Origin of the sequence: Amycolatopsis dongchuanensis (assembly GCF_039542405.1) — a bacterium.
Classification (GTDB): Bacteria; Actinomycetota; Actinomycetes; order Mycobacteriales; family Pseudonocardiaceae; genus Amycolatopsis_E; species Amycolatopsis_E sacchari.
The window spans coordinates 57,350-115,020 of record NZ_BAABIB010000169.1 but is presented as its reverse complement, the minus strand read 5'-3'; the positions used below and the strand labels follow the sequence as shown (position 1 = coordinate 115,020).

45 protein-coding genes and 4 pseudogenes (1 of these 49 cut by a window edge) are annotated in these 57,671 nt (G+C 71.9%); 20 read left to right on the top strand and 29 right to left on the bottom strand.

The window, feature by feature from the left end:
- Positions 1-19: 19 nt before the first annotated feature.
- Positions 20-526 carry a universal stress protein gene (locus tag ABFX51_RS38260; protein ID WP_091508626.1) on the bottom strand — a complete coding sequence of 169 codons (507 nt, stop codon included), beginning with the start codon at positions 524-526 and terminating at the stop codon, positions 20-22.
- A gap of 203 nt (positions 527-729) precedes the next feature.
- Between ABFX51_RS38260 and ABFX51_RS38255 the strand changes: the two genes are divergently transcribed.
- Entirely contained in the window at positions 730-1,347 is a 618-nt protein-coding gene (locus ABFX51_RS38255; protein ID WP_346056742.1) for a DUF1275 family protein, read from the top strand.
- A gap of 3 nt (positions 1,348-1,350) precedes the next feature.
- On the opposite strand, the gene ABFX51_RS38250 is transcribed toward ABFX51_RS38255, so the two are convergent.
- Complete coding sequence (locus ABFX51_RS38250; RefSeq protein ID WP_346056741.1) at positions 1,351-2,214, bottom strand: SAM-dependent methyltransferase; 864 nt, start codon at positions 2,212-2,214, stop codon at positions 1,351-1,353.
- Positions 2,215-2,490: 276 nt separating this feature from the next.
- Between ABFX51_RS38250 and ABFX51_RS38245 the strand changes: the two genes are divergently transcribed.
- The gene (locus tag ABFX51_RS38245) at positions 2,491-4,998 is read left to right on the top strand and encodes a helix-turn-helix transcriptional regulator (RefSeq protein WP_346056740.1); all 2,508 of its coding nucleotides are present in this window, start codon (positions 2,491-2,493) and stop codon (positions 4,996-4,998) included.
- Positions 4,999-5,191: 193 nt separating this feature from the next.
- Here the strand turns inward: ABFX51_RS38245 and ABFX51_RS38240 are convergent, their stop codons facing one another.
- The 11 genes from ABFX51_RS38240 to ABFX51_RS38190 form a co-directional block, all read right to left on the bottom strand.
- Positions 5,192-7,753, bottom strand: a complete 2,562-nt coding sequence (locus ABFX51_RS38240; RefSeq protein WP_346056739.1) for a hypothetical protein — start codon at positions 7,751-7,753, stop codon at positions 5,192-5,194.
- Positions 7,754-8,633: 880 nt separating this feature from the next.
- Positions 8,634-9,149: a YbaB/EbfC family nucleoid-associated protein gene (locus tag ABFX51_RS38235; RefSeq protein WP_346056738.1), complete on the bottom strand. Its 516-nt coding sequence runs from the start codon at positions 9,147-9,149 to the stop codon at positions 8,634-8,636.
- A complete protein-coding gene (locus tag ABFX51_RS38230; protein WP_346056737.1) occupies positions 9,146-9,472 on the bottom strand; it encodes a type VII secretion target in 327 nt (108 codons plus the stop codon). The genes ABFX51_RS38235 and ABFX51_RS38230 overlap by 4 nt, the downstream gene beginning before the upstream one ends.
- Before the next feature lie 11 nt (positions 9,473-9,483).
- The gene (locus tag ABFX51_RS38225; RefSeq protein ID WP_346056736.1) at positions 9,484-11,376 is read right to left on the bottom strand and encodes a hypothetical protein; all 1,893 of its coding nucleotides are present in this window, start codon (positions 11,374-11,376) and stop codon (positions 9,484-9,486) included.
- A 30-nt stretch (positions 11,377-11,406) separates the two neighbouring features.
- Entirely contained in the window at positions 11,407-11,832 is a 426-nt protein-coding gene (locus tag ABFX51_RS38220; RefSeq protein WP_428832539.1) for a hypothetical protein, read from the bottom strand.
- A gap of 19 nt (positions 11,833-11,851) precedes the next feature.
- Positions 11,852-12,694, bottom strand: a complete 843-nt coding sequence (locus tag ABFX51_RS38215) for an ESX secretion-associated protein EspG (protein ID WP_346056735.1) — start codon at positions 12,692-12,694, stop codon at positions 11,852-11,854.
- Between the two features lie 289 nt (positions 12,695-12,983).
- Entirely contained in the window at positions 12,984-13,754 is a 771-nt protein-coding gene (locus tag ABFX51_RS38210; RefSeq protein WP_091508892.1) for an MHYT domain-containing protein, read from the bottom strand.
- 22 nt (positions 13,755-13,776) lie between these two features.
- Entirely contained in the window at positions 13,777-14,358 is a 582-nt protein-coding gene (locus ABFX51_RS38205; protein WP_091508607.1) for a GTP-binding protein, read from the bottom strand.
- Positions 14,339-14,701, bottom strand: a complete 363-nt coding sequence (locus ABFX51_RS38200; protein ID WP_091508605.1) for a DUF742 domain-containing protein — start codon at positions 14,699-14,701, stop codon at positions 14,339-14,341. The genes ABFX51_RS38205 and ABFX51_RS38200 overlap by 20 nt, the downstream gene beginning before the upstream one ends.
- Entirely contained in the window at positions 14,698-15,102 is a 405-nt protein-coding gene (locus ABFX51_RS38195; protein WP_091508602.1) for a roadblock/LC7 domain-containing protein, read from the bottom strand. The genes ABFX51_RS38200 and ABFX51_RS38195 overlap by 4 nt, the downstream gene beginning before the upstream one ends.
- Positions 15,099-17,393 carry a sensor histidine kinase gene (locus ABFX51_RS38190; RefSeq protein WP_346056734.1) on the bottom strand — a complete coding sequence of 765 codons (2,295 nt, stop codon included), beginning with the start codon at positions 17,391-17,393 and terminating at the stop codon, positions 15,099-15,101. The genes ABFX51_RS38195 and ABFX51_RS38190 overlap by 4 nt, the downstream gene beginning before the upstream one ends.
- Positions 17,394-17,750: 357 nt before the next feature.
- Here ABFX51_RS38190 and ABFX51_RS38185 point away from each other — a divergent pair, with 357 nt between their 5' ends.
- Both ABFX51_RS38185 and ABFX51_RS38180 read left to right on the top strand, forming a co-directional pair.
- The gene (locus ABFX51_RS38185) at positions 17,751-18,335 is read left to right on the top strand and encodes a cysteine hydrolase family protein (RefSeq protein WP_346056733.1); all 585 of its coding nucleotides are present in this window, start codon (positions 17,751-17,753) and stop codon (positions 18,333-18,335) included.
- A gap of 807 nt (positions 18,336-19,142) precedes the next feature.
- Entirely contained in the window at positions 19,143-19,934 is a 792-nt protein-coding gene (locus ABFX51_RS38180) for an SDR family NAD(P)-dependent oxidoreductase (protein WP_346056732.1), read from the top strand.
- 224 nt (positions 19,935-20,158) lie between these two features.
- On the opposite strand, the pseudogene ABFX51_RS38175 reads toward ABFX51_RS38180, so the two are convergent.
- Both ABFX51_RS38175 and ABFX51_RS38170 read right to left on the bottom strand, forming a co-directional pair.
- Positions 20,159-20,239, bottom strand: a pseudogene (locus tag ABFX51_RS38175) (LysR family transcriptional regulator); the annotation flags it as partial.
- A 9-nt stretch (positions 20,240-20,248) separates the two neighbouring features.
- Positions 20,249-21,154 (bottom strand): SDR family NAD(P)-dependent oxidoreductase, encoded by a 906-nt coding sequence (locus ABFX51_RS38170; RefSeq protein WP_346056731.1) that lies wholly within the window; start codon positions 21,152-21,154, stop codon positions 20,249-20,251.
- 102 nt (positions 21,155-21,256) lie between these two features.
- Here ABFX51_RS38170 and ABFX51_RS38165 point away from each other — a divergent pair, with 102 nt between their 5' ends.
- The gene (locus tag ABFX51_RS38165) at positions 21,257-22,099 is read left to right on the top strand and encodes a helix-turn-helix transcriptional regulator (protein WP_346056730.1); all 843 of its coding nucleotides are present in this window, start codon (positions 21,257-21,259) and stop codon (positions 22,097-22,099) included.
- Positions 22,100-22,105: 6 nt separating this feature from the next.
- On the opposite strand, the gene ABFX51_RS38160 is transcribed toward ABFX51_RS38165, so the two are convergent.
- Positions 22,106-23,503 (bottom strand): MFS transporter, encoded by a 1,398-nt coding sequence (locus tag ABFX51_RS38160; protein ID WP_245783102.1) that lies wholly within the window; start codon positions 23,501-23,503, stop codon positions 22,106-22,108.
- A gap of 65 nt (positions 23,504-23,568) precedes the next feature.
- On the opposite strand from ABFX51_RS38160, the gene ABFX51_RS38155 reads away from it, so the two are divergent.
- Entirely contained in the window at positions 23,569-24,552 is a 984-nt protein-coding gene (locus ABFX51_RS38155; RefSeq protein ID WP_218153479.1) for a CobW family GTP-binding protein, read from the top strand.
- A 9-nt stretch (positions 24,553-24,561) separates the two neighbouring features.
- Here ABFX51_RS38155 and ABFX51_RS38150 read toward each other — a convergent pair whose 3' ends face one another.
- Positions 24,562-25,368, bottom strand: a complete 807-nt coding sequence (locus ABFX51_RS38150; protein WP_091508584.1) for a class I SAM-dependent methyltransferase — start codon at positions 25,366-25,368, stop codon at positions 24,562-24,564.
- A gap of 58 nt (positions 25,369-25,426) precedes the next feature.
- Positions 25,427-26,302, bottom strand: coding sequence for an RluA family pseudouridine synthase (locus tag ABFX51_RS38145; protein WP_425425825.1), 876 nt, complete (start codon positions 26,300-26,302; stop codon positions 25,427-25,429).
- 177 nt (positions 26,303-26,479) lie between these two features.
- Here ABFX51_RS38145 and ABFX51_RS39805 point away from each other — a divergent pair, with 177 nt between their 5' ends.
- The 7 genes and pseudogenes from ABFX51_RS39805 to ABFX51_RS38110 all read left to right on the top strand — a co-directional run bounded on the left by ABFX51_RS39805 (position 26,480) and on the right by ABFX51_RS38110 (position 36,857).
- A complete protein-coding gene (locus tag ABFX51_RS39805) occupies positions 26,480-29,995 on the top strand; it encodes an ATP-binding protein (RefSeq protein ID WP_091508579.1) in 3,516 nt (1,171 codons plus the stop codon).
- 22 nt (positions 29,996-30,017) lie between these two features.
- A pseudogene (locus ABFX51_RS39790) lies at positions 30,018-30,644 on the top strand (DNA gyrase subunit A); the annotation flags it as partial.
- A 27-nt stretch (positions 30,645-30,671) separates the two neighbouring features.
- A pseudogene (locus ABFX51_RS39785) lies at positions 30,672-31,319 on the top strand (LAGLIDADG family homing endonuclease); the annotation flags it as partial.
- Positions 31,320-31,709: 390 nt separating this feature from the next.
- Positions 31,710-33,791: pseudogene (locus tag ABFX51_RS39780) on the top strand (DNA gyrase subunit A); the annotation flags it as partial.
- A 198-nt stretch (positions 33,792-33,989) separates the two neighbouring features.
- Positions 33,990-35,549 (top strand): ATP-binding SpoIIE family protein phosphatase, encoded by a 1,560-nt coding sequence (locus ABFX51_RS38120; RefSeq protein ID WP_245783101.1) that lies wholly within the window; start codon positions 33,990-33,992, stop codon positions 35,547-35,549.
- Positions 35,546-35,878: an STAS domain-containing protein gene (locus ABFX51_RS38115; RefSeq protein ID WP_091508571.1), complete on the top strand. Its 333-nt coding sequence runs from the start codon at positions 35,546-35,548 to the stop codon at positions 35,876-35,878. The genes ABFX51_RS38120 and ABFX51_RS38115 overlap by 4 nt, the downstream gene beginning before the upstream one ends.
- 28 nt (positions 35,879-35,906) lie before the next feature.
- Positions 35,907-36,857, top strand: a complete 951-nt coding sequence (locus ABFX51_RS38110; protein WP_091508568.1) for a TIGR03557 family F420-dependent LLM class oxidoreductase — start codon at positions 35,907-35,909, stop codon at positions 36,855-36,857.
- Positions 36,858-36,859: 2 nt separating this feature from the next.
- On the opposite strand, the gene ABFX51_RS38105 is transcribed toward ABFX51_RS38110, so the two are convergent.
- A complete protein-coding gene (locus ABFX51_RS38105) occupies positions 36,860-38,584 on the bottom strand; it encodes an IlvD/Edd family dehydratase (RefSeq protein ID WP_091508566.1) in 1,725 nt (574 codons plus the stop codon).
- A 121-nt stretch (positions 38,585-38,705) separates the two neighbouring features.
- On the opposite strand from ABFX51_RS38105, the gene ABFX51_RS38100 reads away from it, so the two are divergent.
- Both ABFX51_RS38100 and ABFX51_RS38095 read left to right on the top strand, forming a co-directional pair.
- Positions 38,706-40,127, top strand: a complete 1,422-nt coding sequence (locus ABFX51_RS38100; protein WP_091508564.1) for an MFS transporter — start codon at positions 38,706-38,708, stop codon at positions 40,125-40,127.
- Positions 40,124-40,528 carry a MarR family winged helix-turn-helix transcriptional regulator gene (locus ABFX51_RS38095; RefSeq protein WP_091508562.1) on the top strand — a complete coding sequence of 135 codons (405 nt, stop codon included), beginning with the start codon at positions 40,124-40,126 and terminating at the stop codon, positions 40,526-40,528. The genes ABFX51_RS38100 and ABFX51_RS38095 overlap by 4 nt, the downstream gene beginning before the upstream one ends.
- Here ABFX51_RS38095 and ABFX51_RS38090 read toward each other — a convergent pair.
- The 3 genes from ABFX51_RS38090 to ABFX51_RS38080 are packed head-to-tail and all read right to left on the bottom strand — an operon-like array spanning position 40,521 to position 43,757.
- Positions 40,521-41,225 (bottom strand): class I SAM-dependent methyltransferase, encoded by a 705-nt coding sequence (locus tag ABFX51_RS38090; protein WP_346056729.1) that lies wholly within the window; start codon positions 41,223-41,225, stop codon positions 40,521-40,523. The genes ABFX51_RS38095 and ABFX51_RS38090 overlap by 8 nt on opposite strands.
- A 1-nt stretch (position 41,226) precedes the next feature.
- Positions 41,227-42,705 (bottom strand): PucR family transcriptional regulator, encoded by a 1,479-nt coding sequence (locus tag ABFX51_RS38085; protein WP_346056728.1) that lies wholly within the window; start codon positions 42,703-42,705, stop codon positions 41,227-41,229.
- Positions 42,702-43,757 carry an S-methyl thiohydantoin desulfurase family protein gene (locus tag ABFX51_RS38080; RefSeq protein WP_346056727.1) on the bottom strand — a complete coding sequence of 352 codons (1,056 nt, stop codon included), beginning with the start codon at positions 43,755-43,757 and terminating at the stop codon, positions 42,702-42,704. The genes ABFX51_RS38085 and ABFX51_RS38080 overlap by 4 nt, the downstream gene beginning before the upstream one ends.
- A gap of 31 nt (positions 43,758-43,788) precedes the next feature.
- Between ABFX51_RS38080 and ABFX51_RS38075 the strand changes: the two genes are divergently transcribed.
- Positions 43,789-45,237 carry an alpha/beta hydrolase family protein gene (locus ABFX51_RS38075; RefSeq protein WP_346056726.1) on the top strand — a complete coding sequence of 483 codons (1,449 nt, stop codon included), beginning with the start codon at positions 43,789-43,791 and terminating at the stop codon, positions 45,235-45,237.
- On the opposite strand, the gene ABFX51_RS38070 is transcribed toward ABFX51_RS38075, so the two are convergent.
- The 7 genes from ABFX51_RS38070 to ABFX51_RS38040 form a co-directional block, all read right to left on the bottom strand.
- Positions 45,222-45,929 (bottom strand): SDR family oxidoreductase, encoded by a 708-nt coding sequence (locus ABFX51_RS38070; protein WP_346056725.1) that lies wholly within the window; start codon positions 45,927-45,929, stop codon positions 45,222-45,224. The genes ABFX51_RS38075 and ABFX51_RS38070 overlap by 16 nt on opposite strands.
- The gene (locus tag ABFX51_RS38065; protein ID WP_346056724.1) at positions 45,926-47,008 is read right to left on the bottom strand and encodes an S-methyl thiohydantoin desulfurase family protein; all 1,083 of its coding nucleotides are present in this window, start codon (positions 47,006-47,008) and stop codon (positions 45,926-45,928) included. The genes ABFX51_RS38070 and ABFX51_RS38065 overlap by 4 nt, the downstream gene beginning before the upstream one ends.
- A complete protein-coding gene (locus ABFX51_RS38060) occupies positions 47,005-48,060 on the bottom strand; it encodes an S-methyl thiohydantoin desulfurase family protein (protein WP_346056723.1) in 1,056 nt (351 codons plus the stop codon). Before ABFX51_RS38060 ends, ABFX51_RS38065 begins: the two co-directional genes overlap by 4 nt.
- Complete coding sequence (locus ABFX51_RS38055) at positions 48,057-49,601, bottom strand: hydantoinase/oxoprolinase N-terminal domain-containing protein (RefSeq protein ID WP_346056722.1); 1,545 nt, start codon at positions 49,599-49,601, stop codon at positions 48,057-48,059. Before ABFX51_RS38055 ends, ABFX51_RS38060 begins: the two co-directional genes overlap by 4 nt.
- Before the next feature lie 14 nt (positions 49,602-49,615).
- Entirely contained in the window at positions 49,616-50,941 is a 1,326-nt protein-coding gene (locus tag ABFX51_RS38050) for a purine-cytosine permease family protein (RefSeq protein WP_346056721.1), read from the bottom strand.
- A 92-nt stretch (positions 50,942-51,033) separates the two neighbouring features.
- On the bottom strand, positions 51,034-52,224 hold the full coding sequence (locus ABFX51_RS38045; protein ID WP_346056720.1) for a cysteine desulfurase-like protein: 1,191 nt from the start codon (positions 52,222-52,224) through the stop codon (positions 51,034-51,036).
- Between the two features lie 15 nt (positions 52,225-52,239).
- On the bottom strand, positions 52,240-53,193 hold the full coding sequence (locus ABFX51_RS38040; RefSeq protein ID WP_091508540.1) for a GlxA family transcriptional regulator: 954 nt from the start codon (positions 53,191-53,193) through the stop codon (positions 52,240-52,242).
- 71 nt (positions 53,194-53,264) lie between these two features.
- Here ABFX51_RS38040 and ABFX51_RS38035 point away from each other — a divergent pair, with 71 nt between their 5' ends.
- The 4 genes from ABFX51_RS38035 to ABFX51_RS38020 form a co-directional block, all read left to right on the top strand.
- Positions 53,265-53,498: a hypothetical protein gene (locus ABFX51_RS38035; protein WP_346056719.1), complete on the top strand. Its 234-nt coding sequence runs from the start codon at positions 53,265-53,267 to the stop codon at positions 53,496-53,498.
- A gap of 33 nt (positions 53,499-53,531) precedes the next feature.
- Positions 53,532-54,365 (top strand): AraC family transcriptional regulator, encoded by an 834-nt coding sequence (locus ABFX51_RS38030; RefSeq protein WP_091508536.1) that lies wholly within the window; start codon positions 53,532-53,534, stop codon positions 54,363-54,365.
- A gap of 67 nt (positions 54,366-54,432) precedes the next feature.
- Entirely contained in the window at positions 54,433-57,393 is a 2,961-nt protein-coding gene (locus ABFX51_RS38025; RefSeq protein ID WP_346056718.1) for a GH92 family glycosyl hydrolase, read from the top strand.
- Positions 57,394-57,486: 93 nt separating this feature from the next.
- Positions 57,487-57,671, top strand: the 5' portion of a protein-coding gene (locus tag ABFX51_RS38020) for a maleylacetate reductase and hydroxyquinol 1,2-dioxygenase domain-containing protein (RefSeq protein ID WP_346056717.1). The gene runs 1,744 nt beyond the window's last position; only the first 185 of its 1,929 coding nucleotides appear in the window; its start codon is at positions 57,487-57,489; its stop codon lies beyond the right edge, outside the window.

The following is a 57,671-nucleotide window of genomic DNA, read 5'->3' as shown; positions in this document are numbered from 1 at the left end:
ACCCCGAACCCCCAGGGAATCAGGGCACTACGGTCACCGGCCACAGGCCCGCCTTCACCAGGCGCGTCGCGACCGAGCCGACCAGGCGGTGGCCCGCGCTCTCCGATGCGCCGACCACCACGAGGTCCGCCTGCCGGTCCGTCGCGACCCGGCGGATTTCCGTGTAGGCGTCCCCGCGGCGGACCTCCAGCGTGACCGGGATCCGCGCCTCCGCCGCGAGCCGCTCCAGCGGGGCGCGTAGTTCGGTGATCAGCTCGTCGTGCGCCTGCTGCTGCGCGGCCGCGAGGAGACTCGGCGACATGCCGGTCCACACCGACGGCGCCACCACGTACACCACGACCAGCCGCGACCGCTGCCGCCGCGCGAGACCGGCCGCGTACGCACCCGCCCGCATCGCCGTCGCCGAACCGTCGACGCCCACCAGGATCAGCTGCGGACCATCCGTCCCCCGCTCGAACGGCCCCCGCGCCCACGCGGGCCCGTACTCCTCGACGAGCGGGAGGGATCCGGTGTCGTCGGTGCTCACCCCGCCATTATCACCGGCGCACCCTCGCCCCTCCGCCCCGGCGTGCTCGAACCCCGCAGCGGACGGAGGCGCGCCGGCACCGAACCGGAGACCCCCCCGCCCGGCCGACGCTGGTGCCGGAAAACCCGTTCCCCGCAAGTAGTCCTCGATGATCACCTGTTCACCGGCCAGGCGCGGCGCAAGAACGCGGTTAGGGTGGGCCGGTGGTCAAAGCAGAGGTGGTGGTGGCGACCGCGCTCGCGGCGTGTGCCGGGGCGGTGGACCTGTTCGCGCTCTCGGAACTCGGTGGCGCCTTCGCGAGCGTCGTGACGGGCAACCTCGTCAACACCGGCTTCGGCCTCGGCACGGCCGACGTCGCCCGCATCGTCCCGTCCGTGACGGCCGTTGCCGCGTTCGGCGTGGGTGTGGTCGCCTGGACGCTGGTGTGGCGGCGCGGACTGCTCGGGCCGCTGTGCGCGGAACTGGTGCTGCTGCTGGGAGTTCTGGCCTGGTGGGTCGCGACGGGCGCGGCCCCTGGCCACGCGGGCGCACTGGTCCTGCTCGCGCTCGCGGCCGTCGCGATGGGCGGGCAGAGCATCGCCGCACTGCGGCTCGGCGCCGCGACCACCTACCTCACCGGCGCGCTCACCAACGCGCTGCACGACCTCGTGAGCGGCCGGGCCGGAAGCCGGCGCGCGGCGGTCCGGCAGCTGCTGGCGCTGGTACTGGGCGCGCTGGCGGCCGCGGGCCTGCGGACGCTGTCCAGAACGGCGCTGCCCGCACTCCCGGTGGCACTCCTGCTGGTCGCGATCATCACGGCCAGGCGCCGGCGGGTCAGCTGAGCGTCAGGGCTTGCGGCCGACGCCGACCCAGATCACGGACTCCTCGGGCGTGCTGAACTCCAGCTCGGGCGAGTTCGGGCTGCTCTCCTCCGGGTGCCACAGCGGCGTCCACGTCATGCCGGGCTCCACGAGCTCGAAATCGCCCAGCAGGTCCCGGATCTCGGACTGCTTGCGCCACACCACGGGGTTCGACGACGCGTCGTACATCGCCTTGAGCTCGACCAGCTTGTCCGCCAGCTCGTCCGGCACACCCTCGTCGGTCACCTGCGAAATCACCAGGTACGAACCGGACGGCATCAGCTCCCGGTACCGCGCGACGCACTGCGGCCCGATGTCGGTGCCGTCGTGCCCCGGCTGCTGGACGTGCAGCACCGCCACGAGCAACACGGCCACCGGCTGCTCGAAGTCGATCACCCCGGTCTCGGCGACGCGCTCCCACAGCCCGTCCGGGTCCCGCATGTCGGCCTGCACCACGGCGTGCCGCTTCGGATCGCCGTGCTTTTCCAGCAGGTACCGCGAGTGCGCGACGGCGACCGGTTCGTTGTCGATGTAGACCACCCGCGCGTCCGGGGACACCTCGTCCGCGACCTGGTGCGTGTTCCCCATCGTCGGGATGCCCGAGCCGATGTCGATGAACTGCCGCACGCCGAGGCGCATCAGGTGCCGCACCGCGCGGTGCAGGTACAGCCGGTTCGAGATCGCCACCGACTGCAGCACCGGGAAGCCGGCCAGGACCTTGTCACCGAAGGCGCGGTCGATCGCCCAGTTGGCGTCACCACCGAGCAGGTAGTCGTACACCCGGGCCACGCTCGGGTGCTCCAGGTCCACACCTTCGGGCGGGAAGGCGTCGGGTCCCCGTTGGCTCACCGCGGTGTTCCTTTCTCGCTTTGGGCCATCGTAGCGCCGCCCCACCATCACGGTCGGTGACACCCGGTACCCGTCGGCGCTGTCCACAGTGGAGGGAAACGGGCGTTGCCTACTATGAGTAGATCGAGCGCGACCGGAGCTGAACGGAAGGGCACTGTTCGGTGTGCGTTCGGGCAGTGTTTCGCCCGATTTTCGGGCTGACCAGCGAAATGGCTTGCGAAAACCAGTTGACATACCGTTCCGTCAGCACGGTCGGGAAGGGGACGGCACCGGGACATGGCTCGCGATCGGCTACGGGGACGGCGCACCGAGCTCGCCGCGTTGCGGGCTGCCGTGCGCGGTGACCGCGGCCGGCTCGTCGTCGTGCGCGGCGCCGCCGGCACCGGCAAGACCGCGCTCCTGCGTGCCGCTGCCGCCGCCTGGCAGGCCGACGGCGCGCGCGTCATCCGGCTGCCGCCCGCCGACGGTGCCGATCCCGTGCGGCTGCTGGTGGACGCCGTGCGTGCCGAGTTCGAGCAGGTCGGGGACGCGGTCGTGGCCGAACGGATCGCCACGCTCACCCGCCGGTGCGAAACCGGTCCCTGCCCCACTGCCTTCCCCGCGCTCACCGCGATCTTCGACCGCATCGGCCGCACCGGGCCGACGGTCCTGGTCGCCGACGACGCCGACGCGCCCGCGGCCGTCCTGGGGGCCGCGCGCCGGCCCGGCTGCCTCGTCGTGGCCGCGTGCCGGGACGCGCCCGAGCTGCTCGCCGCCGCCGACGAGGTCCTCGAGCTGGGGCCGTTGCCGGAAGCGGATCTGGCGCCCCTGCTGGCCCGCGCCGCCGGCGGACTGCTCGACGAAGCGGTGCCGCAGGCGCTCGCCGCCGCACTGGGCCCCCTCGCGGGCAACCCGGGAGCGGCGATCGCCACCGTCGCGGAACTGCGCCGCCGCGGCAGGCTCGTCCGCGTCGGCGACCGGCTGTGCCTGGCCGATCCGGTCCGCCCGATCGCGCTGCCCCCTGGCCACGACCTGCCCGCCCGCGCCGGCGAGGCGGGCCTGCGGCTGCTCGCCGTGGTCTCCGCGCTCGGCTCGCTGCGGATCGACGACCTGCCCGTGCTGGCGGAGGTGCTGGGCGAACGGCTCGACCCGTGCGGCCGGCTGGTGGACCGCCTCGTCGAGGCGGGCATGCTGACCGCGGCTCCGGACGGTTCCCTCACCTGCGAGCCGCCCGCGCTCGCCGCGGCGGCGGTCGAGCAGGTGCCCGTGCACGCCGAGTGCGCCGAGTTCACCCGCCGTCTGCTGGCGGGAAACCGCACGCGCGTGCTCGCCGAGTACGCCAGCCGCGCCCGCCCGCCGCTCGATCCCGGCGAGGTTTCCTGGCTCGTCGCGGAAGCCGACGCGATCGCGGCACGCGAACCCGAGCGAGCGGTGCGCTGGTACGCGGCGGCCTTGGAACAGCCGGGCGCGGCGGCCGCGCAACCCGCCGCACTGGCGGAGTTCCTGCGCCTCGTCGTGGCCACCGGGCGCTACGAGCTGCTGCCCGACCTGGACGCGGCCGCGCTGCCCGCCGAACTGCGGCACGACCTGCTGGTGGCCCAGCTGCTGGCCGTCGCGCACCTGGGCAGCCTGCCCCCCAACGCGAAGCGGTGGTGGTTCGCCGCCGTCGCGCGCATCGGGGAGCGGCTGCCGCCGGTCCGGCAGCTGCGGGCACAGCCCGTGCTCTCGCCCGGCGAGCTGACCCTGCTCGGGCACGCGCTGCTCGGCGACCGGGACGGCTGCGCCAGGACAGCCGCGCGGCTGCGCCGCCGGATCGCGCCCGAGACGCTCGACGCGCTCGCCGAAGCGGGCAACTTCGCCGACCTCGCCACGGTGCTGGAACTGTTGCTGGGCCCGCGGTACCGGGTGCCGTCCCACGGCCCGGTCGCCGTGTACCAGCGGCTGCTCGCGCAGTACCGCGCCGGGGACTGGACGTCCGCGTTGTCGGCGGCCCGGGAACTGGCCGCGGGCAACGAAACCGACAGCGCCGGCCACCAGATCGCCCACCTCATCGCCGCCGAGATCTGCACGGCTCGCGGGCAGCTCACCGCCGCACGCCGCTGGCTGGACCCGGTGCCGGAAGGCGGTGCGCTGGAGGCGATGCGGGTGTGGGGCGAGGTGGGACTGCTGCTGCACCTCGGCGAGTACCGGGAGGCGGTGGGGATCGTCCAGCGGCTGCTGGACCGGCTCGCCGGGCGCAGCCGGTACGGTCTGGACCAGTTGCTGCGCCGTGCGCTCGTGCTCGCCCACCGGGCGGGGGACACCGCTGCGGCGCAACGGTTCCTGGCCGAGCTGGAACGCCAGCCGCGCAGTCTCGCCGTCCTGCAGGGACGCGCGTTCGCGCACCGCGACCCGGTGCTCGCCGCCGAGGCCGCCGACCTCGCCCGCGCCCGCGGCGACGTGCCGGACCAGCTCGTCGCGCTCCTGGTGGCGGCCGAGATCGCCGAGGACCCGGAACCGGTGCTGCGGGAGGCGCACGAACTGGTCGACCGGTGCGGCGCGGTCGGGCTCCGGCGGATCTTCCAGCGGCCCGGGCTGTCCGCACCACAGCCACGGGCGGCGCGGACCGAGCTGTCCGAGACGGAGCTGCGGATCATCGAACTGCTGCGTGAGGGCTACACGAACCGGCGTGTCGCGTCGCTGCTCGGCGTCACGGTCAAGACCGTGGAGAACCACCTGACCAGGCTGTTCGCCCGCACCGGCTGCCGCTCGCGGGTCGAGCTGGTCGCCGCCAGCCTGCAGGGCCGGTTCGGTCCGGCTGCCTGATCAACCCGGTGAGGGAAAACCCGCCGGAAGCGGAAAGAAGTTTCCCGCTCCCGTTCGCCACGCCCTCCGCCCGGCAGGCTCGACCCGTCGGAACAGCACGGAAGGGGGTCCGGCACATGGTGCCGAGGCATGGCGAACTGGTCATCGGACCGGGCCTGCACATCTTCATCGACTGAGGTGGCCGCACCCGGGTTCAGCCCGGGTGCGCCCCGGTGAGCAGGGCGGCGGCGAGTTCGACCCGCGACCGGTAGCCGGTGCGGGCGAACAGCCGCGTCAGCCTCCCCTCCACGCTCTTCTCCGTGGTCTGCAGCACCGTCGCGAGCTCGCGGTTCGTGAGTCCCTCCGCGACCAGCACGGCCAGCAGCCGCTCGTTCTCCGCGACGGTGGCGGCGCGGCCCGGCACCGGCACGTCCCGCTCCCGCATCAGGTTCCGGACGTGGGCGCGGGGCACGAGCGCGTCGAGCGAGGCCAGCAGCTCGTAGGCCTCCGACAGCAGTTTCGGGTCGCCGAGACCTTGGCGCACGACGGCGATGCACGTGGTCGCGAGCTCGTGCGGTTCGTTCCGTTCCCGCGCCAGTTCGAGCGCCGCGTCCGCCGCGGCCTGGTCGTGCTCGACGACCATCAGGCCCCTCAGGTGGAGCAACCGGGCCCGGCCGGTCCCGGTCCGGTCGGCGATGCGGCGGATCTCCTCGACACACCGGCGCGCCTCGGCCAGGTCGCCGCGGGAGAACTCGATCTTCGCGCGCCGCAGCCACAGCTCGTCGCACCCGAGCACCACGCCCTGCTGCCGCGCGCGGTCGAGCGCACCGGTCATCAGCTCGTGCGCCAGCTCCCCGTTGCCGAGCCCGTACTCCAGCTCCGCGCGCGCCAGGTCGAGCAGGTGGGTCAGCAGCGGCTGCGCGGTGCGGGCGCGGTCGAGGACGGTCCTGGCCCGCCCGAACTGCCCCCTCGCGGCGAGGATGCGGGCGATTTCCCGTGCCAGCACGGTGTTTCCCGGCGGGTACCCGTCGGCGGCGCCGTCCGCGGTGGTGAACCGCGCGAACCGCAGCGCGTCGTCCCACCGGCCGGACACCGCGGCGTAGAGCGCGCGGTCGGCCGGGGCGACCAGGTCCGTGGGCAGCTCCAGCATCAGCGCCCTCGCCCTGTCGAGCTCGCCGAACACCAGCAGCATCCTGACGCGGGCCAGGATCTGCTCGATCCGGTGCCGTTCGTCGGTCCGCAGCAGGGACTGCAGCACGGGGTCCGCCAGCGACCGCTCGAAGTCGTCGAGCCTGCCGCGCAGGGCGGCGGCCCCGATGCCGAACACGAGCGCGTAGGCGACGGTCGACGCGTTGCTGTCCGCCCACTCCTCGCGCCGGTTCGCGAGGAGTTCGTCGGCTTCACGCCAGCGGTCGAGCAGGGCCAGCGCGGCGGCGCGGTTCACCAGCCGCACGGCGGCGTTGCCGGGGAGCGCGGCCTCGCCGTCGGCGAGCGCCCGCAGCGTGGCGGTGTCGCCGGTGCCGAGCAGTGAGACCATGTGCACGATCCCCAGCTCCTGCTGGAGGTCCGGCGGCAGCGGGCGGGCCAGTCCGGCGCGGGTGTTGGCGAGCGCCGATTCGAACCGGCGGTGCACGCCTCCCGCCGCGGCGGCGAGGAACAGCGCTTCGGTGGGATCGGCCAGCCGCTCCGCCGCGACGGCCAGCCGTCGTTCGGCGAGGTAGCCGAACTCGATGAGCGTCGCGCGGCCCGCTTCGAGCAGCTCGCGCCCGCTGCGTTCCGGATCGACGAGCCCGCCCGCGTCGATGAGCCGTTCGGGCAGGTAGTGCTGGTCCGAAGGCTGGGCCTCACCTGACCACACGGCCGTGACCGCGAGCTGCGCGAGCCGCCGCCGTTCGAACGGGTTCAGGCAGGACAGCAGCAGCTCGGCCGTCAGCGGCAGCCGGAACCGGAGATCCGCGGGGCGCAGCACGCCTTCGGCCCGCAACGCGCGGATGCCCTCGTGCACCTCGGCGACGTCCACGCCGAGCGCTTCGGCCGCGAGCCGGGGGGCGATCTCGCCGAGCGGGTGCAGCACCGCCAGCACCTTCGCGATCGGCCACAGCGGCTCGCCGAGCGCCCGCAGCTCCGGCACGTCCCCGGTCGGCGGCTGGTCGGGCGGGGCGAGGAAGGCGTACCGGTCGACGACGCGCAGCGAACCGGCCCGGCGGTAGCCCTCGACGGCCGCGTGCAGCGCGCCGGGCGTGCCGCGCGTGAGGCGGTGGAACGCCGCGGTGAGGTCGGCGGCGGGTTCGGCCTGCAGGAGCTCGGTGAGCAGCGCCGCGGTGCCGGCGCGGTCGAGCGGCCGGAGGGTGACGACCTCGGCGAGCCGGTCGGCCCGCAGCCGGGTGAAGGCGCTGCGCAGCGGGGCGGGCGCGGGCAGGCGGCACGTGCACACCAGGCGGGCGGGGGTGCCGCGCAGGGCGGTGAGCACCACGGCGAGTGATTCGGCGTCGAGCCACTGCACGTCATCGAGGAAGACGCGCGGGCCGGTCGCGAACAGGCGCCGCAGGTCAGGTGGGGTGCCGGGGTGCAGCAGGCTCAGTTCCTGCACGAGGCGTGCGGCGGCGAAACCGGGGCGCTGCTGCTCGGACCGGGTGAAGCGCAGCGAGACGGCGGGTTCGGTGGAACGCGCGCGGGCACGGGTGAGGAGCGTGGTGCGGCCGGAACCGGGGCCGCCCGCGAGGACGACGACGGGTGCCTTCGCCGCGAGAACTCGGGCGAGGAGAGCAGACGTCACGCGGACAGTATGTCCGATCACCCCTGCGTACCGGCGGATTCGCCCGTTCTCGGGACCGAAGGTGACGACCGGTGAGCACGATTAGTCCGATCGGATTTGCATAACTCAGCCGGTTTCTGTGGCATTCCGCATCTGCAAGAGGAAGAAGGCATATCCTCCGGTCCCCGCCGATCCACGTCCCCCGACGGATGAAGAGCCGGCCTTTCCCTGCTGGAAGGGTCGGCTCTTTCTCGTGGGGCGGGGTTCGGTTGTGGGGCGTCCTGATTGGACGGTGGTGGGGTCTAGACCATGGGGCCGGGCACTGCTGGGGGAGCGGGGCGGGGCGGAACGGCCGCCTGGGCCGAGGGCTGGAGTGACGGGCCGCCCAGCCCGCGGTGGAATCGCTCCTGCGGCGGGGCCGGGCCGCCCCGCCGGACGGGCGGGCCGTCGCGGGGCCGGGCCGCCCCGCCGCACGGGCGGGCCGCCCGTCGCGGGGCCGAACCCGGCGGTCGCGGCCGAGCCGTCTCGCCGGGGGCCAAACCGCCCCACCGCGCGGGCGAGCCGCCTGCGGCGAACCCCCTGCCTCGCCGCAGGGCCGGGCCGCCCATTCGGTGGTGGATCGCTCCCGTGGCAGGGCCGAGCCGCCCCGCCGCGCGGCCCGTCGCCCGGGTGAACCGGCGGCCGCAGCCGAGCCGTCCCGCCTGGGGCCAAACCGCCCCGCAGCGCGGTCGAACCGCCTGCGGCGAACCCCCTGCCTCGCCGCAGGGCCGAGCCGCCCATCCCGCGGTGGAATCGCCCCCGCAGCGGGGCCGAGCCGTCCGCCGCGGGCCGAGCCGCCCGCCGGGCCGCCTCCGGCGCCCCGGCCACGCGGCCAGCCGACCCGCCTACCCCACCGGGCGCATCACCACGGGTTGTTGTCCTCGTCGTCCGGCTCCGGGGCCGGGGGGCGGCGGGATGACGGGCGGGACTCCCCAGCCCCCGCTTCCGCCTCGGCCTCGACGTCCTCGTCCTCCTCGGCGTCCGGGTCCGGGAAGCGGCTGCGCAGGTTGTCGACGACCAGGGAGCGGGTCTGCGGGTCCTCGTCCCCGACCTCCTCGGCCATCACCTCCGCCACGCGCTCCGCGATCCCCGCCTGTGCACGCCGCATGGTGGTCAGGATCTGCGACGACAGCTCCTCCAGCGGCATGCTGCGCGCCCGCCCGGTCAGCTCCAGGTCCGTGACACTGCCGTCGGCGCGCACGGTCACCTTCACCGAACCGTCGGTGTTCGCCGACGTCAGCCGGATCTCCTCGGTCCGCTCCTGCGCCGCCCGGTACCGCTCCGCCTTCCGCGCGAAACCCTGCGCCCACGCGTCGATCCGCGCGGCCGCCTCGTCCGGGTCTCGCATCAGGTCGCCGAGGCCGTTGGGCGCCGTCATTTGATCACCGCCACTTCGTCCCGCAGCTGGCCCTCGAACGGCGCCGCGTTGCTGCGGTCCTGCTCCTCGTACCCGTCGGCCGTGGCGCGGACGTTGTCCGCCGTGTTGCCCATGCCCTCGACGGCGGCACGCAGCGCGTCCGTGGCGTCGTCCTGGGTGGTCTTGTTGATGATCGGCGGCAGGAAAGCGCACAGCAGCCCGTAGGCCGAATCGTCCATGACCACGGTGTTCGCCGCGTCCACGGCGGTGTTCAGCCGGTCGACCAGCGCGTCCACGTGGCTCGCGTGGGTGCGCAGCTCGTCCGGGTCGACATCGAAAGACATGTTCGCCCCCGCTAGTTCTTCTTGCTCGGCTTGTTCTTCTTCCAGTCACCGATGACCGGAGGGGCGACGACCTGGCCCGCCTCGAACAACTCGGGATCGCCCTCGATGTAGTCGGCGACCTTGTGCTCCTTGTCCTCTTCCCCCTTGCCCCTGCCGCCGTGCGGCATCCCCGCACCCGGGGCACCCGCACGGCCCGCGGCGCCCGCGGCACCGGCCGCACCACGCCCCGCGGCGGCTTCCTCCGCCGCGGCCGCGGCACCCGAAGCCGCTCCGGCACCCAGCCGGTTCGCGGCCCCACTGGCACCACTCGCGCCACCGCCACCGATGCCGCCGATGCCCTTGCCGCCACCGCCGCCGATACCGCCGAGCCCCTTGCCCGCCGCCCCTTCGGTCCCGCCGATGCCACCGATGCCCTTGAGGCCGCTGCCACCGGCGCCCGTGCCGCCGAACGAGTCGAGGTCGCCGAGCGAGCCGCTGAACGCGGGACCGCCGCCCAGCCGGCTGGAGATGCTGTCGCCGTTGACCCCGCCGGTGTAGCCGATCGTCGGTATCCGGCCGGTCCCGCTCGACCCGCCCGATCCGCCGGACGTGCCGCTGAGGTCCGTCCCGGTCACCGACGAGGGCAGGGTGCTCTCGGGGATGTGCGGCGGCGAGTAGGAGGACCCGCCACCGCCGTACGTGGTGGTGCCGCCGGGGTAGTCCCCCGTGGACAACGGCGGGATCCCGGCGCCGGTACCCGAACCACCGCCGTACGTGCCGGAGCCGCCGCCGTAAGTGCTGCCAGGCAGGTTCGGCACGCCCGCACCGGAACCGGAACCGGAACCGGAGCCCGAGCCGCCGGGCTGTCCGTTGCCGGACCAGTCACCAGCGCCGGAGCCGGAAGTGCCGGACGCACCGTCGCCGGACAGGGAGGCGGCGGGCAGCTGGGCGGGGTCGAACGCCCCGCCGGTCGAGGCGGAGCCAGCGGGGACGCGCTGGCCCGCGACCGCGTTGTCCGGGGATGCCGTGCCGTGCACGCTCTTGCTGAACACGGGGTGATCAGGCTCCGCCACCCCGCGCGGCAGCGAGGCCGTGGTGGCGGAGCCGCCGCCGAGCTTGGGCGGCGGCGGGAAGGCCGGGGTGGTGGTGGCGCCCGCGACGGTGTCGTCGTACTGCGCCATGATCCGCGCCGCCTGCTGGCGCGCCGCCTCCTGCTGCTGCAGCACCTGCTGGTCGGCCTGGGCCTGCTGCGCGTAGGCGATCGGGTCGGTGATCGTCTGCAGCCGCGCGTTGGCGGCCTGCACGTCGAACTGTACGGGCGGGTTGGCCGCCATCTGCTTCTGCGCCTCGTTGAGCGCCTGCGAGTGGATCTCCTGCTGGCGCCCGGTGAGCGTGGCGCCCTGCGCGGTCAGGCCCAGCCACTTGCCGACCGACGTGAGGTGCGTGCGCGCGGCGTCGCCGCCGGAGCCCTGCCAGTCGGACAGGCTGTCGTTGATCGCGTCGGCGAGGTTCCGCTGGTGGTCGGTGAGCTCGTTGCCCAGCCGCACCCACTCCTCGGAGGTCACCGCGACGGCGGCGGAGTCGGCGTTCTCGGTCAGCGCGGCGACCATCTGCTCGTGGTTCGCGTTCTCCCACAGCGTGCTGGGCGCGGTGCCCTTCTGCCGGATCTCCAGCCCCGCGTCGAGCCCGTCCCTGGCCTTGGCGATCTGCTGCTCGTAGCGGCGCTGGATCTCCTCGTCACGCCGCAGCGGGGTGACGACGTCGCCCAGCCAGCCCTTGGCGATCTCGTCGTCGACCTCGCGGGTCACCTCGGCGCGGATCTCGTCGCCCGACGACACCCCTTCCCCGATCGGCCCCAGGTAGTAGGGCGATTCGGGGTCCTCGGTGATGTCGTGGAAGAAGCCGCCCACTCGGGTCTGGGCCACGATGGTTCTCCTCCGTGTCGTGCTCGGGCGTCAGGCCTCGACGCGCATCCGGGAAAGCGTGTTCCCGGTCTCGCCGTCCTGCGACTGGTAGTTCGCCTTGGCGAGCTTGATCGCCTCGATGTAGGCGGGCAGCTCGGCCTTCGCCTGCTGGAGCTGGGTGAGCAGGCCGCGCTCGTCGGTCGCGGTGCGGACCATCAGGTCCGAGACCCAGCGCGAGGTCGCGGTGGTGCTCATCGGCGGCGCCTGCTGGAACTGCTCGAGCGCGCTCCAGCGGGCCTCCAGCGAGTCGATGATGTCCTGCAGCGCCTGGATCATCCGGTCGCCGGTGTGCTCGTCGACCGCGAAGCCGCCGTCCTTGGCCAGCTGCTTCAGCTCGACGCCGCTGAGCATCCGCTGCATGGTGGGCAGCACCAGCTCACCCTGCTCCTGCTCGATCGGTGCCGTTTCCTCGCTCATGCCTGGTGCCTCCCCGATCTCAGTAGACGGCGGAAATCATCGTGCGCACGGTCTGTGCCACGTCGGTGAACCCCGCTGGAACGTACCGCGCGGTGATCGTTCCCGTCGCGTCGGTACTGGTCTGCACCAGGTAGCGCCCCTCCTCGGTGTCCAGCCAGGTGACCGGTTCCACGGTCCGGCGCTCGCCGTGGCGGCCCCGGCCCGCCGCGGTGAAGTACCCGCCGCCGAGCCGCGGCCCGGCGAAGATCTCCTGGAGGCGCTCCTCGTCGGCGGTGGGCGGTGGCGCCACCGCGCCACGCGGCCGTACGACGGTGTTCACCTGGAGGTTGCCGAACGCCTCGGTCTCCTCCTCGTCGAACTCCTCCTCGGCCTGCCGCCGCGCGGCCACCGCCGAGAGGGGGCGCTCGTCGCGGCGGGAGACCGACAGCGGTCCGGTCGGCGCGGGCCCGGCCTCCGGCAGCGCGCCGGCCATCGCCGGCACCAGCTCCTCGTCGGGCAGCAGCGAGAACCACAGGCGGTCGTCGCCGTCGTCCTGGCCGATCGTCAGCGCCTGCGCCCCGTCGGTGACGGCGAAGACGGCGAGCTGGCCGTAGCGGACGTCGCTGCCGCTCGCGGTCACGACGACGCGGTGGTCACGCAGCAGCTCGAAGGCGAGCCGCACCTGCCGGTTGAGCTCGCCGCGCACGGACAGGCGCCGGTCCTCGAGGTCGAAGTAGACCTGGCGCGCCAGCTTGGCGAAGCGGACGGGATCGACCGTCGTGTTGCTGATGCGCAGCGGGAAAACGCGCACGTCGGCACCGACCGCACGGCCGACCACGACCGCCTCCACGCTGCCGAGCGTGAAGTCGAACCGAGACACCATCGACGCTCGTGTCACCTTTCGCAGAAGCCGAAAACAACTGGACAGAACCCCCGGCTCCCCGCATGGTGAACCGTTGACGGCGAGTTTCGCCTGTTCGTTCTTCAGTCTCCGCGCCGCGACGCCCGCTGTCGAGCACCTGACCGGCGGGAGACGGTGATCACAGCTCGTCCTCGGGCAGCGTTCACCGACGATGGGACGGGACCCGGCTGGAGCCGGTTCACCCGGCGGGCCGGAAGTGCCTCAACGGACACGCTTTCCGGGTACGTCGGGCAGTCTTCGCAGGTGCCGGTCAGACCGGCTGGCCGACCTTCGGCGGCGCGGGACGGCGCGAACCGGGCGCCGGCGCCATGAGCACGGCGCAGATCGGCACCGCGAGCACCAGCGCCGCCAGCACGAACACCGGGAACAGGAACGAGAACACCTCGACGCCGGACGGGTCCGGCGCGGACATGTCCAGGTGCACCCGCATCGCGGCCATGCCGGTGTAGTGCATCCCCGTCACGGCCACGCCCGCGACGAGCCCCGCGGCGAGCCGGTGCAGGGGCTTGTCGACGGCGACGGTGAACCACAGCGCCGCCGTCGCCGCGACGACCGCGATGACCACGGACAGCACCACCAGCCACGCGTCGTAGCTGATCGTGCCCTTGATCTCCAGCGCCCACATGCCCGAGTAGTGCATGAGGTTCACGGCCAGGCCGGTGAGCACCCCGCCCACGATCAGCCGCCACCACGCGAACCGCGGCCGCACCCCGAACACCAGCAGCCCGGCGAACACGGAGACCACCGCGAGCACCGCGGACAGCACCGTGCGGAACAGGTCGTAGCGCACCGGCATGCCGGGGGTGGCGAACCCGAGCATGGCGACGAAGTGCATGAGCCAGATGCCGACTCCACCGATGGACAGGGACGCCAGCGCCAGCCAGGCCATCCGGGCCCGCGTGTCGAGCGCGTACCGGGCGTGCAGCGTGCACGCCAGGCCGATCGTGCAGCCCACCACCGACGTAAGGTAGGCGAGGAACAACAGCCAGTCGCCCATGACGAAGTAGTGCACGTGGCCCATGTCCATTGTGGATCCTCCGGGATCAGGTCGCCGCGGTGAGCCTGGTCATCGCGTGTTCGGTGGCCGTGATCAGCGCCTGTTTCGTCGAGTCGGCCGAGCGGGCGTCGCAGGTGATCACGGGGACGCCGGGGCCGACGGCGAGCGCGTCGCGGACGTCCTCCAGCGAGTGCCTGCGCAGGCCGTCGAACTCGTTGACCGCCACGATGAACGGCAGCCCGCGCGACTCGAAGAAGTCGATCGCGGGGAAGCTGTCCGCCAGCCGCCGGGTGTCCACGAGCACCACCGCGCCGATGGCGCCGCGCACGAGGTCGTCCCACATGAACCAGAACCGGTGCTGGCCCGGCGTGCCGAACAGGTACAGCACGAGGTCGTCGGCGAGGGTGATCCGGCCGAAGTCCATGGCGACGGTGGTGGTGGCCTTCTCCGGCACGGCGGTCAGCTCGTCGATGCCCGCCGACGCGGCGGTCATCACCGCCTCGGTGCGCAGGGGCACGATCTCCGACAGTGCCCCGACGAACGTGGTCTTGCCCGCGCCGAAGCCGCCGGCGACGATGATCTTCGCGGAGGTGATGCCCTGCGCGCGGTCAGAGTGTGCGTAGTCCACTGAGGACCCTTTCCAGCAGGTCGTGTCGCTCGTCCCAGGTTGCGTGCTCGGACAGAGTGTCCCGCACGATGACCCAGCCCGACGCGAGCAGGTCGGCAACGAGCACCCGGACCACCTGCAGGGGCACGGACATGTACGCCGCGATCTCGGCCATCGACCGAGGTTGCAGGCACAGCTGGGTCACCACCGACAGCGGGCTGGCCCGGTTGAACGGCACCGACTGACCCTCCGGAGTGGTCTGGACCAACGCCTCGATGGCCAGTTCGACCGCGGGCCGGGTGCGGCCCTCGGTCCAGGCGTACGGCCGGGCCAGCGACGGCCCCGGCCTGCCCTGATCACTCACGGTCCGGCCTGCCGTAACGGTGTGTCGACCATCTTGCCCACCCGGTCGACGAGCAGCGTCATCTCGTACCCGACGAGCCCGATGTCGCAGCCGGGGCTGGCCAGCACCACGAGGTTGGAGCCGTCCCCGACGCTCATGAGCAGCAGGAACCCCTCCTCCATCTCGATCACCGACTGCACGACGCGGCCCGCGGTGAACAGCTCGGCGGTGCCCAGCGCGAGGCTGGAGAGCCCGGACGCGATCGCCGACAGCTGGTCGGCCCGGTCGCGGGGCAGGCTCTGCGAGGCCGCCACGAGCAGCCCGTCGGCGGAGACGAGCGCGGCGTGGGCGACGCCGGCGACCTCCTCGGTGAACGCGGAGACCAGCCAGCCGGTGGACGGTGCGGTGGGTGAGTGGGTCACGATCTCTCCTCGTTCGCGGTGCGCAGGCGCGCCGCCCGCAATCCGTTGTAGTGCCTGGACAGGTTGTTCCGGACGGCGGCGGGGTCGCGGAAGTCCGCGGGTTTCGCCGCGCCGCCGCGGCGGGGTTGCGCGGCGCCGGGGGCGAGCTGCGCGCCGGGTCTGCGGGTGGGCAGGCCGGCGGGGCTGAGCACGGCCGTCGCGGGTTGCTGGACGGCGCGTTCCGCCGCGCGGCGGGCCTCGTCGCTGGGGGTGACCCAGTTGCGGGCCGCCGGTGCCTGTTCGGCCTGGTCGTCGGGGGTGTGCTCGCTGAACCAGTTCGACACGACCCGCTCGAAGATCGGCGTGCGGGCGGGCGGCTGCGGGGGAGGGGGCGGCGGCGCGGAGTAGGAGTGGCCGTTGACCGCGGCGACGGCGACGGGGGTCCTCGCCGGCGTGCCGTCGGCGATGATCAGCTCGCCGGGCAGGTGCACGCTCGCGGTGACGCCGGTGCGCCCCGCGACCGTCATCGTGGGCCGCAGGCGCACGGTCACGCCGTGCCGCGCGGCGAGCCGTCCCACCACGAACAGACCCATCCGCCGGGCCGTTTCCGGGCTCACCGTGTCGCTGGAGCCGAGCCGCTGGTTCGCCGCGTCGAGGTCCTCCGGCGTCATGCCCAGCCCGTTGTCCACGACCTCGACGAGCAGACCGCCGTCGCTGCCGCGGTCCGCGGTCAGGTACACCTTCTCCTCGGGCGGGGAGAACCGCGTCGCGTTCTCCAGCAGCTCGGCCAGGATGTGCACGACGTCGGCGGCCGCCTCCGACCGCACGGCGCCGTTGGGCACGTTGACGAGCGAGACCCGGCGGTAGTCCTTGACCTCGGAAGTGGCGCCGCGCAACAGTTCCACCATCGACACCGGCCCGGTGTCCCGGCGGGCCGGCGTACCGCCCGCGAGGACCTGCAGGTTCTCGCCGTTGCGGCGCAGGCGCGTGGCGAGGTGGTCGAGCCGGAACAGCTCGTCGAGCCGCTGCGGGTCCCGTTCCTGGGACTCCAGGCCTTCCAACACCGTCAGCTGCAGCTCCACCATCGACTGGCTGCGCCGCGCGAGCGTCATGAACATCTCGCTGACCTGCTTGCGCAGCTCCGCCTGCTCACCGGCGAGCCGGACCGCCTGGCGGTGCATGTCGTCGAAGGCGTGCGCCAGCTGGCCGATCTCCTCGCCGGTCTTGATGCCCACCGGCTCGACCGACTGCCACGACACCTCCTCGCCGCGGTGCACCCGCTCGATCGTCTCGGGCAGCTGCTCGTGCGCGGCCGACAGCGCCGCCGCGTGCAGCCGCCGCATCGGCGACAGCAGCGAACGCGCCATCAGCAGTGCCACGGCGAGCGCGGCGAGCAGCGCACCCATCACGAGCGCGGCGTCCCGCAGCGCGGCGGAGCGGCTGTCCTCGGTCTGCGTGGTGATCGTGTCGGTGAGGATGGCGAAGGTCTCGGTGACCAGGTCGCCCAGCCCGGCGCTCTCGGTCGCGATCGGCAGCAGCAGCCCGCTCAGCTCGGCCCGCCGTTCGGTCGCGAGCGACGACTGCAGCAGCGCGCGGCGGTCGGTGGCCGACGTCGTCGCGGCCGTGAACCGGCTCAGCTGGGCCGGGTTGAGCGTCCGCTGGACCTGCCCGCGGATGACCGACTCCTCGGCCGATGCCTGCGCCGCGGCCGCGAGCACCGCCTGGTCGGCCGAGCCGGGCCGGATCGAGCGCAGCAGCGCCTCCTGCACCGCGAGCGTCGTGCGCAGCTGGACCAGCGCGCGGGCGGTGTCGGCGGTGCCGTTGAGGTCGGTGTTGCCCGCGCCCTCGATGATCGACGGCACGATGTCGGCGAGCGCGTAGACGATGTCGCGGTACCCGGCGGTGGTGCCCACCGGGTCGCCACCCGCGTTCGCCGTGCGCAGGCCCGACAGCCTGCCGAGCGCCGTGTTGAGCGCGCGGCCGGTTCCGGCCGGCAGGTGCGCGAAGTCGGCGTCGCGCTGGACGGCGGTGACCTTCGAGTCGACCGCGTCGATCTCGGCGGTCGGGGTGGTGCCGGGGCTGGCGGCCGCGGTGGCCACCATCTCCTGGTCCACCAGGTCGCCGAGGTCGGCGACGCCCTGCACGACCGGCAGCTGGTCGCGGACCGCGGACAGCCTGCTGGCCTGGTCCAGCTCGCCCTGGATCCGCGTGCCGGCGAGCGTCAACGCGACGACGACCGGCAGCAGCAGGACGACGGAGATCTTGGTCCGGAGACTCCAGCCACCCGGTGGCCAGGCCGCGGTTCGTTCCATATTCGGTGCCGCTCGATTCGAAAGAGTGCCCTCAGGTGCAGCGAAGCGCGTAGGAGACAACCGCACCGGGCCGATCTTGTCAAGTGTACAAACCCCTCCTCGGTAAATCGAAATATTCGGTTTACCCGGCTTCGCCCCGGTGCGTGACGAGTGATCAACTAACTGTCCTACCTGGGCAGGTGTTGACCACGGAAAGCGCTATCCCGAATACTTGGGGTGCTCTCGGAGAATTCGTTTTCCCATACGTCCTGATGGCCGTGTCACCGCCGCCGTACGGCGCAATGTGAAAGCAGTTTCCGAAATGGTCGCGAAGGTGGCTTCTTTTCCGCGTGCCGCCGGTCGTGCCAAAATCGGGGCATGGCAGAACGGTCGCGCGCGGTGCTGGCACTGCACTGGCAGGTCAACGTCATCTCCCCGGACGGCTTCTTCGGCGGCCTGCTCGGCGAGCCGGTCGCGCGCAGCGGGGTGGTCGGCAGGGCGGTCCGGTTCCACCGCGCGGCGCGCGAGGCCGGGGTGCCGGTCGTGTTCACCCGCTTCACCGTGCCCGAGGGGGAGGGGCAGCTGGTGCGCAACACGGGGTTCATGCGGGCCGTGGGGGAGGCGCAGGAGGCGTTCCGGCCCGGCGCGCCCGGTGCGCAGCTGATCCCGGAGATGGCGGGGCTGGCGAGCGCGGTGGTGGACAACCAGAAGCTGTCCGGGCTCGCCGGCAACGGGCTCGCGGAGTCCCTGCGCGCGCAGGGGGTGGACACGCTGCTGATCACCGGAGTGGCGACCAACCTGACCGTCGAGCAGACCGCACGTCACGCCACCGACCTCGGTTTCACGGTCCACGTCGTGAGCGATTGCGTGACGGCCGCGGACGAGACCACGCACGCCGCGTCGCTGGCGAACCTGGAGCTGACGACGGCGGGGTGCGTCGCGGCCCCGGAGGCGCTGCGATAGCGGGGCGTCGGGGAAGCGCTTTCTCGCCACCGCCGGGACAGGGCGGGGTTGCGTCTCGGGTAGTGCGGCGAACGGGTGGCCGAGGTCCGGCAGGCTGTCGCGCGGGCGCGGAGGCGCTGCGGTAGGGAGGCCTCCGGGAAAGCGCTTTCTCGCCGCCGCCGGGGCAGGGGCGCCTGCGTCTCGGGCAGTGCGGCGAACAGGTCGCCGAGGTCCCCGCGACGACGCGCTCCGGTGCTCGGCCGCTCGGCGAGCGACGGCGCGTGCTCCGCCGTCGCCTCCGGGCGGCGGCTGCGGATCGCGCAGTAGAGCTGGAGCCCCTTCGAGCCGCTGGTCTTCGGGAACGGCGTGAACCGTCCACGGTCAGCAGCTCCGCCAGCCACCGCGCGGGCTCGCCGGGACAGGGCCGGGTTGCGCGGTGCGTCCCCGGGGCCGACCGTCCACTGCGGAATGTGCGGCTCCAGCGCCGCGAGTCCGAATTGGACATCGCGTTCCCCGTCCGCACGGGAGGGAGGGGGTGGCCCCCGGCGGGGCAGGGGAGCCCGCCAGGGACCACTCTGCGCCACAGCGCCCCGAGGGGGGAGGTTGGGCGCTGGGCGGGCCCGGTGAGAAAGCGGTTTCCCGCTCGCTCACGTTCCAGTGTAAGGCCCATCCCCGATCGCGCACAGCGATTCCCCGCCGGGATCGGGCGACCAGCGAGAACCCCGGGTAAAAACACGGACAGTCAGCACAGGCCGCGCGGATCGTCACGAGCGGTGAGCGGATATCCCCTCCGCGTTTGGCCCGTCGGGGCCGGGTACCCCTGCCGCTATGACGGACACCACGAGCAAACCACTGGCAGTCGTGACAGGAGCCTCCACCGGGATCGGGCTGGAGCTGGCGAAGCAGTTCGCCCAGCACGGGTTCGACCTCGTCATCGCCGCCGAGAACCCCGAACTCGACGGCGCGCGGGAGGAGGTGGCGAAACTGGGCGCCCGGGTGGAGGCCGTGCGCGTGGACCTCGCGAAACCGGAGGGCGTCGAGGAACTCGCCGGGCACCTCGGCGGCAGGCCGGTGCAGGCGCTGGCCTTGAACGCCGGTGTCGGCGTCGGCGGGTCCTTCACCGACGGCGGGAGCCTGGAGGACCAGCTGACCATCGTGGACCTCAACGTGCGCTCCACCGTCCACCTCGCGAAGCTCCTGCTGCCGCGCATGGTCGAACAGGGCGGCGGGCGCGTGTTGTTCACGTCCTCGATCGCGGCGAGCCTGCCGGGCCCGTTCCAGTCGGTCTACCACGCGTCGAAGGCGTTCGTGGGCTCGTTCGCGCAGGCGCTGCGGGAGGAGCTGAAGGACACCGGCGTCACCGTGACCGCGCTCATGCCCGGCCCGACCGACACGGAGTTCTTCACGCGCGCGGGCATGGAGGACACCCGCATCGCCACCGGCCCGAAGGACGACGCCGCCGAGGTCGCGAAGGAGGGCTACGAGGCGCTGATGGCGGGCAAGGACCACGTCGTCACCGGTGCGCGGAACAAGGTCCAGTCCACCGTCGCGCAGCACAGCCCGGACACCTTGAACACCAAGCTGGCTCGCAAGATGTCCGAGCCGGGCAGCGGGAAGTGACCGCTTCCCGTAGGAGCCCTCAGAACCGCCGTCGGTGGTGAAGTAGGCGACCCGGCGGCGGCGAACGCCCGGACGGGGAGTCCACAAAGGACCTACTGGTCAGCTCGGCGATCGCCACGTCGCTTCGCGCCGCCGGGGGCGGGCCGGGAATCGAGGTTGAGCCGCCCTCGGTCAACTCGGTGATGAGCCCCGGCGAACCGGTGCTCGCGGTGGAATCCGCTGCCGACGTGCAGCCGGGCCGCCGCGCGCGTGAAGCTGGACTCCTCCACGACGGCGACGAAGCACTCCAACTGGCGCAACTCCACACGCGGAAACTAACCCCGCGCGCCCGAACGTGCCAGCAGCTCAGCCGTGGCCTCCCACAGCCGGCGCTCCCTGTCGCGGTCCTGGGCCATCGGGTGCACATCGGTCACTTTGGTCTTGACCACGAAAGCGCCGTCGCGCAGGTGTGCCCACTTCTCGTCGAGGGCCACCGCGGCCAGCAGCGGTCCCGAGCGTTGTGGCGTGGACACGCCGGGGATCCGGCCCATCGCACGGCCCATCGCCTGCAACGCCGGGGGAGCGTTGCGGCCCAGCGCGGTCCCCGGCATGAAGCCCGGTTCGAACACGGCCACGTTGATCCCGTCGCCGACGCGCCGCTGCAGTTCGTGGGCGTAGTACAGGACCGCGAGTTTCGCGTTCGAGTAGGCGACGCCGGGCGCGCCGGCGGCCGGGCGGGCGAGTTCGACGGGGTCGGCCCACTGGGCTTCGGGCACCTTCATCAGCTTGCGCCAGAAGTTCGCGTGGTAGGTGTTCGAGCCGAGCAGCACGATCCGCGCGGGGGCGGTGAACGAGCCGAGCAGGTCGCCGATGAGCTGGGCGTGGGCGAGGTAGTTGACGGCGAAGGTCAGCTCGTAGCCGTCGGCGGAGGCGTGCCGGGTGTCGCCCGTGCTCATGCCCGCGTTGGCGACCAGTGCGCGCAGTGGTCGCACGGCACCGCTGGCGAGCAGGTCGCGCACGGTCGCCGCGGCGGCACGGACGTCGGCGAGGCTCGACAGGTCGCAGCCGATCTCGCGGACGCCGGCGCCCCGCGCACGGGCCTCCTCGGCGACTGCGGTGAGGTCGCGTCCGGGGCGGCCGACGAGCAGCAGGTCAGGTTTGCGCTCGGCCATCGCCAGCGCGGCGTGGCGCCCCAGGTTGCGGGTGGGGCCGGTGATCAACACGGTTCCTGGTTCGGTCATGCCCCCAGCCTGCGAGGACGGCCGTGCCGCAGGCAGTCGTCCCGTTGTCGTAGGACTGCCAGGGCCACGACAAAACCGCGCGCGGGGCGGAGACTGGGACACGTGGAAGCGTGGGAGTTCGGCCGGACGGTGCGCCGCTGGCGTGACCGCGTGGCGCCCGAGGCCGTCGGCGTGCCGGTGGGCCCCCGGCGCCGGGCGAGCGGTCTGCGCCGGGAAGAACTCGCCGGGCTCGCCGGCATCTCGGCCGACTACCTGACCCGCCTGGAGCAGGGGCGCGCGACAGCCCCGTCGGCGCAGGTGGTGGAGGCGCTGGCCCGCGCCCTGCGCCTGTCGGACACCGAACGCGACCTGCTCCACCGGCTGGCGGGGCACGCCGCACCGGGTGCGGACGTCGTGCCGTCGCGGGTTCCGCCGAGCGTGCAGCGGCTGCTCGACCGCCTGTCGCACACGCCGGTCGTCGTGTACGACGCGAGCTGGACGCTCGTGCTCGCCAACGCGCCCTACAACGCGCTGATGGGTGACACGACGGCCTGGCGCGGCCTGGAACGCAACGCCGTCTGGCGCAACGTGGCCCGCCTGCCCTCGCGGGTCGTGCACACGGCGCAGGAGCAGGCCGATTACGAAGCCCAGCTCGTCGCCGACCTGCGCCTGACGGCCTCGCGCTACCCGGCCGACCACGCCCTGCGGCGCCTCGTCGCCGACTTGTCCGGCAGCCCGCGCTTCGCCGAGCTGTGGGACGCCGACGCCCCACCGCCACCGGCCGACACGTCGCGGCGCAAGACCATCCGGCACCCGGAGGCCGGCCTGATCACCCTCGACTGCGACATGCTGCTCGTCGCCCGCGACGACCTGCGCGTCACCGTCTACACCGCCGAACCGGGCACCGAGGACGCCGACCGGCTCGAGCTGGCCGTCGTGCTCGGCACCCAGTCACTGGCGCTCTGAGGCCCTTCAGCGGTCGGCGTCCACCAGTTCCCTGGCTTCCTGCCTGGTTTCCACGATGGGTGCGGACCCGTCGAGCGGGCGCCGCGCGGTCTCGCGGGTGAGCAGGATGCTGATCGCGCCGATGACCCCGGCGCCCATCAGGTAGTAGGCGGGCCAGTTCAGGTCGCCGGTGCCCGCGACGAGCGCGCTCATCACCGTCGAGGTGGTCCCGCCGAACAGCGACACCGAGATGTTGAACGCGATCGACAGCCCACCCGCCCTGACGTGGGTCGGGAACATGGCGGGCAGCGTCGAGGGCAGCACCGCGGAGAAGCAGATCAGCGTCAGCCCCATGATCAGCAGCCCCAGCAGCGTCCGCACGTCCCCGCCGGCGCGCAGCAGGAGCACCGACGGCAGCGACAGCACCACCAGCGCGACGCAGCCGCCGAGCACCACCCGCCTGCGCCCGACGCGGTCCGACAGGCGGCCGAGGAACGTGATCACGAGCATCAGCACGACCAGCACCACGATCTGCAGCACCTGCGACGCGGTCTCGCCGGTGCCCGTGTGGCCGCGGCTGGGCAGCGTGTCGGTCAGGTAGGTGGGGACGTAGCTGGTGAGCATGTAGTTCGTCACATTCCAGGCCAGCACGAGCCCGGCGCACAGCAGCATCGCGGGCCAGTGGTCGACGAACACGCTGCGGAACTCGGACTTCTGCGGCTGGTTCGCCTTCTTCGTCTGCGCCATCAGCTCCGCGAACGCCGGCGTCTCCTCCAGCTTGAGCCGCAGGTACAGGCCGACCGCGCCGAGCGGCAGCGCGATCAGGAACGGGATGCGCCAGCCCCACGACAGCAGCTGGTCCGGCGTGAGCACCGCGGTCAGCACGGTGGCGATCGTCGCGCCGAACGCGTAGCCGGTCAGCGTCCCGAACTCCAGCCAGCTGCCGAGGAACCCGCGGCGCTTGTCGGGGGCGTACTCGGCGATGAACGTCATCGCGTTGCCGTACTCGCCACCGGTCGACACGCCCTGCAGCAGGCGCGCCAGCAGCACCAGCAGCGGCGCGGCGATGCCGATCGAGGCGTAGCTCGGCACGACCCCGATCACGAACGTGCCGGCGGCCATCAGGATGACGGTCAGCGACAGCACGCGCTTGCGGCCGATCCGGTCACCGAGCGGGCCGAAGAACAGGCTGCCGAACGGGCGGATCAGGAACGAGACCGCGAACAGGCCGAAGGTGGCGATCGTGCCCATGGTGGACGGCAGGCCCGAGAAGAAGACGTGGGTGATCGTCGTCGCGAGATATCCGTAGACCCCGAAGTCGTACCACTCTGTGATGTTGCCGACGGCCGCCGCGCCGACCGCTCTGCGGACCACCTGCCGGTCCGCGATGGTCACGTCTTCGAGCTGCAGCTTTCCATTTTGCACGATCCGCAGTATGCCCCCTGCCGCTGTTGGTGAAACGCCCCCTACTACCCACTATGGTGAAGATTATGCATTCGCGCGTTCCCGTCCTCGTGCTCGCGGGTTTTCTGGGCGTGGGCAAGACCACACTGCTCAACCACCTGCTGCACAACGACCGCGGCGTGCGGATCGGCGTGCTGGTCAACGACTTCGGCGCGATCAACGTGGACGCGCTGACCGTCGCGGGCCAGGTGGACGCGTCGGTTTCCCTCGGCAACGGCTGCCTGTGCTGCGCGGTGGACGCGAGCGGGCTGGACCGGATGCTGGAGCGGCTGACGCAGGCGGACCTGGACCTGATCGTCATCGAGGCCAGCGGTCTGGCGGAGCCGCGTGAACTGGTGCAGTTGGTGTTGTCCGCCACGCACGAGGGCATCGAGTACGGCGGCCTGGTCGAGGTCGTGGACGCCGCCGAGTTCGAGTCCACGCGGGAGCGGCACCCGGAGCTGGACCGGCACCTGGCGTTCGCGGATCTGGTGGTGCTGAACAAGGTCGACCGCGTCTCGCCCGAGCGGGCCGAGGAACTGCGTGTGCTGGTGGGGAAACTGAGCGGTGGCCGCCCGGTGCTGCCCGTGACGCACGGCCGCATCGACCTCGCGTTGCTGCTCGATCCCGTGGAGCGCCCCAAGCCCGCGGTGGAGCAGTTGTCGTTCGACGAACTCCTCGACCACGACGGGCACCTGCACGCCGAGTACCAGACGGTCGCGTTCGACACGCCGGAAGTGCTGCACCCGCGGCGGTTCCTGCGTTTTCTCGACGAGCGGCCGGAGGGGCTGTACCGCGCGAAGGGCACGGTCCACTTCGGCGTGCCCGAGCGGTACACGCTGCACACGGTGGGGCGTTACCTGCGTTTCGAGCGTTCGGAGTGGCCGGGCGAACCACGCACTTCGCTGGTGTTGATCGGCACCGGTCTCGACGAGGAAGCGCTGCTCGCCGGGCTTTCCGCGTGCGTCGAACCGGAGCCGGGGAACATCGACCCGAACGCGATGTTGCGTGTGCTGCACCATTCCTCATGAGGATCTTCCTCATCGAAGCTCGGCGTGCACCAGGCGCGACAGCGAGCCGGGGGTCAGGCCGTCCTCCCGCTGCCACAAGGCCGGATCGACCCCCTCGCGCTGACTCGCGTCGGTGAGCACACGAAACCCGTGGGCCGCCAGCAGTTCCGCCATCCGCTGCGGGGACAGGCACGTGCGCCAAGGCTCACCACGTTCGGCCGTCATCGCGGCCACCGCGTCCACATAGGCCTGTGCTTCCGGGGCGCGCAGTTCCGGGGGCACGAGGTAGTCCGCGGTCAGCTGCGAACCCCGCGCCAGCTCGCCCAACGCCGCCAGTGTTCGGTCGATCGCCGTCGCCGAGAGGTACATCGTGACTCCCAGCCAGGCGACGAAAGCGGGCTCGTCCATCGAGAACCCGGCCTTGCGCAGGGCCGACGGCAGGTCGTCGGACTCGAAGTCCACCGGCACGTACGTCACTTCGCCCGGCAGGCGGCCCCGTTTCCACTCCTGCGCCCCCGGCCGGTCCACCTCGAACACCCGCACCCCCAGCGAATTCCGGTGCGCGAAGGAATCGAGGCCCGCGCCCAGCAGCACGTACTGCGCCAGACCGGAGGCGGCGAGCCTGTCCTCGGTGAACCGGCTGCGCACGGTCGTCTGCACGCGGGCGCTGCGCAGGACGGGGTGCTCGCCGTGTTCCCGGTGGTAGCGCAGGAGTTCCGCCGCGTGCTCGCCCAGCAGGACCTCCGCGGCGGGGTCGGCGAACAGGCGCGGCTCGCCGTCGACGACGAGGTGGGCGGCACGGGCGGCCGCGGCGGTGAAAGCGGTAGGAGGAATCATGCGGCCAAGCTAGCCGAACAATTCCGGAGTATAGCACAAAAACAAAAATTGCGGAAGACTACGAAGATTCCCATTCGGTGTAGGAATCCCACGCCTGCAACGTCCGGCGGCTTTCGAACCGGCGGTCCTCGCCGGTCAGCGGATCGCGGAACTCCAGCGTCTTCGCCAGCAGCTGCAGCGGCCTGCTGAAGTCGTGCAACGGGGTTTCCCGCAGCACCGGGTAGAACCGGTCGCCCAGGATCGGGATGCCCAGCCGGTTCAGGTGCACCCGCAGCTGGTGGGTACGCCCCGTCGCCGGCACCAGCCGGTAGCGGCCGAGGCCGCCGGCGTGCTCCAGCAGCTCCACGTACGTCTCGGCGTTCGGCGGGCCCGGAACCTCTTCCGCCGTAACCCTTCCGCGCTCCTTGACGATCCGGCTGACCACCGTCGCCGGCAGCTCCACCGACGGGTCGTACGGCGCGATCGCCTCGTACTCCTTGCGGACCCGGCGGTCGCGGAACAACGTCTGGTACGCGCCGCGGTGCTCGCGCCGGGTGACGAACATCAGCAGCCCCGCGGTGACGCGGTCCAGCCGGTGCGCGGGGCTCAGCTCGGGCAGGCCCAGGTCGCGGCGCAGCCGCACGAGCGCGGTCTCCAGCACGTGCTGCCCGCGCGGGATCGTGGCGAGGAAGTGCGGTTTGTCCACCACGACGAGGTGCTCGTCGTGGTGCAGGACCGCGATCTCGAACGGCACCGGCACCTCGTCCGGCAGGTCGCGGTGGAACCAGACGTACGCGCCCGCCTTGAACGGTGTTTCGCGGGTGATCGGGCCGTCCAGCCCCACGATCCGGCCCTCGGCGAGCATCTCGTCCAGCCGGCCCGGCGGCAGCCGGGGGATGCGTTCGACCAGGTGGTCGCGGATGGTCGCCCACGACCCCTCTGCCGGCAGTTTCATCCGGGCGGGGTCCAGTCCGTTGCGCTGCGGCAACGGTGCTTCGGGCCGCTTCCTCACGTGCCGAGGGTACGGCACGTGCCGGAAGGAACACGGTTTTGTCGGCAGGGTCGGATACCCTGTCCTACCGTGGGTCGCCTGCCGACACCGCAATCCGCCACGACCTGGGAGAAACACCCTGTGACCGCCTCTGCTGAGCCCCTGTACGGAGCCGACGACCTCACGCACCTCGAGGGCCTGGAAGCCGTCCGGAAGCGGCCCGGCATGTACATCGGGTCCACCGACAGCCGCGGGATCAACCACCTCCTCACCGAGATCGTGGACAACTCGACCGACGAGGGTGTCGCCGGTCACGCCACCCGCGTCGTGGTCACCCTGCACGCCGACGGCAGCGTCCAGGTCGACGACGACGGCCGCGGCATCCCCACGGACAAGCACGCCAAGTCGGGCCTTTCCGGCGTCGAGCTGGTGCTGACGCGGCTGCACGCGGGCGGCAAGTTCGGCGGCTCCGGCTACAAGACGTCCGGCGGCCTGCACGGGGTCGGCGCGTCGGCGGTCAACGCGCTGTCCCACCGCTTCGACGTCACGGTCAAGAACGCGGGCAAGGTGCACGAGATGTCGTTCGCGCACGGCACGCCCGGGGTGTTCGACGGGCCGGGGCCGAAGGCGAAGTTCACGCCGCAGCCGGGCCTGCGCGTGGCCGGGAAGATGAAGCGCGGCGAGCGCACCGGCACCTCGATCCGCTACTGGTACGACGCCCGCTACTTCGAGAGCGGTGCGAAGCTCGACGTCGAGGCCGTGCGCACCAAGCTGCGCAACACCGCGTTCCTCGTGCCCGGCGTCACGTACGTGCTGCGGGACGCGACCGAGGGCTCGATCAGCGAGGAGACCTTCTCCTACCCCAACGGCCTGCGCGACATGGTCGACTTCCTGACGCCGGGCGGGGACAAGCCGGTCTCGGGCACCCTCATGATCACCGGTGAGGGCACGTACAAGGAGAACGCCGCCGACGAGAACGGCGTGATGAAGTCCAATGTGGAGCGTCGCGCCGAGGTCGAGGTGGCGCTGCGGTGGAGCACCGGCTACGAGCGCACGGTGGAGTGCTTCACCAACACGATCCGCAACGTGCACGGCGGCACCCACCGCCGCGGGTTCGACCGCGGTGCGCTGAAAGCGTTGCAGGAGGCCATTTCCAAGACCCGCGGGCTGCTCAAGCCCAAGGAGGACCTGCCGACGGTCGACGACGTGCTCGAGGGCATGACGGCCGTGATCCACGTGCGCATCCCGGAGCCGCAGTTCACCTCCCAGACCAAGGACGAGCTGTCCACGGCCGGGATCACGCGCGTGATCCAGGGCATCGTGGAGAAGCAGCTGAAGGCCTGGACGGAGGACCGCAAGACCAAGGCCGAGGCCAAGGTCGTGCTGCAGAAGGTGGTCGACGCCGCGCGCGTGCGGCTGACGCAGAAGCTGCAGAAGGACGCCGCGCGCCGGAAGACGGCGCTCGAAGGCGCCTCGATGCCGCCGAAGCTCGTCGACTGCCGCACGACGGGCGTCTCGCGCAGCGAGCTGTTCCTCGTGGAGGGGGACAGCGCGCTGGGCTGCTTCACCGGGGACACGAAAGTCGCGCTCGCCTCCGGGAAGAGCAGGTCGTTCGCCGACCTGGCGGCGGATTGGGACCGTGGTATCAGCCACTTCGGATATGCCACCAACAAGGCGGGCCGGGTCGTGGTGGTCCCACTGGTCGCGCCGAGGCTGACCAAGCGCGACGCCCCGCTGGTCCGGGTGACGCTGGACAACGGCGAGTCGGTGCGGTGCACGCCGGACCACCTCTTCCGGCTGAGGGACGGCTCCTACCGCCGTGCCGACGAGCTGGTCGCCGGGGATTCGCTGATGCCGCTGTACCGCTCGGTCTCGGCGAAGTCCGCGGGTGACAAGCTCGACGGGTACGAGCGGGTGTGGATGAACGACCGCGCGGAATGGGTCTACACGCACTACCTCGCGGACGCCCACAACCTGCGGCACGGTCTCGACAGCGCGGACAACGGCAACGTCCGGCACCACGTCGACGTTGACAAGCGGAACAACGACCCGCGCAACCTCCGGCGGATGACCTGGGAGGACCACGCCGCGCTGCACGCCTCGATGAGGGGCCCGCACGTGCACGAGGGTTACCGCGCGTGGCTGAGCAGCAGTGCGGGGCAGGAGTTCAAGTCCGCCGCGCTGTCGGCGCAGTGGGAGGATCCGGACTTCCGCGCCGCATGCCTGCGCCGGCTCGCCGAGCGCAATGCCGACCCCGCGTTCCGGGAACGCTTCGAGCAGGGGTTCCAGGACTGGTACGACTCGCTCGGCGACGACGAGCGAGCCACGTACGCCGAACGCATGCGTGATCAGCAGGCGGCCTACTGGGCGCACCCGGAACACCGGGCGGCGGCCGCGGAACGCGTGCGGATCTTCTTCGCGAAGCCCGGGCGGCGAGCCGGATGGAGCGAGCGCGCCGAGCAGCAGTGGCAGGACGAGGACCTGCTCGAGTGGTGTTCGCGCAAGACCGCCGAGCAGTTCTCGGATCCCGCCGAACGCGAGCGGCAGCGGGCGGCGGTGCTGGCCTGGCACCGGAACCACCCTGAGTTCGGCGAGCAGCATTCCCTGCGGATGAAGCTGCGGATGGCGGACCCCGAGAACGGCCACCTGGCGAAGGCCCAGGAGGGTCGGGCCCGCTACGTGGCGACGGTGCCACGAGAAGAACGGGTGGCGCAGCAGAACGAGGGGCGCCGGGTCGCCGCGCTCAAGCGGCTGGCCACCGTGATGCCCGGTGTGCCGGACGCCGAACTGGCGAACGCCTACGAGACCCACAGGCTGCGCACAGCTCGGACCGGCCTGCGGTTCGACCGGCTGCCCGCGAGTTGTGGCGGTGACCTGGAGGCCCTGCGCGAGGCTGCCGCCATGGTCAACCACCGGGTTGTTTCGGTGGAGGCGCTCGACGAGACAGCCGACGTCTACGACCTGACCGTGGACGGCTACCACAACTTCGCCCTCGACGCGGGGGTCTTCGTGCACAACAGCGCCCGCATGGCGCGCGTGTCGGAGTACCAGGCGCTGCTGCCGTTGCGGGGCAAGATCCTCAACGTGCAGAAGGCGTCGCTGGGCGACACGCTGAAGAACGCCGAGATCGCGTCCATCGTGCAGGTGCTGGGCGCGGGCACCGGGCGCACGTTCGACCTGTCGCAGATGCGGTACGGGCGCGTGATCCTGATGGCGGACGCGGACGTCGACGGCTCGCACATCCGGACGCTGCTGATCACGCTGTTCGCGCGGTACATGCGGCCGGTGATCGAGGACGGCAGGCTGTACGCCGCGATGCCGCCGCTGCACAAGATCACCACGAAGGGCCGCAACCCCGAGACCCACTTCACCTTCACGCAGCGCGAGATGGAGCAGAAGGTCGCCGAGCTGGAGCGGGCGGGCAAGCAGATCGTCACGCCGGTTCCCCGGTTCAAGGGTCTCGGCGAGATGGACGCCGACGAGCTGTGGGAGACCACGATGAACCCCGCGACGCGGTCGGTCCGCCGCATCACCCTCGACGACGCAGACGCCGCCGAGGCGGCGCTCGACCTGCTGATGGGCGAGAAGGTGGAGCCGCGGCGCAACTGGCTGATCGAGTCCTCCGGCCGGGTGGACCAGGCCGCCATCGACATCTGAAGCACCAGGAGAAGCAGCAGCCATGGCACGGCGCAAAACCCCCACGACCAGGGTCGACCCGGCCGCCTTCGACCAGGCGGGCGCGCAGGTCTTCGAAAACCCGGTGAAGACCGAGATCGAGGACTCGTACCTGGAGTACGCGTACTCGGTCATCCACTCCCGCGCACTGCCCGACGCGCGGGACGGCCTCAAGCCGGTGCACCGCCGGATCCTGTTCTCGATGAACGAAGCGGGCTACCGGCCGAACCACGCGTACGTGAAGTCGTCCCGCGTCGTCGGTGACGTGATGGGCCGCTACCACCCCCACGGTGACACGGCGATCTACGACGCGATGGTCCGCCTGGCGCAGGACTTCTCGATGAACGCCCCGCTCATCGACGGCCACGGCAATTTCGGCAGCCCGGACGACGGCCCGGCGGCGAGCCGGTACTGCGTCGTCGGGGACACGAGGATCAGGCTCGCGGACGGGTCGAGCCCGCGCATCGCCGACGTGGTGAACCTGCCCGCCGACAGCGAGGCGGACGCCGACTTCGAGGTCCTGGACAAGGACGGCAAGGCCGTCCGGGTGTCCAAGGTGTTCAACTCGGGCGTGCACCCGACCATCCGGATGACGACGAAGTCCGGCTTTTCCCTGCGCGGTAGCGAGAACCACCTGGTCCTGTGCCTGGAAGCGCCGATGGGCGTCCCGCTGTTCCAGTGGCGGCGGCTGGACGAGCTGCGGCCGGGCGCGGTCGTCGCCGTGGCGCGGAACGCCTGGATGCAGGTGGTGCCGACAGCGCGTGAATACACGCTCGGTGTGCTCGGGGGAGCCTGGGTCTCCGAGGGGTGGGCGAGCGAAAACCGGGCGGGCTTCAACAACACCGACGAGCACTTCTTCGGTGAGGTGCTGCACGCCTACGACCAGGTGGTCGGCGGTCCCCGCTACGTCTCGGCACGGCGGACGCGACGCGACCGGAAGGTCGTGCACGAGCTGGACGTCCAGGACTACGCCGGTGGCATGGCGGCGTTCCGGGAAAGCCCGCTGGCCGAGCTGATCGGTCACCAGGCCAGGGACAAGTTCGTGCCGGACTTCGTCTGGAACGGCGGCTGGGGCGTCAAGCGGGCTTTCCTGATGGCGTTGTTCGAGGGCGACGGCGGGCCCAGGGTGGCGCCGGACGGGTTCACGGTCCAGTACACGAGCTACAGCGAACGCCTGGCGGCCGAGGTGCAGGAGATGCTGGCCGAGTTCGGTGTCATCGCCCAGCACCGCAGGTACACGCGGCAGAGTGGTTCGGTGGAGCACCGGCTGGTGATCTCCGGGCTGCGCAACGTACGGGCTTTCGTCGAGCGCGTCGGTTTCCTGAAGACGAAGCAGGCGAAGGTGACCGAGTTGCTCAGGCGCTCGGTGCTGCGGCCGCACCGGCTCAGCCAGGACAAGGTCCCGTTCGTGGCGGACTACGTGCGCGGTGCGCTGGACTTCGACCGGCGGGGCAGCGGCCGGAAGTGGCTTGTCACGCACAACTTCGATCGCGTGGAGCGGTGGGAGACCGAACGGCTGCGGATCCTCGACCGCATCAAGGACACCGAGGTCCTGGCCACGATCCTGCCGGTGATGGACTCCGGGTACCGGTTCGAGGAGGTCACGGAGGTCGCCGCCGCCGAACCGGCCGAGGTGTACTCGGTGCGGGTGGACTCGCAGGACCACTCGTTCCTCGCCGGTGGTTTCGTCAACCACAACACCGAAGCCCGCATGTCGCCCGAGGCGATGCTCCTCGTCGGGGAGCTGGGGGAGGAGACGGTCGACTTCCGGCCGAACTACGACGGGTCCCTGATGGAGCCCTCGGTCCTGCCCGCGGCGTACCCGAACCTGCTCGTCAACGGCACGTCCGGCATCGCGGTCGGCATGGCCACCAACATGATCCCGCACAACATGGGCGAGGTCATCGCGGCGGCGCGCTGGCTCATCAACCACCCCAACGCCGACCTCGACAAGCTCATGGAGTTCGTGCCGGGGCCCGACCTGCCCACGGGCGGCCTGCTGCTGGGGCTCGACGAGGTGCGCAAGGCGTACGAGACCGGCCGCGGCGTGGTGCGCATGCGTGCGAAGGTCGAGATCGGCCCGCTGGAGGGCAGCCGCGGCCGCCAGGCCATCACCGTCACCGAGCTGCCCTACGGCGTGGGCCCGGAGAAGGTGATCGAGAAGATCACCGACGAGGTCAACAAGTCCAAGCGCCTCACCGGGATCGCCGACGTCAAGGACCTCACCGACCGCGAGAACGGCACGCGCCTGGTCATCGAGTGCAAGGTGGGGGTCAACCCGCAGCCGCTGCTCGCCGACCTGTACCGGCTGACGCCGCTGGAGCAGTCGTTCGGCATCAACAACCTCGTGCTCGTCGACGGGCAGCCGCAGACGCTCGGGCTCAAGCAACTGCTCGACGTGTTCCTGCGGCACCGCTACGACGTCGTCACGCGCCGCACGCGGTACCGCCGCCGCAAGCGCGAGGAACGGCTGCACCTCGTCGAGGGCCTGCTGATCGCCTTGCTGGACATCGACAAGGTGATCCGGCTGATCCGCAACAGCGAGAACGCCGCCGAGGCCAAGGAAGGCCTGATGAAGCGGTTCAAGCTGTCGGAGATCCAGGCGACGTACATCCTGGACACCCCGCTGCGCAGGCTCACCAAGTACGACAAGCTCGAACTCGAGGACGAGCAGGAGCGCCTGCGGGCCGAGATCGCGGAGCTGACCAGGATCCTGGAGGACGACCGCGAGCTGAAGAAGGTCGTCTCCGCGGAGCTGGCCAAGATCGCGAAGGACTTCAAGACCGAGCGCCGCACCGCGTTGATCGACGGTGACCTCAAGGAGGTGCTGGCGGCCTCCCAGCCCGCCGGGCCGCGCGAGGTGGCCGACGACCCGTGCCAGGTGATCCTCTCCGCCACCGGGCTGGTCGCCCGCACGGCCGCGGAGTCCGAGGAGGCGCAGGAGGGCCGCCGCCGCAACGGGCGCGTCAAGCACGACGCCGTGGCCGCATTGGTCCACTCCACCGCACGCGGGCAGGTGCTGCTGGTCACCAGCAGGGGCCGGGCGTTCAAGACGGACGTGCTGCCGTTGCCGGTGCTGCCGGAGGGCGCGGGCACGGTGTCGCTGCGGGGCGGGATGGCCGCGCGGGAACTGGTGCCGCTGGAGAAGGGCGAGCGGGTCATCGGCCTCGCGCCCCTGGGCGAGCAGGCGGCGGAGTCGCCTGGGCTGGCGCTGGGCACGAAGCACGGTGTGGTGAAGGTGTGCGCGCCGGAATGGCCGGTCCGCGCCGACGAGTTCGAGGTGATCTCGCTCAAGGACGGGGACGAGGTGGTCGGCGCGAGCTGGCTGACCAACCGCAACGAGACGCTCGCGTTCGTCGCCTCCGACGCGTCGCTGCTGCGGTTGTCGGTGTCGCTGGTGCGCCCGCAGGGGCTCAAGAGCAGCGGGATGGCGGGCATCAAGCTCGCCGACGGCGCCCACGTCGTGTTCTTCGGTGCGGTGCGGACGGATGATCCGGAACGCGGCGAGCCGATGGTGGTCACGGCGACGGGGCAGTCGGTGAAGGTGACGCCGTTTGCGGAGTACCCGGCGAAGGGCCGGGCCACGGGTGGCGTGCGGGCGCACCGGTTCCTGAAGGGGGAGGACGCGCTGAAGCTGGCGTGGATCGGGCCGCGTCCGGCCGGGGTGAGCCGTACCGGCGATCCCGTCGAACTGCCGGAACCGATTGCCAGGCGCGACGGGTCGGGTGCCGCGCACCCGGGGCCGGACCACGTCGGGCACCTCGTCGAACGAAGCTGAACAGGGGCCGCCGACCACGCGTTCGGGGCTGCCGGTAGCCGAAGGGATACTGCTGGTGACGAACGCGTGATCGGTTGGCGGCGGCGACACGGGAGAGTTACCGTGTGCCGAGTAACTGATGTGGGTTTCCCTCTTTCAAAGGCTGGTTAACTACCGATCATGGCGACAGCGGCGAGCGCGGAAGACAGGCTCCGCCGAATGGGATCGGTGAGCGACCGAGCGCTGGCCCACATCGACAGCGAAGAGGTCCTCGCCGAGTTGCTGGAGCGCATCTGGCAGGGCCTCGGCGTGGACACCGTCGCGGTGCTGATCCTCGAACCGGGCGGCAACGAACTGGTCGCCGCGGCCACGAAGGGCATCGAGAGCGAGGTCCGGCAGGGCGTGCGCGTGCCGCTGGGCCGCGGTTTCGCCGGCCGCATCGCCGCCGAGAAGCACCCGGTGATCCTCGACCGCATCGACGAGACCACGGTGGTGAACCCGCTGCTGTGGGAGAAGGGCATCAAGACCCTGCTCGGCGTGCCGCTGCTGGTCGGCGGCGAGGTGCTCGGCGTGCTGCACGTCGGCAGCCTCACCCCGCGGACGTTCACCGAGGACGACGTGGAGTTCCTGCAGGCGGCGGCCGACCGCGTCGCGTTGTCCGTCGAGGCGCAGCAGGCGCAGTCGGCGAGGGCGGCGGCGAGCAAGCTGCAGCGCAGCCTCCTGCCCGCGCAGCTGCCCCTGGTGCCGTCGCTGGACTTCGCGGCGCGTTACGTCCCCGGTGGCCGGTCGATCGTGGCGGGTGACTGGTACGACGTGTTCACGCTGCCCAACGGCTGGATGGGCATCGTGATCGGGGACGTCGTCGGGCACGACCTGCCCGCCGCGGTCGTGATGGGCCGCCTGCGCAGCGCGCTGCGGGCGTACTCCCTGGAGCACACCGACCCGGCCGAGGTGCTGACGCGGCTCGACCGCAAGGCCCAGCACTTCGAGCCCGGCATGATGGCGACCGTGCTGTACGGCACGCTCGAACCGAACTTCGAAAAGCTGTACCTGTCCTCCGCGGGGCACCTGGCCCCGGTGCTCGCCAGCCCGGGCGAGCCCACGGAGTTCGCGAAGCTCCCGACGGACCCGCCCATCGGCGCGGTCAGGGAGGCCCGCAGGCAGACCACCGAGATCGACCTGCCGCCGGGCACGATCACGTGCTTCTACACCGACGGGCTCGTGGAGCGCCGGCACGCCCCGCTCGACCAGGGCCTGGAGGCGTTGCGCAGCGCCGTGCGGCCCCAGCGGTCCGAACGCGTGTGCGCCGCCGTGATGGGGGCGCTGATCGGGGAGAGCGTGCCGGAGGACGACGTCGCGCTGCTGGTGTTCCGGCGGCAGGCCGCCGACGAGGTCGGCGCGCTCGACGTCACGATGCAGGCGATTCCCGAGTCGCTCAAGGACATCCGGGCGGCGATGCGGCGCTGGCTGTCGGCGGTGGGCGTGGGCGGCGACGTCGCCGGTGACCTGCTGCTCGCGGTCGGTGAGGCGTGCACGAACTCGGTCGAGCACGCGTACGGGCCCGCGGGCGGCGACATCCACCTGAGGATGGAGTTGCTGGACGACGAGCTCGTCGTGACGGTGCGGGACCACGGCCGGTGGCGGCCCGCCAGGGGCGTCAACCGGGGCCGTGGCCTGACCCTGATGGAGAAGTGCGGCGACGAGGTCGAGGTCCTGCGAGGCGAGGAAGGGACGACGGTCGTGATCCGGCGACGTCTCGAAGCGGAGGCACAAGCATGACGACGGCCCAGATCAGCGCCGAAGTGGAGGGCGACTCGGTCCTCGTCAAGATCACCGGCGAGATCGACCTCGCCAACGCGGCCGACGTGCAGCACGAGATCAACGAGGCGGTCACCAACGACGCCACGCGTGTCGTGCTGGACCTCGCGAACCTGGAGTACCTCGACAGCGCCGGGCTGCGTGTCCTGTTCACGCTCGCCGAGCGGCTGCGGGTGCTGCAGATGGGGCTCGACCTGGTGGTGCCGCCGAGTTCCGCGGTCCGCCGCGTGGTGGAGATGTCCGGCCTCGAACCGGTCGCGCGCGTGCTTTCGGAGCGCGACCGCGGTTGACGCGCGTGGTGCGGGGTAGCCGCACCACATGGTGAGCATCGGCTACTTCCTTTCGTGTGAGGAGTTCGGTCCGCGGGAGCTCGTCGAGCAGGCGAGAATGGCCGAGGAGGCCGGGTTCGAGCGGTTGTGGATCTCCGACCACTTCCACCCGTGGCTGGACGAGCAGGGGCAGAGCCCGTTCGTGTGGTCGGTCATCGGCGCGTTGTCGCAGGTGACGTCGCTGCCGATCACGACGGCGGTGACGTGCCCGACGATCCGCATCCACCCGGCGATCGTCGCGCAGGCCGCGGCCACCGCCGCCGTGCAGTGCCGCGGCGGGTTCACGCTCGGCGTGGGCAGCGGCGAGGCGCTCAACGAGCACGTGCTGGGCGACCGCTGGCCGGCGCCGGACGAGCGGCTGGAGATGCTCGACGAGGCGATCGAGGTCATCCGCGAGCTGCACACCGGCAAGCTGACGACGCACCGCGGCAAGCACTACACGGTCGAGCAGGCGCGGATCTACACGCTGCCCGAGGAACCGGTGAAGATCTACGTGTCCGCGTTCGGACCGAAGGCGGTGCGGCACGCCGCGAAGACCGCCGACGGGCTGTGCACCGTGATGCCCGACGCGGACCTCGTGCGCCGGTACCGGGACGAGGGTGGCCGCGGGCCGGTCCAGGGCGGGTTCAAGGTGTGCTGGGGCGAGTCGGAAGCGGAGGCGCGCAAGACCGCGCACCGCAAGTGGCCCAGCGACGTGCTGCCCGGCAACCTGGGCCGGAACCTGCCGATCCCGAGCGAGTTCGCGGCCGCGTCCTCGCTCGTCACCGAGGACGCGGTCGCGCAGCAGATCCCGTGCGGCCCGGACGCCGGGGTGTACGTGGACAAGATCCGCGAGTTCGAGCAGGCCGGGTTCGACGAGGTGTACGTGCAGCAGATCGGTGCCGACCACGACAAGTTCTTCCGCGCGTGGTCGGACGAGGTGCTGCCGCGGTTCTCCTGACCTCAGTGCGAGTCGCGGGGCACGGTGTGGCCGCGCCGCCCGCGCAGGAAGTCGAAGTCCGCGCCCGTGTCGGCCTGCCCGACGTGCTGCGTGTACAGCCAGGCGTACCCGCTGGTGATGGTGGATTCCGGCGGCTGCCACGCGGCGCGCCGGGCGGCCAGCTCCTCGTCGTCCACGTGCAGCGTCAGCGACCGGTTCGGCACGTCGAGGGTGATCCGGTCGCCGCTGCGCACGAGCGCGAGCGGGCCGCCGACGGCGGATTCCGGTGCGACGTGCAGGACGACCGTGCCGTAGCCGGTGCCGCTCATCCGCCCGTCGCAGATGCGGACCATGTCCGTGATCCCGGCCTTGAGCAGCTTCGCGGGCAAGGCCACATTGGACACTTCCGGCATGCCGGGGTAGCCCTTCGGGCCGGCCCCGCGGATCACCAGGATCGTGTCGGGGGTGACGTCGAGGTCGGGGTCGTCGGCGACGGCGTGGTAGTCCTCGACGGTGTCGAACGCGAGCGCCGGACCGGTGTGGGTGAGCAGGTGCGGTGACGCGGCGGACTGCTTGATCACCGCCCCGTTCGGGGCCAGGTTCCCGTGCAGCACCGCGGTTCCGGTGCCCGGGGCCTGGAACGGCTCGGCGACGCTGGTGATCACCTCGGGGCCGTAGTTCTCCGCGCCGGCGACGTTGTCGGCGACGCTCTTGCCGGTGACGGTGATGCTGCCGGCGTGCAGCAGGTCGTGGTCCAGCAGCTCCTTGAGCACCACGGGCAGCCCGCCCGCGTAGCAGAAGTCCTCCATCAGGAACTTGCCCGACGGCATGAGGTTCACCAGCGTCGGCACGGCGCGGGCGAGCGCGTCGAAGTCCTCGAGCTTCAGCGGCACCTCGGCGCGGCCGGCGATCGCGAGCAGGTGGACGAGCGCGTTGGTGGAGCCGCCGATCGCGGCGTTGACGCGGATCGCGTTCTCGAAGGCCTCGCGCGTGAGGATCTTCGACGGGCGCAGGTCCTCCTCGACCATCGCCACGATGCGCTGCCCCGCGCTCTGGGCGATCTCGAAGCGGCGCGCGTCCACCGCGGGCCACGTCGCCGAGCCGGGCAGCTGCATGCCGAGCGCCTCGGCCATGCACGCCATGGTGGAGGCGGTGCCCATCGTCATGCAGTGCCCGTTGGAGCGGGCCATGCAGCCCTCCGCGAAGAAGCACTCCTCCTGCGACATGCGCCCGGCCTTGAGCTCCTCCTCGAACTTCCACACGTGGGTGCCGGAGCCCACGTCGGTGCCGCGGTACTTGCCGTTGAGCATCGGGCCGCCGGTGACCATCACGGCGGGCAGGTCGACGCTCGCCGCGGCCATCAGCATCGCCGGGGTGGTCTTGTCGCAGCCGGAGAGCAGGACCACGCCGTCGAGCGGGTTGGCGCGGATCAGCTCCTCGACCTCCATCGCCATGAGGTTGCGGTACAGCATGGCGGTGGGGCGCATGAGCGTCTCGCCGGTGGCCATCGTCGGGAACTCCAGCGGGAACCCGCCGGCCTGCCACACGCCGCGTTTGACCGCCTCGGCGACGCGGTGCAGGTGGGCGTTGCACGGCGCCAGCTCGGACGCGCTCGTCGCGATGCCGATGACCGGCCGCCCGTCGAACACGTCGGGCCCGAACCCCTGGTTGCGCATCCAGGAGCGGTAGATCATGCCGGCCCTGCCGGTCGCTCCGAACCACGCGGCACTGCGCCTCTCACCCGTCACGACCTGATCCTCTCCGTCGAAGCAGCCTCAGGAAACGTTAAATCATTGGATGAATGGCTGTCCAGGGTGAAAAGTTGTACAGTACTAACTGTTATAGACGTACAACTATCAGGAGTTGCTCTTGCCGGAGCTGACCTACCGCCGTCGCATGCTGGTCCTCGCCATCTGCTGTCTGAGCCTGTTCGTCGTGTCGATGGACAACACGATCGTCAACCTCGCGCTGCCCTCGATCCAGCGTGAGTTCGCCGCGGGGGTGTCGAGCCTGCAGTGGACCGTGGACGCGTATTCGCTGGTACTGGCGAGCCTGCTGATGCTCTCCGGTTCCACCGCTGACCGGCTGGGGCGGCGGCGCACCTTCCAGACCGGGCTCGCCGTGTTCACGATCGGCTCGCTGCTGTGCAGCCTCGCCCCGAACGTCGGGCTCCTCATCGTGTTCCGGATGGTGCAGGCGGTGGGCGGCTCGATGCTCAACCCGGTCGCCATGTCGATCGTCACGAACACCTTCACCGACCCGCGGGAGCGGGCGCGGGCGATCGGCGTGTGGGGCGGGGTGTTCGGCATCAGCATGGCGCTCGGCCCGGTGATCGGCGGGGCGCTCGTGGACGCGATCGGCTGGCGCTCGATCTTCTGGATCAACGTCCCCATCGGTGTGGCCGCGTTCGTGCTGGCCGCGGTGTTCGTGCCGGAGTCGCGGGCGGCGCGGGCCCGCCGGGTGGACCCGGTGGGGCAGCTGCTGGTCGTGCTGGCGCTGGGCGGTCTGACCTACGCCATCATCGAGGCCCCGCACGCGGGCTGGGGCTCGCCGCAGACCATCGGCTGCTTCGCGCTCGCCGTCGCGGCCGTGCTGTGCCTCGTGCCGTACGAGAAGCGCCGTGCGGAACCGCTGATCGACCCGCGGTTCTTCACCAGCGCGCCGTTCTCGGGGGCGACCCTCATCGCCATGTGCGCCTTCGCCTGCCTCGGCGGTTTCCTCTTCCTGAACGCGATCTACCTGCAGAACGTGCGGGGGTACTCGCCGCTGCACGCGGGCCTGCTGACCCTGCCGATGGCGGCGATGATCTTCGCGTTGTCGCCGGTGTCGGGGCGGATCGTGGCGAGCTGGGGTGCCCGCCTCCCGCTCGTGGTCGGCGGGGTGGGCATCGCCGCGGCCGGTCTGCTGCTCACGACGCAGGGCGCGCACTCGCCGCTGTGGTTGCTCGTGGTGACGTACCTGGTGTTCGGGATCGGGTTCGGCATGGTCAACCCGCCCATCACCAACACCGCGGTCTCGGGGATGCCGCGTGAGCAGGCCGGGGTCGCGGCCGCGGTCGCGTCCACCAGCCGCGTGGTCGGCGGGGCGCTCGGGGTCGCGGTGCTCGGCGCGGTGGTGACCTCGCGGGTGCGCGGGCCGATCGAGACCGGGTTCGTGCCCGCGAGCCTGCCCGCGTGGGAGATCATGGCCGCGTGCGGGCTGGCGGTGCTCGTGCTCGGGTTCGTCACGACCGGGGCGTGGGCACGGGGTACGGCCCAGCGGTTCGTCGAAGAGGAGAGGGTCGCCGCGTGAGCGAAGACGCCGTGCGGGTGTGGGAGCGGTTGTGGGACCTGGTCGCCGTCCGGCACGACCGCCGCAAGCGGGTCGTCGACGAGCTGGGCCTGAGCTTCGTCAAGACCAAGGCGTTGCGCCGGCTGGCGGCGCGACCGATGACCTTGCGTGAGCTGGCCGAGGAACTGCTGATCGACCGTCCATACGCGACAGTGCTGGTGGACGACCTCGAACAGCGGGGCCTCGTCGAGCGCACGGTGCGGCCGGAGGACCGCCGCTCGAAGATCGTCACGCCGACGGCCGCGGGCCGCGCGGCGGCCGAGACCGCGAACCGGATCCTGTCGGAGCCGCCGGAGTCGCTGCTGGCGTTGCCGCCGGAGGACCTCGCGGCGCTGGACCGCATCCTCGACCGGCTCACCTGACGGCGACGAACACGAACTCCCGCCCGGGCCGGTCCGGCGCGTCGCGGACGTCCTCGACCGTGTAGCCGTGTGCGCGCAGGTCGGCCTCGACCTCCTCGCGCTCGCGGAACCGCAGCGTCGAGTCCGACGTGAGCGTCTCACCGTCGGGGAAGACGTACGTCCACCGGAACGTCACGAGCGGCAGGCTCACGTCGAGGACGTCCACCCAGCTCTCCACGCCGGCCCGCACGCTGTGCGACGCCGACCGGTTCCAACCCTCCCACGCGCGGTACGCCGGGTCGCGCGTCTCGAACACCAGGCGCCCGCCGGGCCGCAGCGCCTCCCGCGCGCCGTCGAGCGTGCCCGCCCAGTCGCCGGGATCGACGATCGCTTGCGCCACGTTCGCGGTCATCGTGGCGAGGTCGACTTCCAGTGGTGGCAAGGAGGTCGCGTCCCCGTGCAGCCAGCGGACGCGCTCCGCGCCGGGCTTTCCGCGTGCGACGTCCAGCGACGCGAGCGCCGGTTCGACTCCGGCGACCTCGATACCGCGAGCGGCGAGCAGCAACGCGAAAGTGCCTGTGCCGCAACCGATGTCGAGCACACGTCGCGCGCCGAACTCCTCCGCCATGGCCAGGTACGCGTCGAGGTCGTCGCGTTCGCCCTCCAGCACGTCGTAGAGCGCGGCGAGCCGGGGGTGCGCGAAGAGGTCGTCGGTCACGTCAATCTCCCAGTGTCACGGTGCGGCAGGCCAGGTGCAGTGCGAGGCGCTCGTCGCGGCGGCGCAGGTCCACGCCCAGCAGTTGTTCGACGCGGGCGATGCGGGCCGCGACGGTGTTGCGGTGCACCCCCAGCACGGCGGCGGTCTCGGCCAGCGAGGACTCCGCGTCCAGGTAGGCGGCGAGCGTGCGGACGAGGTCGCCGGGCACCTGCCGCAGCGGGGCGAGCAGTGCGCGGGCCGCCGGTTCGAACGTGTCGGTGCGCGTCCACTCCAGCAGCAGCTGCGCCAGGCCCAGCTGGTCGACGTGCAGGAAGTGCCCGGTCTCCGGCCTGGTCGCGGCCAGCCGGGCGGCGTCGGTGGCCTCCGCGACGGTCGTCGCCAGGCCTTCGGGGCGTGGGTGCGGGCGGCCGACGCCCATGTGCGTGTCCAGCGTCCGGCCGAGCGCCTTGTGCGCGGTCCGCAGCCGGGCGGCGAGCCTGCGGACCCGGGCGGCCGTGGGCTCGGCGTCCAGCGTCAGCCAGCCCGTCCAGCCCTCGCCGTGCTCGACGACCACGGTGTCGTCGGCGCCCAGCGCCCGCACCACCTCCCGCGTCCGCGCCACGACGTCCACAGTGGACGACACACCGAGGCGGAACCCGATGTGCCAGCCGCCCAGCCGCCAGCCAGCGTCGGCGACGCGACGGCGGAGGTCCGCGCTGGGCTCGTCGTCGAGCCGCAGGAGGTCACCGAGCAGGGCGGAGCGCGAGCGCGCGTCGCGTTCCAGCTCCAGCCTGTTCGCCAGCAACCACCGCTGCACCGCCGACGCGGCGACGGCGAGCGCGGGCGGCACCACGTCGGCCCGCGCCGCCGCCGTGCCGCGCAGCACGGTGGCGACCCACAGGCCACGCGCGGGATGGGCGAGCAGCACGCCGTCGTCGACGCTGATGCGTTGTGCCACAGGCTCTTCCACGCGCACGAGCCCGGCTTCGGTGAGTTCCCCGGCGAGTGGCTGGCCGCGGTCGTCGAGCAGCGCGACGGGGGATCGCAGCAGTTCGCCGAGCAACGTGACCACCTCCTCGGGCGAGCGGGGCCGGTCGTCGAGGGCGCGGTGGGCGGCCATCACCAGCTCCGCCCGGTCGAGGTCGGGGGCGGCGAGGTGCAGCCGCGCGGTGACGAGCAGTTCCAGCGGATCGGCTGTGCTGGTCAGCAGGGGGATGCCGAGCCGGTCCGCGAGCAGCCGGGTGCCGGACAGCGGTTCCAGTGCGGGCAGCAGGATCCCGGTGCTCCCGGCGTCGGCGCTGTGCCGCACCAGCGCGTCGAGCCGCCAGTCCGCCGGGGACACGGGTGCGACGACGACCACCAGTTCGTCGCGTGCGGGTTCGTGGGCCGGGGTCAGCGTCGCGACGACTGTCCGCAGTGGACGGTCGAGCCCGGTCACGCCCGCGAGCACGCGGACGGACCCGGCCCACTCCGGTACGGCCAGCAAGCGGCGCAGGTTCACGGCAGCACCGGCTCCGTGTCGATCCCGTACGCGCGGGGTGCGATGACGGGCAGGTGCCGCGGATCGGTCCAGAACGGCGCGGCGGGCAACCGCAGGACGGCCACCTCGACGCCGCCGCGGATGGTGTCGCACGCGATGGGGACGGCGGTGCGCCGGTCGACGACGGTGAGCACGTCCGGGGTGGACGCGACCGGGCGGCCGTCCCGCAGGGCCAGCAGGTACTCGTTCTCCATCTCGATCCTGAGCAGCGAACCGTCGCGGTGGTCGATGAGCGTGACGCTGCCCCGGCCGAACCCGGGCCGCCCGTGCTCGCCGGGTCCGAGGCGTCGAGACACCTCCAGCACGCGGCCCGTGGCGAGCACGTCACCGTCGACGGCCTCCGCCAGTCGGTCCGCGTCCGGGCTCTCACCGAGGGCGAGCACGCGCCGTCCCAACGCGAGCGCTCCGCTGATCGAGTCGAGGACGGCGCAGCCGGGCAGTTCCGCGGCGGGGATCGGGGGGAGCACGAGGATGGCCCAGCCGCTGGAGCTGGCGAGGAAGGCGCGCGCGGTGCGTTCGATGGTGGTGTCGGAGCCCGTGGCGAGCACGAGCACCTGCCCGCTGGGCTCGGCGACGACCGCCGGGGCGAGCCCGCGGCCCGCGGTCGCGACCGACAGCTGGTCCAGGCGCGGCAGGCCGCGGCCGGAGAGGTCGGCGTCCACTACGGACAGTCCGAGCTCGTGGGCGGAGACGAGGGGGATCAGCCCGTTGAGCCCGCCGACCTCGATGGAGATCAGCGCGTCCGCGTGGACGCCCGTCCAGCGTTCCATCGCCGCGATCGCCGTGGGCACCTCGTCGCCGCCGGGGAGCTTCTCGGTGAACACCGCGGTCGCGCCGACCACGCCGACGGGCAGCACGTTCGCGTCGGGCGGCAGGCCGGCGACGGGGGTCACGGTGGCGGGCAGGCGGTGGCGGAGCAGGGTCGCGCCGGTCCTGGTGTCGCCGCCCCCGCCGGACCCGAGCAGCGCGACGCCCCGTTCGAGCGCGGGCACGTCATCGGCCGTGATCTTCATGGACCGCCTTTCCGCTGGCAGAGTGCCAACTATGACGACGGTAGACGAGCTGACGGCGGAACTGGTGGTGGCGGGCGGCGTGCCGCGCGAGCTGGGGCTTTCCCCGGACGGGCGGCTGGTGACGTACCGGCTGGGCGAGGAGTGGTGGCAGGTCCCCGCGCGCGGTGGGTCGCCACGGAGAACCGAGCCTGCCGAAGACGCGCTGCCCGTTTTGGGGGACCGGCACGTGGTCGAGAGCGTGCGCCGCCCGGACGGCGGACCGCTCGCGGTGCTGACCTGGGCCGAGGACACATTGGACCCGGGTTTGCAGCGGCCGGAGCTGCACCTGGTGGAGCAGGACGGCACTGTGCGGGACCTGGGCCGCGTCGAGGCGGAGGCGTCGTCGCTGACGTGGTGGCGGAAGGACGGCTGGCACCTGGTCTACCTCGCCCGCACCCCGCCCGGCCTCGTCGGCGGGCTCGCGGTGTTCGACCGCGACCTGGCGACGGGGGAGACGCGGAACCTCACGGCGGGCACGTCGTCGTGCCCGGTGGAGCTGGCGCAGGCCGGTGACGAGCCGGTCGTCCTCGTCGCGGAGGGCCTGGAAACCGTCGTCCGGAGGATCGACGGTGAGGAGGTCGTGCGCATCCCGGGGCTCGCGGAGTCGCTGACGGCGGGCGGGGACCGGATCGCCTTCGTCGCCAGCAGCCGGTACGAGCCGCCGGACATCTGGTGCGGGCCGCCGTTCACCCGCATCACCGACACGCGCCCGGAACTGCGCGGCATCCGCTGGGGCACGCAGGAGCGGCTGTCCTACCGGGCCGCCGACGGGCTGGAGCTCGACGGGCTGCTGGTCCTGCCGCCGGGCAAAACCCGCGACGACGGGCCGTTTTCGCTGGTCACGATCGTGCACGGTGGCCCGTACGGCCGGCACACCGACGGCCTCAGGCTGGGCTGGTTCCCCTCCGGGCAGTGGCTCGCCACCGCCGGGCACGCCGTCTTCCTGCCCAATCCCCGCGGTGGGCAGGGCCACGGGCACGAGTTCGCCGCGACCGTCGCCGGGCGCGTCGGTCAGGAGGAGTGGACCGACATCCTCACCGGCATCGACCTGCTGATCGCCGAGGGCGTCGCCGACCCGGAGCGGCTCGGCATCGGCGGCTGGAGCCACGGCGGGTTCATGGCGGCCTGGGCGGTCACCCGGACCGACCGGTTCAAGGCCGCGCTCGTCGGCGCGGGCATCAGCGACTGGGGGATGCTCGCCGCGACCGGGGAGTACGGCAGCGCCGAGGCCGCGCTCGGCGGCAGCACCGGCTGGGAGGGACCCGGCCCGCATCCGCACGACCGCGTCAGCCCGATCTCCTACGCGTCGCGCATCCGCACCCCCGTGCTGATCGTGCACGGGGGTGCGGACACGAACGTCCCGCCCTCCCAAGCGGAATTCCTGCACCGGGCGCTGCTGCGCCGCACGCGTGAGTGGTTCGGGCGCTACCTGAGGCCGTAGCCGCCGTCGGGGTAGACCGTCGAGCCCGTCATGAACTCGTTGGTGAACAGGAAGAACACCGCCTGCGCCACGTCGGCCTCGGTGCCGACGCGGTGCAGCAGCGTGTCCCGCCGGTACTGCCCGAACGCCGCCTCCCGCACCGCTTCCGGGCGCTGCGACCACAGGTTCCCGTCGATCGTGCCCGGCGAGACGACGTTGACCCGCACCGGCGCCAGCTCCACGGCGAGTCCGCGGCCGAGCCCCTCGATCGCCGCGTTGCACGCCACGTAAGCCGGCGCCGGGCCGGGTGGGCGGACACTGGCGGCCCCGGCCATCAGGACGACGGAGCCGCCAGGGTCCAGCTTCGGGGCGGCGTGCTTCACCGCGTGGTACTGCCCCCAGAACTTGGACGTGAAAGGGCTTTCCGCGTCCTCGTCGCTGAGTTCGCGCATCGGGCCCGTCCGGTAGGTCGCCGCGGTCGTGAACAGGTGGTCCACTCGCGACAGTGGTGCGAAGAACGCCGCCAGCGACTCCTGGTCGCCCGTGTCGACGACCCGCCACTCCGCGTCGCCCAGCGACTCGGCGGCCGCCGCCAGCTTCTCCGGCGTGCGGCCGCCGAGCACGACGTGCCCGCCCGCCTCGACGACCCGCCGCGCCACCTCGAACCCGATGCCCGACCCGCCGCCGATCAGGACGACGGTGCGGCCCTTCACGCTTCCACCGGCCGGAACTCGTGCGGCAGCCCGAACGCCGCCGGACCGAACGTGGCGAGCGCTTCCGAGGTGCGCATGATGTCCGGTGTGGAGATGCCCACCACCGTGACCCGCTGCCCGTAGCGCAACGTCTCCGTCGTGATCGGCTCCGCGGACTCGGAGTCCAGCACGCAGATCAGGTCCGGCACCACGCACCGCACCTCGCCGTCGACGACCGCGACCAGGTTCTCGTTCTGGAACTCGATCCCCAGCTCGTGCTCGCCGTCGAACGACACCGCCGCCGCCCGGCCCCGGGCGAACCCGGCTTCGGTGCGGCGTTCCACGTCGGAGATCTTGCCGCGGAACAACACGCGCAGGTTCGAGTACAGCGTCTCGGAAAGCGCTTCCTCCAGCCGTGCGATCGGGTCGCTCGACCGGCCCTCGCGGATCGCCCTGCCGACCTTCAACGCGAGCGTCAGCGTCCGGGGGATCGCCGTGCGCTTCACGTCCGCGCCGCTCATCGAGTACTCGGCGATGTGCGCGACGCCGCCGAGCCGGATCGTCACGCCGCGGGCGATCCACTCCATGCGCCGGTTGTCGGAGCCGGTGTCGATCACGGTGACCTCGCCGCCCTCACCCGCGACCGCCATCGGCGAACCCGGTACGCCGTAGACGCCGAAGGTCTCCATCTGCAGCTCGGGGAACGCGCGCCCCATCCCGTCGGCGTCCACCACGGGCAGCCCGGTGCGGGCGCCGACGACGAGCGGGATCATGGAGTTGATGCCGCCGCACTCGATGGGCATCGTGGCGGTCGCCTTCGCGCCGAGGTGCTTTTCCAATGCTGCCAATGCGGTCTCCGGCTCGGACCCGCTGGGCAGCTTCTCGAACACGACGGTCGGCGCACCCATCTGCGCGGTCGGGATGACCAGCGCGTCGTCCTCGACCTCGTCCGGGTCGAGGATCGTCACCGGCCCGTGCTCGCGGATCGCCTGCCGCACCAGCAGCCGCCCCACGTACGGGTCGCCACCGCCGCCGGTGCCCAGCACCGCCGCGCCGCGGGCGAGGTCTTCGAGGTGCTCCTCGGTCAACAACCAGCTCACGCGGGCACTCCCACCGGATCGATGTCATAACCGAAGTACCGCGGTCCCGCGAGCGCGACACCCTCTTCGCTGTGCCAGCGCGGGTCGGCGGGTGCGGCGATCACCGTGAGGCGCTGGCCGTACCGCAGGCCCTCCGTCGTCACCGCCTCGCCGGTTTCCCGGTCCAGCGTGCAGATCAGGTCCGGCACCGACGCCAGCACGACGCCGTCGCGCTCGGCGATCAGGTGCTCGTTCTGGAACCGCAGCAGCAGCTCGCCGCCGGTGTCGGAGTCCATTCCGGACAGTCGTGCCTCGCCGCGGGCGAAGCCGGTGACCGTCCGCCGTGCCACGTCGGTCACCTTGCCGCTGAACAGGATCCGCCCACGCAGCCGCTCCACCACGGCCGCCACGGACTTCGTCTCGCGCACCAGCGCGCCCAGCTCCGCGCACAGGCTCAGCGTGCCCGGCACCATCGACTCGCGGGCCTGGGCACCGGACATGGCGAACGAGCTGATCGCCGATGAGCAGCCCATGTCGATCGCCGCCGAGCGGACCAGCCGCTCGGCCCAGTGGTTGTCCACCGTGTCCAGGATGCCGCGGTTGCCCTTCTCGTCGGCGTAGGCCATCGGCGTCGCGCGGATGCCGTACAACGTCGGCAGCACCATCTGCAGCTCGGGGAACGCCCGGCCCATGCCGTCGGCGTCGACCAGCGGCAGGCCCAGCTGTGCGGCGGCGAGCACCGGGATCAGCGAGTTGACGCCGCCCGCCTCGGCACACGCGATGTGCGTCAGCTCCTTGCCGAGGTACCCGGCGAGCGTGCTCGCGGTGAGCCCGATCTGCTCGGCGGTCGGCAGCTTCTCCACCATCACGGTGGGCGCGCCGAGCATCGCTACCGGCAGGACCACCGCGTCGTCGGGGACTTCCGCCAGCGCCACGAGGGGAACCGGCCCGTGCTCGCGCACCGCCTGAGCGGCGAGGAGCCGTCCGATGTACGGGTCACCGCCGCCGCCGGTGCCGAGGATGGCCGCTCCTCGCGCCACGTCGTCCAGATCGTCACGGGTCAGCTCCTTCACGACGCCGCTCCCAGCTGCAGATCGCCTACGGCCTTGACGCGGATGCGCGTCGCATTGCCCGGCAGGTAAGGAATGGGGACCTCATCGAAGTCCACGATGGACACGCTGGACGGGCTGGCACCGGCGGCGACCGCGCGGTCCACCGCCTCCTGCTTGGCCTCGTCGACCACCGCGTCACGGCGGCCCGGCTCGATCGCGTACACGCGGTCCACCTCGCCGCCGATCTGCGCGATCGCGGCACCGATGGCGTTGGCCACCGCGTAGTGGTCGGGCCGGTACACCTCGCCGGAGTCGGCCAGTTTGTCGGGCAGCAGTACGGAACCACCGCCGACCGCGACCACCGGCAGCGGCTCGGCGGAGGTGCGCATCCGCTCCACGACGTCGGACACGTCGCTCGCGATCCGGTCCAGCGCCGCCTGCACGAGGTCGCGGTCGAGGTGCGCCACCAGCGACGGGTCACCGATCTCCGCCCGGCCGGCGGCCACCGCGATGTCCGTCGCGGTCAGCGTGTCCCCGCCGAACACCAGCGCCTTCGACGTCAGCTCGTAGCCGACCGAATCCGGGCCGACCGCGCCGTCCCGCACGCGGCTGCCGCCGCCGATGCCGATGGACAGCACGTCCGGCATGCGGAAGTTCGTGCGGATGCCCGCCACGCTCACGTCCGTCGTCGCCTCGCGCGGGAAGCCCTGGCGCAGCACGCCGACGTCGCTCGTGGTGCCGCCGACGTCCACCACCGCACAAGTGTCCAAACCGGACAGAACGGCCGCGCCGCGCATGGAATTCGTCGGGCCGGAGGCGAACGTCGCCACCGGGTACCGGCGCGCGAAGTCCACGTCCATCAGCGTGCCGTCGTTCTGGCTGAGGTACAGCGGCGCGGTGATGCCCGCCCCGCTGACCGACGACGCCAGCCCGTCCACGATGTGTGCGGCGAGCTCCCGCAGCGCCGCGTTGATGATGGTCGCGTTCTCGCGCTCCAGCAGGCCGATCCGGCCGATCTCGTGTGACAGCGAGATCGCCACGTCCGGCAGCTCGGCGCTGATGATCTCCGCCGCCCGCGCCTCGAACTCGGCGTTGACGGGGGAGAAGACCGAGGTGATCGCGACGCTGCGCACCCCGGCCTCGCCCATGTCCTCGGCGGCGCGGCGCAGCTCGTCGGCGTCGAGCGCCGAGATGTGCCGCCCGTCGAACTCGTGCCCGCCGTGGGCGAGGTAGCTGCGCCCGGCGATCGCGTCGACGAGCCGCCGCGGCCAGTCCACCATCGGCGGCAGCGAGGCACCCGCGGGCAGGCTCAGCCGCACGGCCGCGGTCGGCGCCAGCCGGTGGGCCTCGATCAGCGCGTTGATGAAGTGGGTCGTGCCGATCATCACCGCCTGCACCGCGGCCGGGTCGAAGGCCCGCTGCCGTTGCAGGCCGTCGATCGCGGCGACGATGCCGGAGGTGACGTCGGCGGTGGTGCTGGTCTTGGTCGAAGCCAGCACCTCCCGGCCGTCGAGCAGGACCGCGTCGGTGTTGGTGCCGCCGACGTCGATGCCGATGCGCACAGGTTTCTCCTTTTTCAGACTGCGTGAGCCGGTTCCGCGTCCGCCGTGCGGCTCACGCCGACCCCGCGGACGAGGCCGAGCTTGCCCGCCACGACGTAGAGCACGAACGCGACGACGAGGGAGTTGATGCTGGGCAGGCCCCATTCGACGAACTTGCCGATCAGCGCGGCGGCGACCCACACGACGATCGTCGCGGGCACCCACACCGGGGCCGTTTCGGGGAGCGTGCCGGACGCGCGGGCCGCGTCGAGCTCGGACCGCCAGCGCTTCACGACGAAGTACTCGGCGACCATGATCCCCGCGATGGGCGGGAACGCCACGCCGAGCACGGTGAGGAACTCGGTGAAGGCGCTGAGGATCCCGGCCGCGGCGAGCACACTGCCCACCACGCCGAGCACGCCCGTGACGACCGCGCGGTTGAGCCGCCTGCCCGTGATGGTGCCGACGAAGTTCACGACGCCGAGCCCGGACGAGTACAGGTTCCAGTCGTTGATCTTGATGGTGCCGGCGACGATCACCAGGATGCCGACCCAGCCGACCGAAGAGGTGACGATCGTGGTGATCTCGGAGGTCTTCACGGCGTGCGCGAGCAGCACGCCCGCCATGCCGATGACGTACTCGCCGAGCGTGATGCCGACCAGCGTCTGCTTCACGACGTCACCGCCGGACCGGTTGAACCGGGCCATGTCGGGCGTGATGACCGCGCCGACGATGAACCCGCCCGCGACGAGCGTGGTGCCCTGCAGCAGCGTCATCTCCGGGCCTGGCGGCGCGGACGACACGAGCGCGCCCACGTCGTGCTTGGTCAGCTCGGAGATGATCGACCAGCCGACGAGGATCAGGAACGCCGGCACCATGAGGTAGGCGGTCCACGCCATGGAGTGGAACCCGCGCATCACGATCGCGGTCACGACGAGCCCGAACACCAGCGCCCACGCCCAGTCGGGCAGCACACCGATGAGGCTGGTCAGGCCCTGCGCCGAAACGCCGGACTGGATGCCGAACCAGCCGATGAGGCTGATCCCGATCGCGAGCCCGATGAGCGCGGCGCCGCCCCGGCCGAAGCCGGTCCAGCGGGCGATCAGCGAGGTCGACAGGCCCTCGCGCATGCCCATCACGCCGACCAGGATCGTGATCAGTTCGAGGATGACCGAACCGAGGGTGAACGCGAGGAACGCGGGCCAGAAGCTCATCCCGAAGCCCACGGTGGCCCCGAGCAGGAACTGGGACAGTGCGGAAACCTGGCCGAACCGCTGCACCGCGACCGACCACCAGGAGTAACGGGCGCTGCGGGGCACCCTGGTGAGGGCGTAGTCGTCGACACCGACAGACGAGGCCATGCCGACCTCCTTATCCGGGGAGAAGTTCCGATCACCGTAACCACGGGTTCCCCGGCCGTCACCGTGCGAAGTGCACAGTCACCTGGTGGAGGCTATGCGGATTGCACAGCCTCCAGCAGCCGTCGCACGTCGTCCTCGGTGGTGTAGGGCGCGATCCCCGCGCGGACGGCGCCGGTTTCGCCGAGGCCCAGGTGGCGTGCGCAGTCCAGCGCGTAGAAGCTGCCCGCCGGCGCGTTCACGCCGTGGGCGGCGAGGTGGCGGTAGACCTCGGCAGGGGTGCGACCGTCCACGGTGAACAGGACCGTCGGGGTGCGGTGCCGGGTGGGGGAGCCGTACCGCGTCACGCCGGGGACGGCGGCGAGCCCGTCGTCGAGCTTGCGCAGCAGACCGGTTTCGTACTCCTCCAACGCCCGCATCGAAACGTCCAGGCGTTCCCGCCGGGTGCCTTCGCCCGGGACGAGACCGGCGAGGAAGTCGATGGCGGCCGTGGTGCCCGCGAGCAGCTCGTACGGGAGGGTGCCCAGCTCGAAGCGCTCGGGCACGGCGTTCGTGGACGGGGCGAGCTTGTCCGGGTGCAGCGTCTCCAGCAGTTCCGGTGCGGCGGCGAGGAAACCCAGGTGCGGGCCGAGGAACTTGTACGGTGAGCAACCGTAGAAGTCCGCCCCGAGCGCGGCGACGTCCACCGGGGCGTGCGGGGTGAGGTGCACACCGTCCACATAGCACAGTGCGCCTGCTTCGTGTGCCTTCGCCGCGATGGCGGGCACATCGGGCCGGGTGCCCAGGAGGTTGGACGCCGCGGTGAGGGCGACCAGCTTCGTGCGCTCGGTGACGGGAACGGCGTCGGCGGGCAGTTCGCCGGTGGCCGGGTCGAAGTCGGCCCACTGCACGGTGATCCCGCGTGCCTCGGCGGCCTGGAGCCACGGCCGGATGTTGGCGTCGTGGTCGAGGCGCGTGACGACGACTTCGTCGCCGGGCTGCCAGGTTTTCGCCAGTGTGCGGGAGAAGTCGTACGTCAGCTGCGTCATGCTGCGGCCGAAGACGATGCCTTCGGGCACGCCGCCGACGAGGTCCGCCGCGGCCTGCCGCGCGGTGAGCACGACCTCCTCGGCCCGCCGTTCGGCGGCGGTGACGGTGCCCCGGTTGGCGATCGCGGACGTCAGGGTCGCGGCGACCGCCTGCCCGACCACGTCCGGGACCTGCGAGCCACCCGGCCCGTCGAAGTGCGCGGCGCCCTCGTCGAGCGCGGGGAAGTGCTTGCGAACGGCGTCCACGTCATAGGTCACGCCTGACAGCATGCCTCACGCGGGCGCGAACGTCCGGCGGTAGTCGTGCGGGGAGACGCCGACGACGCGGTGGAAGTGGTGGCGCAGCAGGGCCGCCGTGCCGAACCCGCACTCGCGGGCGATCTCCTCGATGCCCAGCCGGGTCTCCTCCAGCAGCGTGCGGGCGTGCAGGACCCGCTGCATCGACAGCCACTTGTGCGGGGTCGTCCCGGTCTCCGCGGCGAACCGGCGCGCGAAGGTGCGCTCGGACATCTGCGCGCGCTTCGCCAGCGTCGCGACGGAGTGGTCCTCGGCGAGGTTTTCCAGCATCCACGTGAGCACGGGCTGGAGGCTGTCGGCGGTGCACTCGGGCACGGGCAGCGCGACGAACTGCCGCTGCCCGCCGTCCCGCTGGGGCGGCACGACCATCCGGCGCGCGATCGTGGTCGCGATCGCGGAACCCAGTTCGCGGCGGACGAGGTGCAGGCACGCGTCGATCCCGGCGGCCGTGCCCGCGCTGGTGATGATGTCGCCCTCGTCGACGAACAAGACGTCCGGATCGACCTTCGCCTCGGGGAAGCGGGCCTGGAACGCCTCGACGTGGTGCCAGTGCGTGGTGCAGTGGCGGCCGTCGAGCAGCCCGGCCTCGCCGAGCAGGAAGGCGCCGCTGCAGACGGACAGCAGCATGGCGCCGCGGTCGGCGGCGGCGCGCACCGCCTCGATCACGGCGGGCGGGTACTCCTCGTCGGTGCTCACCGCGGGCACGGCGACGAGGTCCGCGCCGATCAGCCCGTCGAGGCCGTGTGCCGGGGTCATGGAGACGCCGGGCACGCTCGTGGCCAGCGGTTGCCCGGGGCGTTCGCCGCACGGGCGGAAGTCGAACTTCGGCACCCCGTCGTCGCTGCGGTCGATGCCGAACACCTCGCACAGCACGCCGAACTCGAACGGGGCGACCCCCTCGATCATCACCACCGCGACGGTTTTGAGCATGGCAGGATTTTAGCGTAGTTCGTCAGATCTGCCACTGTTGGCAGGAAGTAGCTGGGCGAACAATTCTTGTCATGACGAACCTGATCCTCTTCCTCGCGATCCTGGCCCTCCTCGCCTACGCCATCGAGCGCAACCACCGCCGCCAGCGCCCGGCCCGCGTGAACGGCAGTTCCCCGCACGAAGACCGCGACCTGACACGAATAACGGAGGACCTGCGCGGACTGCCCCCGTCGGAGGAGCGCCGAGTGCGGGTCCCGGAGCCGCGGGGCGTCGAACTCTCCCGCATCTCACGCCACGCCGCCTAGACTCGAGGTCTCCACCGGCGGAGGGAGGCGAGCGTGGCCGAGCTGGGCCTGGCCGACACCAACGGCATCCTCCGCCTGCCGTCGGTGCGGCCCGCGCGGTCCAGCGCCGGGCTCGGCTGGCCCGGGCTCTACGTCTCCACCCAGTCGGAAAGCCCTTACCGCGCCCGCTTCGACGCCGCGGGCACGCACCTGGTCATCCTGCACCTCGGCGGGCCGGTCACCGTCCGCCGCGGCCGGACGCAGGAACGGCGCGTGCCCGCCGGCGGCCTGTTCATGCACCCCGCGGGCCGGGAGCTGACCGTCGAACTCGGCGGGCCGCTCGACACCGTGCACGCCTACCTGCCCGCGGACGCCCTTCCCGCGGAACTCAACGAGGAACTCGGCGTCGCCGACCCGCTCGTCGAGCAGCTCATGCTCGCGCTCGACGGCCTGGTCCGGCAGTGGGAACCCGCGGCCAGGACCTACGTCGACCACCTGTCCGGCCTGTTCGCCGCTCACCTGGCCCACCGCTACACCCGAGCCCGCGTCCGCGCCGACAACGGTGCGCTGTCGGAAAAGCAGCTCGCCGCCGCGAAGGAACTCATGCTCGCCCGGCTCGCCGAGCCGATCCCGCTCGCCGACCTGGCGGATGCCGCGTCGCTCAGCGTCAGCCAGTTCACCCGCCGCTTCAAGGCCGCGACCGGCGAGACCCCGCACCGCTACCTCATGCGCCTGCGCGTCGAACACGCCTGCCGGATGCTGCGCGCCGACACGCTGAGCATCCCCGAAATCGCCGTGCGGTGCGGTTTTTCGCACCAGGAGCACCTGACGCGCGTGATGCGCGCCCGCCTCGACACCACCCCCGCCGCCTACCGGAAGGGAAGTTGACCTTGGCGACCCCCGGCCGTTCACGGATGTTCACGCACCGGACGGAACCGGCGGCTGGGATCGGCGGGTGATCAGATCCCTGCTCGCGGTCGCACTGGCCGGTGCGCTCCTGCCCGCCCTCCCGGCGGACGCCGCGCCCGCCAAGGTCGCCGACCCGGTCCGCTACGTCGATCCGCTCATCGGTTCCGCCAACGGCGGCAACACCTACCCCGGCGCGGTGCGCCCCTTCGGCATGATCTCGTGGAGTCCCACCAACACCGCGGGGGACCAGACCAACGCCGCCGGTGCGAACGGCTACTCCTACGCCACGCCCCGCACGCGCGGGTTCGCGCTGACGCACGTGAACGGCGCGGGCTGCCACCCCGGCGCGGCCGGTGACGTGCCGATCCTGCCGTTCGCCGGTGCCGTCACGTCCTCGCCGACGGCGGACACCACGGACGCGGTGTACGCGAGCAACTTCAGCCACGACAACGAAAACGCGCAGCCGGGCCGCTACACGGTCACGCTCGAATCCGGGGTGAAGGCCGACCTGTCCGTCACCACGCGTGCGGGTGTCGGGGAGTTCACCTTCCCGGCCGGCTCGCCCGCGAACCTGTTGTTCCGCGTGTCCAACTCGCTCAACGGCAGCGAGGACGCGGAGATCAAGATCGACCCGGCGACGCGGACCGTCACCGGTTCCGTCCTGACGGGCGCTTTCTGCGGCCGCCGCGCCAACGGTGGCGAGAACAACCGCAAGACCTACTACCGGCTGTACTTCGTGGCCTCGTTCGACCGCGCGTTCGCCGGCAACGGCACGTGGGTGAACGACCAGCTCCAGCCCGGTTCGACCACCGCGCACGGCGGCGAGGGCTACCTGACCGGGGCCAACCGCGCCGGGAAGGGGTCCGGCGGGTACGTCACGTTCGCCGATCCCAGCGTGCGGATGAAGGTCGGCATCTCGTACACGAGCCTCGACGCGGCGCGGCACAACCTGGCCGCGGAGGTGAAGCCGAAGGACACGGTGGCTTCCGTCGCGGCGGACGCGCGGCAGGAGTGGAACGAGCAGCTGCGCTCCATCGAGGTCGCGGGCGGTTCTCCCGACCAGCTCACCACCTTCTACACCGCGCTGTACCACTCGTTCCTGGAACCGAACATCGCCAGTGACGTCGAGGGCACGTACCTCGGCAGCGACCAGAAGGTGCACCGGCTCGCGCGCGGCCAGCGCGCGCAGTACGGCAACTTCTCCGGCTGGGACCAGTACCGCGCGCACACGCAGCTGCTCGCGTTGCTGGAACCCGGCATCGCCGGGGATTTCGCGCAGTCGCTGTACAACCTGGCGCAGCAGAACGGCGGCGTGTGGGACCGGTGGGTGCACGTCAACGGCCCGACGCACGTGATGACCGGTGACCCGTCGGCGCCCACGGTGGCCGGCTTCTACGCGATGGGCGTGCGCAACTTCGACGTCCGTGGCGCGTTCGAGTCGTTGTACCGCCAGGCGACCGTGCCGAACCCCGCCGGGCTGTCGGACAAGGGCTGCCCCGGCCAGTGCGAGGGTCAGCGCCCGAACCTCGCCGAGTACCTGAAGCTCGGCTACGCGCCCCAGGACGTGTGCCACTGCTGGGGTGGTGCGGCCGAGACGCTGGAGGACTCCGCCGCCGACTTCGCGCTCGCGGACTGGGCGCAGCGCCTCGGCGACCGCAAGGTGTACAACGAGATGCTGCCGCGCGCGAGCTGGTGGCGGAACACGTTCAACCCCTCCGCCGGCCCGGAGGGCGGCTACCAGCAGGCCCGCAACTCCGACGGCAGCTGGGTCTGGCCGTTCTCCTCGACCTCCGACCTCGGCTTCGCGCAGGGCACCAGCGCGACGTACACGTGGATGGTGCAGCACGACGTGTCCGGTCTCGCGGCGGCGATGGGCGGCAAGGACGTTGCGGCACAACGCCTCGACGCGTTCTTCCACCGCCCCGACGGTTCGTGGGCCACGGGCGGCGACGGCTTCCGCTACGACCCCACCAACGAGCCCGGCATCCACACGCCGTGGCTGTACAACGCCCTCGGGCAGCCGTGGAAGACGCAGGAAACCGTGCGCGCCATGGCTTCGCTGGTGTACAAGACCGGCCCGGGCGGGCTGCCCGGCAACGACGACCTCGGCACGATGTCCGCGTGGTACGTCTTCGCCGCGCTCGGGATGTACCCGCAGACGCCGAGCCGCGCGGAAATGCTGCTGTCGAGTCCGATGTTCCCGAAGGCGTGGGTCAAGCGGGACGGCGGACCGACGATCACGATCAACGCACCCGGCGCTTCGGCGTCGAACATCTACGTGCAGAACGTGCGGCTCGACGGGCGTGCGCACGCCGAGTCCTGGCTGCCGGAGTCGGTCGTGAACCGGGGCGGCGAGGTGACCTTCACCCTGGGGTCGACGCCCAGCAAGTGGGGCACGCCGCCGGTCGACCGCGTCCTGCCCGCACCGGCCGTGCCGAACCTGCCCGCCGCGTGCACGCCCGCCGGGACGTCGTGCCTGCAGAACCTGCAGTACGACACTGACGGCATCGCGACCGCGGACGCGAAGGCGCAGGGCAACCTCGACGGCAAGGGCTGGAGCTTCCCCGCGGAACAGCTGCCCGCGCCCGGGGTGCAAACGCTTGCGCAGGTGCCGTACCTGGTGCCGCCCACGACGGGCACGAGCGGGAACTTCACCAGCCTGCGCGGCCAGCGCGTCTACCTGACGCCGGGCAAGTACTCCGGGCTCGACGTGCTGACCACGGCGGTCAACGGCGACCAGCAGACCGACGTGACCTTCACCTACAGCGACGGCACCACCTCCACGGCACACCTCGCCGTCACCGACTGGGCAGCGACGTCCGCCCACTTCGGTGAGGAGAGCGTCCTCGGCGCCACGACGCGCTACAACGTCAACGGCACCGAGGACGGCCGCGCCGTGCACATCTGGCACGTGACCCTGCCCGCCGACCCGGCCCGCACCCTGACGTCGTTCACCACGACGGCGGTGCCGAACCTGAAGGTCCTCGCGCTCACCACCCGGAGCTGACGCGCTTTTCGTGCAGGAGGACGCGGGAAACGTGCAGGCGTTCCCGCGTCCGCCCGCCCGATACTGCCCTTGGACCACAAGGGAGTGAGGGCGATGCGGAACTTCGGGTACTCGGCCCGGCCCGGCCGGGTGGTGTTCGGGCAGGCGAGCCAGGTCCGGGACGAGGTGGAGCGGCTGGGCGGGCGGCGTGTGCTGCTGTTGTCCAGCCGCTCGGCCGACGCCGGGGCGGTCCGGTCGGCGCTGGGCCCGCTGCTGGCGGCCGAGTTCGACGGGGCCGT

What these genes read in the sequence shown, in the direction of transcription:
- ABFX51_RS38245 (WP_346056740.1), top strand. Translation starts at nt 2,491, where the DNA reads ATGGCTCGCGATCGGCTACGGGGACGGCGCACCGAGCTCGCCGCGTTG.
- ABFX51_RS38235 (WP_346056738.1), bottom strand. Translation starts at nt 9,149, where the DNA reads ATGACGGCGCCCAACGGCCTCGGCGACCTGATGCGAGACCCGGACGAG.
- ABFX51_RS38230 (WP_346056737.1), bottom strand. Translation starts at nt 9,472, where the DNA reads ATGTCTTTCGATGTCGACCCGGACGAGCTGCGCACCCACGCGAGCCAC.
- ABFX51_RS38220 (WP_428832539.1), bottom strand. Translation starts at nt 11,832, where the DNA reads ATGAGCGAGGAAACGGCACCGATCGAGCAGGAGCAGGGTGAGCTGGTG.
- ABFX51_RS38215 (WP_346056735.1), bottom strand. Translation starts at nt 12,694, where the DNA reads ATGGTGTCTCGGTTCGACTTCACGCTCGGCAGCGTGGAGGCGGTCGTG.
- ABFX51_RS38210 (WP_091508892.1), bottom strand. Translation starts at nt 13,754, where the DNA reads ATGGGCCACGTGCACTACTTCGTCATGGGCGACTGGCTGTTGTTCCTC.
- ABFX51_RS38190 (WP_346056734.1), bottom strand. Translation starts at nt 17,393, where the DNA reads ATGGAACGAACCGCGGCCTGGCCACCGGGTGGCTGGAGTCTCCGGACC.
- ABFX51_RS38185 (WP_346056733.1), top strand. Translation starts at nt 17,751, where the DNA reads ATGGCAGAACGGTCGCGCGCGGTGCTGGCACTGCACTGGCAGGTCAAC.
- ABFX51_RS38180 (WP_346056732.1), top strand. Translation starts at nt 19,143, where the DNA reads ATGACGGACACCACGAGCAAACCACTGGCAGTCGTGACAGGAGCCTCC.
- ABFX51_RS38170 (WP_346056731.1), bottom strand. Translation starts at nt 21,154, where the DNA reads ATGACCGAACCAGGAACCGTGTTGATCACCGGCCCCACCCGCAACCTG.
- ABFX51_RS38155 (WP_218153479.1), top strand. Translation starts at nt 23,569, where the DNA reads ATGCATTCGCGCGTTCCCGTCCTCGTGCTCGCGGGTTTTCTGGGCGTG.
- ABFX51_RS38150 (WP_091508584.1), bottom strand. Translation starts at nt 25,368, where the DNA reads ATGATTCCTCCTACCGCTTTCACCGCCGCGGCCGCCCGTGCCGCCCAC.
- ABFX51_RS38145 (WP_425425825.1), bottom strand. Translation starts at nt 26,302, where the DNA reads ATGAAACTGCCGGCAGAGGGGTCGTGGGCGACCATCCGCGACCACCTG.
- ABFX51_RS38120 (WP_245783101.1), top strand. Translation starts at nt 33,990, where the DNA reads ATGGGATCGGTGAGCGACCGAGCGCTGGCCCACATCGACAGCGAAGAG.
- ABFX51_RS38115 (WP_091508571.1), top strand. Translation starts at nt 35,546, where the DNA reads ATGACGACGGCCCAGATCAGCGCCGAAGTGGAGGGCGACTCGGTCCTC.
- ABFX51_RS38110 (WP_091508568.1), top strand. Translation starts at nt 35,907, where the DNA reads ATGGTGAGCATCGGCTACTTCCTTTCGTGTGAGGAGTTCGGTCCGCGG.
- ABFX51_RS38080 (WP_346056727.1), bottom strand. Translation starts at nt 43,757, where the DNA reads ATGAAGATCACGGCCGATGACGTGCCCGCGCTCGAACGGGGCGTCGCG.
- ABFX51_RS38075 (WP_346056726.1), top strand. Translation starts at nt 43,789, where the DNA reads ATGACGACGGTAGACGAGCTGACGGCGGAACTGGTGGTGGCGGGCGGC.
- ABFX51_RS38050 (WP_346056721.1), bottom strand. Translation starts at nt 50,941, where the DNA reads ATGGCCTCGTCTGTCGGTGTCGACGACTACGCCCTCACCAGGGTGCCC.
- ABFX51_RS38040 (WP_091508540.1), bottom strand. Translation starts at nt 53,193, where the DNA reads ATGCTCAAAACCGTCGCGGTGGTGATGATCGAGGGGGTCGCCCCGTTC.
- ABFX51_RS38035 (WP_346056719.1), top strand. Translation starts at nt 53,265, where the DNA reads ATGACGAACCTGATCCTCTTCCTCGCGATCCTGGCCCTCCTCGCCTAC.